A 57,671-nucleotide genomic window follows, 5' to 3' on the forward strand; every position below is an offset into this window, starting at 1 on the left:
CTCGGATTGATGGATGTGGGGAATTTAAAATTTTATGGCGCGTGATTCTGCCGATTTCCTTACCTGTCATCGTAACATTCACCCTTTTCTATACCGTAGCCAATTGGAATACGTACTTCCAAGCGGTCTTGTATCTAAACGATATCAAAGCCTATCCGCTTCAGGTTTTCCTACGTCAGGTACTGATTGTGAATGCTGCCGAATTAGGGTTGGTGGTGACCGAGAGTGGCTATGAATATTCGCCTGCTGTCCGGCATGCCGCGATTCTACTAACTGCAACACCGCTGTTACTCGTGTATCCTTTTATGCAGAAGTATTTTAGCAAAGGTATGATGATGGGGTCTGTCAAAGGGTAATCGTGGCCAATGGCCAAGTATTTACTGTTCAAATACGTTCTTCCTATTGTATGGTTGAAGTAATCACATCCATGAGGGTATAGGGGGAAGATGAGTATGTACCATGTTCTCGTTGTAGAAGATGAGCTGTTAATTAGAGATGCTATTGTAGAAATGGTTGGTCAATTGGATGGCTTTAAAGTGACAGGTGAGGCTTCCAGCTGTGAGGAGGGTTGGCGACTTCTTCAAGAACTCTGGCCAACAGTTGTCATTACCGATATTCAAATGCCTGACAAGGATGGACTTGAACTGATTCAGCGTATTCGACAAATGCGGCTGCCTGTTGTTTCTATTATTATCAGTGGACATGATAGCTTTTCCTATGCGCAGAACGCGATCCGTTTGCATGTTTCTGAATATTTATTGAAGCCTATATCTGAGATGGAGCTGCATTTAGCTTTATCACGCTCGGTGAGTCGATTGGAAACATTCGCCGAATCGAATCAACTGCTGCAAGACATTCAGATCTTTGTTGATCGCTTACACGAAGGGAATCCTGTGACGTTGTTTGAGCAAGCGAACCGAGTGTTGGGGGCGATCCTGGGGAATCGGAGGTTGGATCACGGTGCTAAGACAAGTTATCTCCGCATTTTTCTAGGAAAACTCGTCGAATATGTGAAAGTTATTTATCCAACCTTCGAAGAAGTATCCATGCCAGAAGACCTCAACGAAATGCAAGTGCGTCAGGTGTTTCATACGATTCTGCATGAGTGGATACGCCGGTATCCGCAGTTTGCCAATAACAATATGCGCTTAGTTATCAAAAAAGCGATTACCTATATTCAGACACATCTACAGGAAGACTTAACCTTGAAGCAGATGTCTGATTATACCAATTTAAGCACGTCCTATTTTGGTGTACTGATTAAACAGTATACGGGGAAAAGTTTTGTGAACTACGTCAATCAAATCCGAATTGATAAATCGATGGAATATTTACGAAACACAGATATGAAAATTTATGAAATTGCCGATGAGGTTGGATTTGCCTCGCTGCCTTACTTCAACCGGGTTTTCAAACAAGTGGCTGCGCTGACGCCGAATGAATATCGAAAGAGTCTCGGCTTATGAGATGGGGGATGTGGTTCAGCCGCTATTCGATCAAAGCCAAGTTGATCGTCATCCTCCTGACGGCAACGTTGACAACCATTCTATTAATGGGGACGTTTTCCCAATATTTTTATGCTAAAGCGGCGAGAAATGATTTCTATCAGTTCGCAGATGATGCTTCCTACCGCTTAAATCGTCAAATTGATCTCTATATACAACAAATGAAAATATCGGTTTCATCACTGTTGGCTGGACCTTTGCCTAAGCGCAATGAGTTTAACAGTGAGTTGGGGAATATGGGGATTGTTCAGAATTGGCTTGTAAACGAGACTCCGAGTACGCCTGCTCAACTAGCAGACTTGGAGGATGTGCTGAATAATTATGTCGCCCTCAATTATAGCGAGGTTGACAGTATGTTCCTTATGTCCCAAAGCGGACGGATTGTCTCCAATGTACAGCGTTTCGATGAGGCTTCTAAAGCTTATCTGAATGAGCCATGGTTTGCCATGCCGATGAGCAGTACGCTTAAGGTGCTTCCAACCCATCGTTCCCAAGTCACAGGTAAGAATGTGATTTCCTTACTCGTTCCTATTTTCGCAACAGATACGATGAAACTTGGAGGAAGGCTCGTCATCAATTTGCGCATTAGTGAACTTGAGAAAACGATTGTGCGATCTTCTTTAGCTAAGAAGGGGTACTTTTTCATTTTGGCTAACGATGGCACGATTGTCTATCACCCGAATTCGGAGTGGATTGGGAAGCCGATCGAGCGAACTGAATTAGCTCCCTTGGACTTGCTCAGATCTTCTTCGGTCCAGGAGCTTCGGGGAACTGAAATGCTTGTAGCCGCCAATTATTCGGAGTTAACGGAATGGAAGCTTGTGGCGATGGTACCATTTGAGGAGATGGCGAGCGGTATTACGGTGGCTAGAAAAGCCATGCTTGCTGCGATGCTCATTCTTGCTGCCTTCGTGCTAGTGCTCGTACCGCTAGTGGCGCAATGGTTTATTCGTCCAGTTCGGCAACTTAAGCAGCTGATGGAGCACGTGGAGAAAGGGAATTTAGATGTACGCGCACAGGTGTTACCTGGTAAAGATGAAATCCAATTGTTGAGCCGCAGCTATAACCGGATGACAGATCAGCTTCTTGGGCTTATTGAAACCGTCAGTTCCATGAAAGTCAATGAAATGCACATTCAGCTGAGGCAGAAAGAAGCGATGATTCAAGCGCTGCAAAATCAAATTAATCCGCATCTTCTATACAATACGCTGGAGATTATTAACAGCTTAGCTTATATCGAGAAAAATGAGCGGATACAAGTTATTGCCAAAAATTTAGGAGACTATTATCGCTACACCGCCTCCATTATTGAGCCGATTGTAACGCTAAGAGAAGAAATAAATCAATTAGAAAAATACCTGGAAATTATCAAAATTAGATTTCCCAAAAACTTTCAAAGTCGCTTTTATATACACGAGAAATATCTCGATGTACGGATCGTAAAATGCTCGCTGCAGCCGATTATTGAAAATGCGATTAAGTACGCAGTTGAACCGAAGAGCGGAAACGGAACGGTTATTATTAACGCTTATCAGGAGGCCAATGATCTCATCGTTGAAATCGCTGACAATGGCAATGGCATTGAAGAAAATAAACTGAAAGAATTACAGGAGCGGTTGAATGGGATTGTAACTCAAGCAAACGAGACGCTAATCAAAAGTGAATCACTAGGCATCGTGAATGTTCAGGCGCGATTAGTCTTGCAATACGGTCCGGCCTATGGATTGACGATAACGTCATTTGAAAACAGAGGAACTGTCGTTTCAATCCGCATACCTGTTCTTTAAGAGCACAGCACCCCATAAAGGAGTGAAGGGTATGAAAGAAGCGCTAATTAACGTTGAAAGAAAGCTCTCAAGTCACACGGTAAGTCCCTATTTATTTGGTCATTTTATTGAGGATATTGATGATCATATGACAGCAATGTTGGCATACCCCGTTCGCAATATGGATTTTGAAGAAGAAGACACGAACCAGGATGGCGTATCAGGTTCGTGGTTTCCTATCCATGACGGGAAGCATACGCAATATGCCATAGAGCCAGCAGCAAGAGGGCATAGCGGCCATAGTCAAAAGATACGCATATGGAATAAAGATCGGGGGATGTCAGGCATTGGCCAACATATTCAAATAGAAGGCGGTCTGCATACGCTCCGACTATATGCACGAGCGACAAATGAAATTCATCATGTGTTAGTGCGAATTGTTGATCAATTGAATGGTATGGTGCTAAGTGAAACACAGCTTGAGATTACCGAACATAGATGGAAAGAATTGGAGTGTGAAATAAGCGTTTCATACGCCACTTCTACGGCTGAGCTGCAAATATGGGCTGTTCCACGACCATCTCAGGAATGGGAGGATTCCGTTTCGACGGGGATGATTTGGTTCGATCATATTTCACTTCTTCCCTATCAAGCTTCACAAACGACAGGCTTGTTGAAGAGAGATGTTTACCATATGGCGAAAGATTTAAATAGCGGGATTATGCGTTTGGGTGGTAATTATATTAGCTTGTATCATTGGGAGGATTTTGTAGGACCAACCTATTTACGGCCTAATTATATCAATGAAGCATGGGAACAAGCGGGACACGTCCATAAATATTTTGGTACGAATGAATTCATCGCACTATGCAAGCAATTGGGGGTGGAGCCTCAGATCTGTGTCAACATGGGAACGGGAACGCCGGAGGAAGCTGCGGACTGGGTGGAGTATTGCAATGGGGATCTGGCGACGACAATGGGGGCATTGCGGGGAAGCCATGGATTCCCTGAACCTTATGGTGTGAAGTATTGGGAAGTCGGCAACGAAATGTACGGCCCTTGGCAAGCTGGGGTATGTACAGCAGAGCATTATGCCGACATGTATGTCCTTTATGCTAGAGCCATGAAAGCCAAAGACGCTTCCATTCAATTATTGGGATGTGGGACAGCGAGAGATTCATTGGTGCCTGGCTGGAATCAGAAGGTACTGACACGGGCAGGCAAGGAAATGGATTTCTTTACGCTGCATATCTATCAAGGTCAGAATTTCTTTCCTATTGATGCTCGAACACCATCTGAAACAAGATTTAAAGCGATTACTGCTTTTCCCGAATTGGCAAGATCCTTGTTTGGGGAAGTTGAAAGCTTGATTCGAAGCAGCGATGAGTTGGCGCATTTGAAAATTGCAGTTACAGAATGGAATACGATGTACTTCCCGAACCCTGATTTACCCAACAATAACACGCTAGAAGCAGCAGTTGCCAATGCGTGCATGATGAACGAAATGATGCGGCAAAGCCATCTTGTACACATTGCGAATTTCTCAGATCTTGTGAATGGATGGGTTGGTGGCTGCATTCGCGTTGGTGATGCCTACGAACGAATGAAGAAGCCAGGTTGGAGCGGGAAGAATCACCTTATATTCGGGACAGCAACTTATCATCTATTGCGTTTATATGCGAATTGCCAAATAGACCGTCTAGTGGAGGTAGAGGTCGATTGCTCTACCTATAATGCGGGACCATCGAAGTTAGACCTTTACTTGAAACAGCTGCCAGAGTTAGATGTCGTTGCAGGAGTTTCTGCGAAATTGGATAAGTTGACGCTGTTTATTGTGAATCGAAGCTTGAAGGAAATGCCTGTTTCTTGTCATCTAACAGCTTGGGAACCGAAGGCGGAGGTGCGGGTGTCGGTTATTTCAGGCTCGGATTACGAGGCGTTTAATACGGTATTTGAACCGAATACCCTGCAAGCGCGGGTTGAACATACTCTGCTTATGGGTGCAACGTGGCAATCTACACTTCAACCGCATGCCATTTATGTGATGGAAGTAGAGCTTCAAACATTCGAATGAAATCGGATAAGTTTTAGAGATTCTGTGTAACGATAAATAATTGTTTTCCATGCATACTGAATATGTGAGATCGAAACCTGCTTTAGAAGAAAAAGTACGATAAGAGGAGGGGCAGCTGTGGGAATACACATAGACATTCAATCAGCTCCAGAGAAAGTAAGTCAATGGTACATCGATAAACGGATTTTCGGCAAGTTTTTTGAAACGAATGGCAGAGATACGTATCCAGGTATTATTGATGATTGCGTAGCTAACGGCTCGTTTGAGCATTGGTTCTCAAAGCGGAAGAAGGATGGCACGAATTTGCCATGGACCATGCGTACCGAGATTATGTACAGAGACGTCGAGCCTACAACGGGTTTAGCTTACCCGTGGGAGCCTGTCGGAGACGTTACCGATGCTTATGAGCAATTGCAAGGCGGTGTACATGGCAAGCAAGGATGGAAGACGTTCCAGAGAATTAAGCTCGAAGGGGGTACGACAAGCAAAGGGATTGCGCAACGCATTACGCTTGCCGATGAGCGAACACTGACATACCGTTTGCAGTTGTACGGTCGGGCAATAGGTTCGAGAACGCACCTGCAAGTTGGGATTGAAGATAAAACGGGTGATATCCGGATCGATACAAGGATTCTGTTGACACAAGACTGGGACCGATATGAGGTTGAGTTGACGCTGGATCGTATGACTTCATCCCGTTATGATGCTTCACCGTTCGGTGAATACAGGCTATTCATCATCGCTGATACAGCAGAAGCCAGCTTCGTAGATCTGGATTGGGTTATGCTGATGTCGGGAGATGCAGTTGAAGGTTTATATAATCCAACGACGATCGATTTGTTAAAGCGCTATCATGTCACTTCCATTCGATGGGGAGGGAACTACGCGAATGAATACAACTGGAAAGATGGCATAGGACCTTGGTTGCATCGACCTGTTCGAGATAATCAGAATTGGGGCGGGCTGGAGCCTAATTATTTCGGGACGAACGAATTCTTGCGCTTTTGCCAACTAATCGGGGCTGAGCCTCTCATGAACATTGGCTTCAGTTATGATCTGCCTCCTGAATTAGCAGCGGAATGGGTGGAATACGTGAATGGCGATGCTTCGACGCCAATGGGACGCTTGCGAGCAGAACATGGTTATCCGCAGCCGTGGGGAGTGAAGCTTTGGCAGGTTGGCAATGAGAGTTATGGTGACTATCAATTCGGTTATACCAACTCGATTGATTTCGCAAAGCGAATCCAAACCTACTATACGCAAATGAAAAAATTGGATCCAAGCATTACTATTATTATCGCAGGCGAGGATCCTATGTATGTAGATTTCTCAGAAATTCCAGGTCAACCGCCGATCTGGAACAAACGATTGTTTGCGCTCGCAGGCAAAGATTATGTGGATGGGCTTGATATTCATCAATACACGAGAGGGATAAGGGACGAAGGGCTGCGTAAGGATTGGTTAGTTAGCAATGAAGCAGATCCTAGCTTTTATAATCAAGTCTTAGTGTCGTATCCTTCTCAATATGAAGTACTTATCCAAGAGTTGAAAGAGCTAGCAAGCGGATATGGCATTGAACCCTTAGCTCTTGAAATTGGTGAATGGAATTTGGAACCGGAAACGGATGCTAATTGGCCCAAAGCCGAGTACGAAACGATGGCTCATGCGTGCTATGTAGCTGGCATGTTCAATACGTTCATTCGTCAAGGGGACAGCGTCAAATATGCGTACCAAAGAGATAACACCCTGTATTATCGTGCGTATCCCGTCGATATGAGACCTGTTAATCCAGGGAACGATACGTCCAGATTTTACGCAGAGCCGTTTCTGAGAACGGATACCAAGTGGCGTAAGCTAGAGCTTCAAACGGAAGGAACAACCTTTGACATACCACAAACATGGGTACGAATCCGACCTATGGCGGGGGTCGCCCATGTGGATGCAGCGGCAATCCTATCGGAAGGCAACGATGAAATGATACTTTTTGTTGTCAACCGAGATATGAAGGAAGCCCATAAGGTGGAGCTGCAGGGGGCATGGGCTCGTGATAAGTCCGAAACTTCTGTTCTGCTGCAATACGGCGATTCACCGTTTATGCGCCATACCGATTGGTATGAGCAGAGAGGGTATCATCTAGTTGAGACTCAGCTAACGTACGATGATGGCGATTCGGCATCTTTGCTTTTGCCAGCAGGCTCTGTGGCAAGAATTTCATTTCGACTAGTACACAAATAAGAGGGGGATTTGAAGTGAAGAAAACAGTTGTACTAAGCCTTACGCTCATGCTCTCTGTAAGCAGCCTTGCCGCATGTTCGACAGATAAGGGAGCTACGAATTCCGCTTCTACCTCTACACCAGCGCCTACAGCCGCCGCTAATTCGGATGATGGCAAAGAGCTTATGAACATATCGTTGATGGTTCCCCAATATGCCGAGATTGGGCCTTCGAGTGACTCGCCACTCGTTAAGAAATTGAATGAGAAGCTGAACATTAAACTGGATATCCAGTGGATTCCTGGTGCGAGCTATAATGATAAAATTAGTGTATTGGCGGCTTCAAACAGTTTGCCAGATGTATATCGCATAGCCACCGAGGATTACATGAAATGGCGTGACAAAGGTGTATTTCTGGATGTGAAGCCTTTTCTTAGTATATATTCGAATCTAACTAAACAACTCCCCGAGAGCGCATGGGCAGAACTAAACAATAAGAACTCGTATTTCGGAATTCCCTATTATAGCATTCCCCACCTGTTCTCCATGTCGATCCGTAAGGATTGGCTAGACAAACTTAATCTGAAGATGCCTGATACGATTGATCAATTCTATGAAGTTGCGAAAGCATTTGCTACCAAAGATCCCGATGGGAACGGTAAAGCCGATACGACTGGTTTCTCTGTACTTGTGAATTCCAATGGTACATTTGGGAATGCTGCTCCTCTCATGGGGGCCTTCGGGCTTGGCAATGAATGGGCTTTAAAAGATGGAAAGCTCATGGCCATGCAAGCGCAAACCGAAGAACTCAAGAGCTTCATCGGCTTTCTGCGGAAAGCTTATGCGGAAGGGGTGCTCGATAAGAACTTCTTGGTCATGAAAACAGCTGATGCGAGAAATAAACTATGGAACGGCCAATCCGGTATTCACCTTGTGAACCCGAACGAAGTGATTCGTCTGGATATTCCTAATATCAAGAAAAATGCACCGCAAGCTGAGCTTGTTCAACTGATGCCGCCAGCAGGCCCAACGGGAATTCGCGCAACACAAACGGATGGCATGGGACAAACGAAAGTTGTTATTAATAAAAATACAGATCCTAAGAAGCAGCAGCGGATTCTCAAATTACTTGATTACATGCTTTCCGATGAAGGCTATGATCTATTGAAAGAAGGCGTAGAAGGTGTTGATTATAAGAAAAATGCCGATGGAACATTTACCAAGCTAGAAACGAAGGAGACAGGAAGTTTGTTCTCGATCAATTTCTTCCGTCGCGCTGATAAAGCGATCCAGCTTCATAAATATAACGACCAAGTTTATGTGAAACAAGTGGAACAATGGCTGAACAATAACGATAAATACGATTGGCCGAATGTGGGCTTAGGCTTGGCAGCAGAAACCCAAGCCTATAAGAAAATTAACCTGACTACCATGAATACGAAGTGGATGTCTTCGATGTCCCGCGTCATTGCAGGCGATGCACCTCTTGAAGAGATTGACAAAGCCGTGAGTGAATGGTTAAAGAGTGGAGGTGAACAATTAACAACAGAGATTAACGAAATCTATAAGCAACGCAAGTAAGATGATGTCACCGTGACTGGCGTATCTCAGGGAAGTGCGCCTAGTCTGGTGCTCGTTCACCTCATCCTCATTCAAAAAGGAGATGTTATGATGAAGAGTCGTTTAGGCTTCATGAGTTTGGTATTGAGTGGTTTGATCGCGTTTTCACAGTCTTTCATTGCACCTGCACCTGCGCAAGCAGCTAATTCTACGGCGACTATCAATATCGATACGAACAGTGTTACAACGTATAACCCCGATTTCAGAGGCTTGAACAATGAACCTGAACGTACAGGGATTAATATGAATGATCCAGACTTTGTAAGTGCTGCAATTGATTATGGGCGAATTGGCTTTGTAAGATGGCCTGGTGGAACGCCTACGAATAGCTTTTCATGGAAACTCGGGCTGACGGATACGGAATTTACAGGGCAAGCTCAGAAAGAAGATCGCCGCTATTATAATCAACTTTATGCGAAGAGATACCAAATCGCTAAGGGGAATGAACGCATTTCAGATTACATAGACTTCCTTCAGCAGACAGGGGCCAAAGCCGTTATTATGGTGAATGTGCTGCAGTACAATCCGGAACAAGCACGCGATCTTGCCAAATACTTATATGACAATCATGTGCCTGTCGTCTACTTCGAATTAGGAAACGAAATTTCTTTCTATGTCCAAGAAAGTGGTAATCAGCAGCCAGTTTACAAGACAGGAACTGACTACTTAGACCGCGTGAAGACATTCAATGACGTCATCAAGAGCGCTTATCCGGGCGCAAAGACGGTCATTTCCATGAGTAATTTGCAAGTGCAAAGCTTTGATGAAGATGTGTACAATTACCCGAATAAATATTGGGATGCCATAACGACACACAGCTTCAGGAGCAGCGGTACGACGGCATCGGCAGCTATGACGGATGCTAATGGATATTTGAGTAATTGGAACACACTTATTGCTAACAATTATACCGCTAATTTAACGAATCCGAAGATATTTATCGGAGAGCATGGCGTGTCACTCGGAGGGCTTCTGGATAATACCCAATATGGAGGTATTTATGTAAGTGAATCCGTTCTCCGCCTCGTCACGAATCCGAATATCTCCTACCTGGCCGGTTATCGACTAACGAATGGTGTATATACACCTGGTAGCGATTACGGCAGCTTGCTGGAGGATGCTTTTCAGGATGGCGTTAAGGTCGATACGGCAAGTTTGGCCTTCAATCCCTATTACAGCACGCCTGCCGCTTCTCTACGAGTCGTGGATGGGGCCATTAATCAAGGAACTGTTGCTTGGGGAACCACAGTGACAGGAGGTGATACGGTAACCAAGACAGGTGGGACGATGCCGGCACTCTTTGCGCAAGCTATAAAAGGGGATAACGGGAAAAACTATATGGTCATTACGAATAAATCGGCTAATGCCCATGATGTGAACATTCAAGTAAATGGCAGTAATGTCACGGCAGCCATGACCAAGACGTATACAGCAGCAGCTGATCCACTGACCAAGAATAGTTTGGAGAGCCCGAGCTTGGTTACCGTCCAAACCAGTTCTACCGTAAATCCAGTTGTTGTTCCTGCCTATAGTGTCATGAGGGTGGAGTGGACGCGGGTCAGTACAGCTGACATTCCTAGACCACCAGTACTCATGAATACCGAGGCAAATAACCAGGCTGTAATGTTAAAATGGCAGCCAAGCTTGAATGCGACTGGCTATAAAGTAAAAGTTGGGACGACGTCTGGTAATTACACAACGACTATTGATGTTGGGAATGTGCTCTCCAAAAACGTAACAGGCCTTACGAATAATGTAACGTATTATTTCAGTGTAACCGCCTATAACGCTACGGGGGAAAGTGCGTTATCGGGTGAAACGAGCACTTTACTGGCGAGTCCCTCAGCTCCATTTGCTCGACGCGCCTATGCGGAAACGGCAGGTAATATTGCGGTAGAATGGCAAAGTGTACCCGGTGCAACAGGGTACAAAGTGAAATATGGAACCGTATTAGGCACATACACAACAACAATTGATGTAGGAAACAACGTAGGTCAGCTAGTGACGGGGTTACTACCTGGAACAACTTATTATTTCGTTGCTACCGCGTATAACGGAAGAGGCGAAAGCAGCACATCATCAGTCATGACGGCAACAGCGCTAGGGACACTTCCACTTGCCCCTCATGATGCTCAAATCACAAGCGAGACGGCGACCGCAATTGGATTAAGTTGGGTACCAACTAGAACGGAAACCTATCATGAATATTTTGAAGACGGTGTAGCTGATAATTGGACACAAAATAAAGGAAGCTGGTTGGTGTATACCGATACAAGCAGAGGGGCTAATTTCTATCAATCACCACTAGCAGCGACGGGATTAACGATTTTCAGCAATAGTGCAACGGGCAACTATGAAGGAGAAACGAGTGTGGAGCAGGTTGCTATGGCTTCGGGGAAATCGGCATATGCCTATGGTGTCGTTGCACGTTATGTGGATGATAACAACTATTATAAATTTGTTTATAACATCAATGAGGATAAATTTAAGTTGGTGAAGGTACAGAACGGTGTAGAAACTGTGCTTATTAGTAAAACGACCCAGCAAGTAATAACCGATAGTAAAGTCACATCGTTGGATTTATCCAAATTGTTGATGTCGATCCGAGTAGATGGCAGTACAATTGTGTGTTCTTTAAATCAAATTGGCCCAATGTTTACTGTAACGGATAGTACGTTTACAAGCGGTAAGTTTGGCCTCTATTCCCTAAATGTGCAGGCCAATTACAATTGGACACGGATTTATCGGAAAAATGCAGATAGCTACACCGTGTATCGCAGCACCCAGCCGCATGCGAATTTCACTGCCATCCAAAGCGGCTTGACAGGCACGACGTTTACGGACACTGGGATAACTTCCGGTACTACGTATTACTACCGGATTACGGCAGAGAACAATAATGGATCGAGTTATCACTATTCAAATACACTCCGCAAAAATTAATCGATAAAATGCCTTGAACAGGAAATTTTTCAGGAAGGGGAACTCCCGAAGTGCTTACAACGAGTAAATGCAATCATAATGCCTATCTTATGGGCTATTTTCGATCAGGTCCGGGGCAAACCCATAAAGTTGAGGAACTACACTACGCTTATAGCAGAGATGGCTTGCGTTGGTATGAACTTCATGACAATAAACCGGTGTGGACGTCCAGCGTAGGTGAAGGGATTTTGCGAGATCCTTTTATTGGAAGAGGGCCAGATGGGAAGTGGCATCTCGTCTATACGATTCGTCCGAGAGGTCCTTACATTGGTTATGCAACGTCAGAGGATCTCATTCAGTGGACTGATGAGAGGACACTTCCTGTGATGATGGATATTCCAGATACGGTGAATAGCTGGGCACCTGAGTTTTCCTATGATTCTATTCATGATGAGTTTTTGATCTATTGGGCATCAAGCACAGGACATGATTTGAGTAACAGCAAGCATTACTGTACACGCACTAAGGATTGGCAGACGTTCACTCCAACTTCCATGTTCTATGATCCAGGGTTCCAGACGATCGATGCAAGCCTGGCCGAACATGAAGGTAAGTATTATATGGCCATTAAGGATGAAAGTTACGTATATGAACCACTCAAATATCCGCATCCACCGATGAACTTTTTGGCTGTGTCTAACCAACTAGAGGGGCCATATGAAGTTATTCCCGGTATTCAGACGCCAGATTATACAGAAGGTCCAGAATTTTTATGGGTCGACGGTGTGAAGAAATGGCGACTGTACTATGACTACTGGGCATATGGTAAATTCGGCGTCATGGAATCCTCTGATATGAAGACGTGGTCCTCCGAATTAGCAGAGAGTCAGATCCGGTTCCCTTACCGTGCTCGACATGCAACGATGGTTCCCATTTCCGAGAAAGAGCTGCAACGGCTTATAGAGAAATACGCGTTATCCGTACATTACCCAACGCCTACCTATTCGCCAGTTCGTATTGCTGCAGAAGAAAGCAAAGGTTTCTTACATGAAGCGTTCACTATGAAATCTGTGAGAATGGAGTTCCTTGCAACTACAATTACGGGGACACAGGTCTTATTCGATGAAGGTGATCATGACAATGGTCTTTCAATGCGCATTCAAGATGGTTTGTTGGAGGCTATTGTCTGTGCGAAAGGGATGAAACTTAAGATTGCTGGTGAGCATGCCTTGCTTTCTTTGGATGAGTGGAGTCAAGCGGCAGTTACTTATGGAGAAGGAACATTATGTTTATATCTGAATGGGACTTGTGTGGCGGAAGGTCATGCGAACATCAACTTAGTTAGCAATCATGATGCTGCCGGTGGGTATGGTGGACGATTTGGCAAAGATGCCTTTGGTGATGGGGATGGCAAAGCTGCACTGCAAGGGTGTATTCGAAATGTGCGTATTTACTCGGTTCCACTGCAAGCAGAGGATCTGAAGCAGATGGTTTAGAGCTGTGTAAGTAGGAGATTGTGCCGGATTATCGGTTGCTATGGAAGTGTTTGGAAAAAAAGGACGTTAGCAGAAAGAGGCTGTCTCAAAAGTCTATGTAGACTTTGTGAGACGGCCTCTTTTTGGTTCATGACCAATGAGTGAACAACTTCAAATCCACTGTGAAATCCGATAGTTGAACACTTGGTGCACAACATTGTTCCCAAAGGGAACGTAGATACGCTATTTTGCCGATATCGGTTGAAATTAACTCCAAGCGGAACGTAGATGCGCTATTTGCCTTATTTTCGCGCTATTTGGCGTATTTGAGCTAAATAACGCACCGTCGTTCCCCTTAGCTACCAATTTCGTTCATTTACCGGTAAATAGTGCATCCTAGTTCCCTTTCCATCAGAGATGTCAGTTGGGATAGCCTCTTTTTTATTACTATATGAATTCTCGAAGATCAATTTTACGGCCTGATTTTGCGCTTTCAAGGGCGCCTAATACCATAGCGATACTCTGGATGTTGTCGTGTCCGTCAGTTTCGGCAGGACGAGATTCTCTAAGCGCAGAGAACATCTCATCTAAGCAACCGCTATGTCCTTCATTGCCGCTCCAGCTGCATTCAGCCTGAATTGCCGTGTAATCACGTATAAACTTACCAGTTTGATCACCTGGAGAAACAACTTCTGCATAGGGAGCGGTGGTTCCGTCCCATATGATCGTTCCTTGCTCCCCAATTACGCGCCATGCGGCTTCCCACGAAGTGGAAGCCCCTTCGGCAGACCAGGATCCCCGGTAATTAAATACCGAGCCGTCGGAGAATTCAAAGATGCAAATAGCCGATGAGTTACCTGCATACCACGAACCTGCTGGATTAAATTCGTGGCAGTAGACGGAGATAGGATTGGCGCCGCTGAGATAGCGGGCTTGGTCAAATGTATGGATCGCCATATCCAGAATAAGTGGACTATCCATAGCGTCGCGGAATCCGCCGAAATGCGCGCCGATAAAAAAGTCAGCACTGATAAAGCCTGTTTTGCCGATGCTACCCTTTGTAATCATATTCCTGAATGCCCGTATATTCGTATTGTAACGTCGATTCTGCATAACGGAGAAGGATTTACCCGTCTGTTCGGCCACACGGATGATATCCCGAGCCTCTTGCATAGTGGCAGCCATCGGTTTCTCGCCGAACACATTGCAACCAAGCTGCAAAGCCGTAGTGCTGACTTGGTGATGGCTTGCGGGTATCGTCACGTCAAAGACGAGGTTGGCTCCGCTTTCCGTTATGGCTTGGGTCATATCGGTGTACACCCCGCATTTCAGTTCGTGCTTATCTGCCATCGCTTGGGCATAATCCAAATTAATATCTACCAATGCTACAATTGTGCAATTCTGTTGCTTTTGTGCATAGTCGATCCATGCGTTAGCCATGCCGCCGCATCCAATAACAGCGATTTTATATGATGTCATACACGATAACCTCCCATATCTTTCATTTTATTATTCAACCGGATTTGGTACATAGTTACCGCCACGGCAGCGCTTCAGATAGTGCAAGCCATGAACTTGACCTGTCATTTCCAGCTCATCACGGTAAACAGGATCATGCCAACCTTCGATATCGATGGATCCTTTGTAGCCCCCTTGGCGAAGTATTGTAATGATATCCGACCAATTGCTGTCGCCGAATCCAGGTGTACGGTGCCATACGAACGGTTTCTTCCCGTGTATGCCATACTCCTTGACGATGTCCCAAGCGATGGTAGCGTCTTTGCCATGCACGTTAAAGATCTTGTCCACCCACTTCCGTAACTGCGGAATAGGATCGATCAGGCTGACCATCTGATGGCAAGGTTCCCATTGCAGGCCTATATTATCCATTGGCACGGCATTGAACATCATTTCCCAAGCTGTGGGGTTGTGGGCGATGTTCCAATCTCCATTCACCCAGGTTCCGCCCATGTCACAGTTCTCGAAAGCGATTCGCACTCCTTTGTCTGCGGCTCGTTTGGATAATTCCCCGAACACATGCTTAAACTTGGGAATCGATTCGTCGATCGGCTTGTCGGTTATCCTTCCCGTGAAGCCGGAGACGATATCGGCGCCGAACAGATGTGCATGATCGATCAATCGTTCCCAGCTTGCCAGTGTATCCGCATTATCCCCGGCACCTGTTAGTGGATTCCCAAATATGCCAAGCGTAGAGATAACCGCATCTTGCTCAGCTAGTATTTCACGAACTTGTTTAGCAAGTTCAACTAAATCCGTTGTGCCCGTCGTTTGCCAGAACGTAAGCCCGAACGATTCGAAACCATGGGTCACAATTTGCGGTAACACCTTAACGGCTGTGGATCCTCCGACAAGCGTACCGATTCTGATATCCTTGTTGATCATAAGTTCTCCTCCTATATTGTCCTTGTTGTGTATGATATATTGAATTATAAGGGGAGATAATGGAGATTTCCCTATCTAATCTTGTGTATTTATAGCTCAAAATTGTGATAGGAGTTGATTGACATCACCTACCCGCAGGAACTTAAAGAGAATACGAACTTACTGAATGGACATTTTCCACTTAATATATTTCGCAATCAGGTTTCAGCAGGTTCCCTGAATAGATGCATTTTGGGCCTGCATTGGCATGAACACTTCGAAATCATCTATATGATGACGGGCAGTGCCATTTTTCATATCGACAGCCAGCCTTACGAAGTTTCTCCTCATGACATCCTGATCGTTCCGGCCGGAGGACTTCATGTTGGTTACAGCTTGACGGAAGAACGGGTTGAGTATTTGGCGATCGTTTTTAATGCAACCTTATTGAACGCGCAATTTCCCAATCCAGTTCACAATCAATTTATCGCGCCGATACTCGATGGCCAGGTGTCCTTCCCAATTAAACACGAAGGTAATGAACCAGGGATTGAACCTTTGCGTCAAGTCATTCTACGAGCAATAGATGAATTCGAGCGTAAAGAGCTCGCCTACGAGATCGCGGTACAGTCCCAATTGTATTATTTCTTTACCTTGCTCTCACGCAAATACCTCCCGGATAGGCGCTTGAAGAAGACCTCTGCGGCCTATTCGCATAATATCGCCCGTTTCAAGAAGCTGATTCTACATGTCGAGAATCATTACGCGTCAAAAATCACAATCGATGAAGCGGCGCAAATTGTCTGCATGAATGCCTATCACTTCTGCAAAACGTTTAAGAAGATGACAGGTCGAACCTTTATCGAGTTCGTTAACTTGCATCGGATGGATGAAGCGCAGAGGCTGCTTGAAGAAACGGACCTGACGGTAACCGAAATTTCCGAGATTCTGGGATGCGGCAATCCGAATTATTTTACGAAGTTGTTCAAAAAGTACAAGGGCATTGCCCCTTCACATATTCGCAAAGTCCTTGGCAAGTCGGATTCGTAAGCCAGAGGTGATAAGAAGGAATTGCTCTTGTAAATGCAGCTTGGACGATAAGAGAAGAGTAATGAAATGAAAAAGGGCTGTCTCAAAAGTCAATTTCGACTTTTTGAAACAGCCTCTTCTACATCATATTCTTAATAAAAGCGAAGGGAGACGCTTCCGTTATTTTTTCAGATCGTAACGATCAGCATTCATTACCTTGACCCACGAAGCTATGAAGTCGCGGACAAACTTTTCTTTATTATCATCTTGCGCATAAACCTCTGCAATGGCACGCAGAACGGAGTTTGAACCGAATACGAGGTCAACTGTCGTTGCGGAGCGAATGACTTTACCCGTCGTGCGATCGCGTCCTTCAAATACTTCATGGCCTACAGGGGTCCACTGCACGCTCATATCGAGCAAGTTAACAAAGAAGTCGTTCGTGAGCGTACCTACTCGATCGGTGAATACGCCATGTTTGGTGCCGCCGAAGTTCGTACCTAGAACGCGCATGCCGCCAACAAGGGCTGTCATTTCAGGTGCAGTCAGGTTGAGCAGGTGTGCTTTATCGATGAGAAGCTCTGCTGAGCTTACACGATATTGCTTCTTTTGATAATTGCGGAAACCATCTGCGATCGGCTCTAGCACTGCGAAGCTTTCTGCATCGGTTTGTTCTTCTGTCGCATCACCGCGTCCAGGAGTGAATGGAACCGTTACTTGATAGCCTGCATCACGTGCGGCTTTTTCCACCGCGGCGCTGCCGCCGAGTACAATCAAATCAGCGAGGCTGACTTCAATATCTAGGTCTTCTTGTATGCCTTCAAGAATGGTAAGCACTCTGGTCAGTTGATCGGGTTGATTCACTTCCCAGTCATTCTGTGGGGCAAGCCGAATACGTGCACCGTTGGCACCGCCTCGCATGTCCGTACCCCTGAAGGTGCTGGCTGAAGCCCAAGCCGTAGTTACGAGTTCACTGACTGTAAGGCCCGAAGCCAGAATCTTTGTTTTAATATCTTCAACATCTGCGTCTGTTAAAGCGTATGCAACAGCTGGCACAGCGTCTTGCCAGATCAGAACTTCTTCGGGCACTTCTGGTCCCAAATATCTGGCAAGAGGTCCCATATCCCGGTGCGTGAGTTTAAACCAAGCACGAGCAAACGCATCTGCAAATTCTTCAGGATTCTCATAATAACGACGAGAAATTGTCTCGTACGCCGGATCCACGCGCAAGGCCATATCCGCAGTAGTCATGATGGTCTTAACACGAATAGATGCATCTTCAGCGTCTGGTGCGAGATGCTCTGCAGCAGGATTGACTGGTGTCCACTGATGTGCGCCTGCAGGGCTCTTCGTAAGTGTCCATTCATATCCGAACAGAAGTTCGAAGAAACCATTATCCCACTGTGTTGGATTCGCTGTCCAAGCTCCTTCAATTCCGCTTGTGATGGTATCGCGGCCTTTACCGGAGCCGTGTGTGCTGATCCAACCTAAGCCAAGTGCTTCGATAGCAGCTGCTTCCGGCTCTGCACCTACATGCGCCGCATCCCCAGCACCGTGTGCTTTGCCGAATGTATGTCCGCCAGCTACGAGGGCAACCGTCTCTTCATCGTTCATACCCATCCGTTTAAAGGTATCCCGGATGTCGCGAGCACTGGCAAGTGGATCTGGCTTGCCGTTCGGACCTTCTGGGTTCACATAGATAAGTCCCATCTGAACGGCAGCAAGCGGATTCTCAAGCTCGCGATCACCTGTATAACGCTTATCTCCCAGCCACTCGGTTTCTACACCCCAGTAGATGTCTTCTTCGGGGTGCCACACATCCGCACGTCCGCCGCCGAAGCCAAATGTTCGGCCGCCCATCGATTCAATCGCCACATTACCGGTTAGAATGAATAAGTCCGCCCAAGAGATTTTGTTGCCATACTTCTGCTTAATTGGCCACAGGAGACGACGAGCTTTATCTAGGTTGCCGTTATCAGGCCAGCTGTTCAGTGGAGCAAAACGCTGATTTCCAGTTCCAGCACCTCCGCGCCCATCACCTGTCCGATATGTCCCTGCGGAGTGCCAAGCCATTCGAATAAAGAAGGGACCATAATGCCCAAAATCAGCTGGCCACCAATCTTGGCTGTTCGTCATGAGATCACGAAGATCTTGTTTTAGCGCTGGGTAGTCTAATTTTCCGAATTCCTCGGCATAATCAAAATCGTCGCCAAGCGGGTTTGATTTTCGGTCATGTTGATGGAGAATGTTCAAATTCAATTGGTTGGGCCACCAGGTTTTATTCGTCGTACCACTAGAATTGTGACTTGTAGCGCTTCCATTTCCATGAGAGAACGGGCATTTTCCTGAGTTAGCAGTATCCATTGGGTTCATTTCTACCTCTCCATTCAAATTAAATTAATTTCTAGATAATAATAATTATAATTAATATACAATGAACTTTGGAAAAAAATCAATGATTTTTTGAACAAACCAAAGTCATTCATGTATTAATAATGGTTGTCTTACTTAATTATATTGCTTTATATGAAAATGAATTCCTGATTATTACCTTGGTGGCAATTATTAAAAACTTAGAATTGTAGCAATAATCAAAAACAGCTAGAATGAAAAATATGGTAACATTCCAAGGAGGGAATAGCAAAATGAACCCAAGTAAGCGACTTGATGAAAGGTTGACTCCACTTCTTAAACGTATTATGGAAAAGGGACCGGCGGGCTGCGCCTGTACCGTTGTACAGCGAGGTGAAGTAATCTATAAGGAAACCCTTGGATATGCGGATTTGGAGACGAAGAAGGCGATTACGCCCGATACGATCTACCGGATTTATTCAATGACGAAGGTCATTACTTGCTTAGCGGCACTGATGCTGTATGAGAAAGGGCTTTATCTGCTTAACGATCCATTGGAGGAATACCTGCCGGAGTTCAAAAATCAACAAACATTCCGAGATAACAATGGTACGAAGTCTATATCTCCTGCGACGGGTCCGATCCTGATCAAGGATCTGTTCACAATGACATCTGGGCTTACCTATCCTGGAGATGGTACGGAAACCGAAAGACATACCCGTACAATGCTGGAGAATGCTAAAAGAGAGACGATGGACATGCGGGCGTTATCCAACGAATTGGCATCCGTCCCGCTGGAATTCGATCCTGGTACACGCTGGAAGTATGGTTTCAGTCACGATGTTCTGGCCGCATTGATTGCAGTGCTGACGGGACAAACATTTGGAGCGTTTCTCCAAAAGGAAATTTTCGATCCGTTAGGGATGACGGACACTTCCTTCCGAATATCGGAAGACAAGCGGGATCGTCTCTGCACCATCTACGATCGTCCAGAAGGCGGCGCGCTTACACCGAATACGAAGACAGACGCTAACTATCAACCTGGAAGCCGCTATGAAAGCGGCGGAGCTGGTCTGCTCTCGACGATCGGGGATTATAGCCGGTTTGCGCAGCTGCTCGCAAAAGGCGGGGAGCATGAAGGGGTTCGGCTTCTTAGTCCGAAGACTGTTCAATTGATGGCGACTAACCATTTAAGCCCGCAGCAGCTCAAGGATTTCAATTGGCAGCAAATGCGTGGTTACGGCTATGGTTTAGGCGTTCGCGTCATGATCGATCCGGCTGCTGGTGGCAACAACGGCTCTATCGGTGAATTTGGCTGGGCTGGTCTAGCCGGGTCGTACCTCTTGATCGATCCGAAGGAGGAGCTGTCAGTCGTGTATATGCAGCAATTGCTGCCGAGCCAGGAGCCCTTCATACACCCGCGACTGCGGGCTGTGATTTACGGGGCATTGGGCTAATTGGGGGAACTGAGCGAGATATGGAAGAAGACCTAGCAACTAGGTCTTCTTTTTTTTACTATTTAACGAGCCTCTATGCTACCGGCAAATAGATGGATTTTGTACAGTTAAATCTCTCGATTTTCTGAGAAAACGCAGGATAGATGGAAAATCTACAGTTAAATTGTAACCATATCAACCAATCTGAACAAAAGAGGCAGAATTAACTACATGTTTTCCATCTAAATCGACTTTTCGAGGAAAACTTTAGTAAATAGCTGTACTATTTCCATTTAATGCAATGTCTGCCACAATCGACAATCGGCTGTTAGCTGGTTACTCTCATAGAAAGCGCCTCGAGGCGCTCCTCATTCTTAAAGCTTCTTCATGACCTCGAAAATACGCAAATCGTTAATCGTTTGGATGACCATCGCCGATTCGGGCATTTGAAATTTCTTGAGAATGGAATTGATTTGCTTCTTGATCGTTTCGTACTCGACGCAGCGTTCTTCAGCAATTTGCTTACGTTTCTTGCCTTCGCATAGCAGCCTTAAGACCTGTAATTCGCTAGGCGTAAGCTCCGATATGATCTGGATAATATTCAGAAGGGAGCTTTCCGCTCGCTTCACACGTGCAAATTCTTCGCGTATCTTCTCGGCGATCATGGGGCGGATAGGCGAAGCATTCATGAAGGCGGAGCGCACAGCTTCCATGATCTCGATGTCGGCAGCGTTTTTAAGCAAATAGTCGGTGATCCCGGTCTGAAAGGCCGCGAAAATGAAGTTCTCATCCTTGTGAACGGTGAGTACGATGATTTTCATTCCAGGGTATTTTTCGTTAATTACTTTCGCCGCTTGAATGCCTGCAAACTGGGATTCCATCTCGATATCCATGAGAATCACATCCGGTTGATGCAGGGCTGCTTGAATAACGGCATCGTGACCCGATGAAGCACGCGCTACACAGGCAAAATCATCATGTTTGGCGAATGTCCTTTCCAGCCTTCTGAGGTGGGCTTCCATGTCGTCGGCGATAAGAATACGGATAGGTTGTTGTGTCATTGTGCAGTTCTCCCCTTTCGTCAGCTGTCCAACTCTTTAGATAATCGGCAGAAACACCGTAAAGGTCGTTCCAACGTCTTTCTTGCTTTCTACGACAATCTTGCCATCGTGGCCTAGAATGATCTTATGACAGTAGGATAAGCCGATCCCCCAATTGTTTACCGAAGCTTTCGTAGTAAAAAAAGGATCAAAAATCGCCTCCAAATGCTCTTCAGGAACGCCAGAACCATTGTCGGAAATCCGGATGAGCGCCCAGCCGTTCTGCTGACTCCGCTCGACTACAATTCGGCCGTCATCCCGGAACTGCAGGGATTCGCTGGCATTGAGGAGCAGGTTATAGATGGCTTCGGTCAAATGACCGGAATCAATATAGCTAGTAGCGGGCAGTAGGCCGGGCGAATAGTCAACTTGGCAGCCAATGGCTTGTTCGCGTAACCGAGCAATAGCCTGCCCAACCGGAAGATCGATGGACATCGGCTGGAGATTCAGGTTCATATTTTTTAATTTATCGGCAGCATCGTTAATACTAGTGAGCGCCGACTGCGACGATTGTAAGATGAGGTCAAGACTATATAAAGACTCGCTGTCCGCCTCATGGCGCTCTTTGAGATAGGTCGCTTCGGACTGAATGCCGATCAAATGATTCTTGAGGGCATGTGTAAAAGCGCGCGTGCCGAGCGTAGCCGTGTCGATGCTTTTATTAATTTGAATATCGCGGTTTTTGCGGTAATTCTCAATGGAGTTGAATTTGTATACCAAGTAAATCATCAAGATGAGTGTCAAATAAATAGCAAATGGAAACACAGGAAGTAAGATCGACTGATAGCCAAGGGGGGGCTGCAGATAGTTGAAATATCCTTTCAAATACGTTTCCTTGACCAATACTTTCGGGGCCCATGAGAAAATAAATAAATGGATCACGACGAGCGGAATAAAGAGCATAACATGATAGAGTGTTAAGTTTTTGATAAATCTAATTTTCGGATAATTCAAATAATAGTTGATGAGCACGCCAAAAGCAACAATAAGTATGAGGTATCGAAGGCTCATTAAGGCGATTTCGATTGTGTTCAAGAACAGCAGGCTGTCGATCCAATTGCTTAGTGCAATATGGAAAGCGGGATCATAGTAAGCCGTCTCGATGATAAAAAAGAGGGAGATTCCGCCATAAACGATCCGCTGCTTGGAAAGGCTAAGACTGCGGGTGAAAGCAATGGCAAAGCCAAGCAGTGAGCAATAGAACAATCCAACACCGACGTTCAGCATGCGAATGAGCCAATTGGGGTTAAATTTGGTCAGAACCAAATAATTCCATGTACCAGGGCTAAAATCAAAGAAGCTGTTAATGACATTGTAGTAGTAATTGAATTTACTTAGGTATAACGTGAAGGAGACGAGTGAAAGTATCCAACCGACAATAATGCCGTACATGAAGCGGGTTGACGCATGATTTAGCTTTTTGTATGTGAATAAAATGGTGAAAATAAGCAGGATAAGCGTAACGAACAGCATGGGATCACTTCCTTCTCTTCTGCCAAAAGGGGGAATAAAACATTCATCTGTCTGACTCCTTGGCATCTACGTATAATTCAAATTAAGAAAACGCAAACAAATCATATCAAAAAAAGGGTGAGTGTCCAATGAAAAAAAGTTTGAAGCTTGGTGTGACCGGCACATTGCTGTTGGGATTGCTTGCAGGATGTGGCTCAGCTGGGACAACGACGGGAGATAAAAGTACAACTTCCCCGGATGCCAAAGCGGCACAAGTCAATTTGAAAGCAACAGTACTTCCAGACGATTTGGAAACGTTTAAAACGGCTTATGCTGAATTTAGCAAAGAAAACCCGAATATCCAAGTACAATTCGAAACGATTCCACAAGCGCAATATTACGAGAAGCTTCGTATGCAGCTGTCCTCAGGAGAGAATATGGATTTGTTTGGCGGTACGATGGACGTGTTCTTGGATACTGGTATCTTAGAGCCCTTAGATGATTATGTCAAAAAAGCAAACGTAGATGTATCCGGATTCGGTCCGTTATACGATGCGTTAAAAGTAAATGATAAAGTGTTCGGACTTCCGTATCGGAAATCCAACTGGATGCTGTTCTATAACAAAACGTTGTTCGATCAAGCCGGCGTTGCTTATCCGAAAGCGGATATGACATGGAACGATTTCCGCGACCTAGCGAAGAAGATGACGAAAGGCGATGGCACGAATAAGATTTATGGCGCCTTTGTACATCCATGGGCACAAACGTGGTATATGCAAGGCGTTCAAACGGGCGCTTCAATCATCGATAAAGACTTATCCGCTTTCAAGAAAGGTCTTCAATTCCGTATGGACATGGAAAAGGACGGCTCGATCATGGGATGGGCTGAACAGATTACAACGTCCGCTCATTACAACGCTGCTTTCCAAAAAGGAAATATCGCGATGAATTTGATCGGGGATTGGCATGTGGCGCAGCTCAGACAAGCTGAAACGGAAAAGAAAATAAGCTTTGATTGGGACGTAGTACCAGTTCCGCATCCAGATGGCGTAGCTGCTAACACAAGCTTGGCGACTCCAGTATCTTTGATGGTCAGTAAAAACTCCAAACACAAAGAAGAAGCGTTCAAAGTGGTTGAATTCATGACTGGTGTGAAAGGTGCGAAACAATTCGCAGCCAAAGGCTTCCTTACAGGCTATATCAACGATGATATTCGCAAAACTTATATTGGCGATGGCAGCTTGAAGCCTAAAAACATTCATTATTTCGTGGAACAAAAGGAATATCCGGAATATCCGTTGCTGCCTGGTGTAAAAAACATTCTGGTGAACAGCGTCTACAAGCAAGAAGGTGAAATGGCTTTAACAGGTGCTCAAACCGTCGATCAAGCGATTCAAAAGATCGGTCAGCGCGTTGCTTCCGAATGGGCAGATAAATATGCCAAGGATTTCAAAGCAGGCAAGAAATAAGGAATAGAGCAGAGACAATCGGGCTTCGCCGCATGAAGGTGGGGCTCGATTGCTTCAATAGGAGTGGAGTATATGAAGATTACAAGCAAAGCATTACGACGTAATCGGTTGACAGGGTATACATTTTTGCTTCCCAATATACTTGGATTTTTAATTTTCATTTGTTTGCCGGTTTGTGCTTCCTTCCTCATGAGCTTTACTGAATGGAATGGATTTGGTGAAATTAAGTGGGCTGGCATATCGAACTATACACAATTATGGCATGATGAAACGTTCCGTATCTCCCTGCTTAACAGTTTAATTATGACAGCAGTTTCCGTCCCGGTGACATTGTTCCTTGCAATTTTGGCAGCAGTCGCCCTCAATAAAGGTTTGAGAGGCGTTAAAATATTCCGAACGGCGATTTTCCTGCCGCACATTACAGCAACGATTGCCGTAGCTGTCGTGTGGCAGCTGCTTTATAACCCAACTATGGGTCCCATTAACGGAATACTCAGAAGTATCGGAATTGATAATCCTCCTATGTGGCTGGCTTCCACACAATGGGCACTGGTCTCGGTGATTATCGTCAGTATTTGGCATTCCATCGGTTACTACATGGTTCTTTACTTAGCAGGTTTGCAGGGGATTCCTAAGGATCTGTATGAAGCAGCTGAAATTGACGGTGCAGGTAAAGTCGCGCAATTTCGCAAAATTACAGTGCCGATGCTGTCGCCAGTCATTTTCTTCACGGTGATTATGGGCATCATCAATTCATTCAAAGTATTCGATCTGGTGTTTGTCTTGACCAAAGGAGGTCCAGGCCGTTCAACACACATGTTGGTTTACGACATTTATTACACGGCTTTCCAACGCTTTGAATATGGCTATGCCTCTGCGATGGCTTACGTGTTATTCACGATTATTCTAATTATTACGTTGATTCAATTTAGAGGACAAAAACGTTGGGTGAACTATTCCTAACGAGCTGATTGGGTTTGAGATTGGAGGGACCAGCATGAGTATGCAATTAGAATCAAGCCAGATCACCATGAGGCTGTCGAGGCGTCCACAGCTCGGCGCAGTAGTTAGAAAAACGGTGTTATATCTAGTCGTTACCGCTGTTGCCTTGTCCATGGTTGTTCCTTTTCTTTGGATGCTTTCCGCATCCGTGAAGTCCGAGGCAGAAATATTCAGCTTCCCTATTCAGTGGATACCGAGCCACTTTTACTGGTCGAATTATAGCAAGGTATGGACGGAGCTTCCATTCTTAACTTATTACTTGAATACGATCAAAATCGCTGTGTTTACCACACTGCTGCAAATTATTACATGTTCCACGGCGGCATATGCATTTGCCAAAGTGAAATTTCCCGAACGGGATAAATTGTTCTTCTTATATGTAGCGACGATGATGGTACCTTATCAGGTCATGATGATTCCGCAGTTCATGTTAATGAAGAAAATTGGGCTCATGGATTCACATTGGGCGTTGATTCTTCTAGGAGCATTTAGTCCATTCGGTGTGTTCTTGTTCAGACAGTTCTTTATGGCCATTCCGGAGGAACTCTCAGAAGCGGCCAGGATTGACGGACTGAGCGAGTTCGGCATTTATTCGCGGGTCATTCTACCATTGATACGGCCAGCGATTGCCAGCTTAACTATTTTTACTTTCATGCATGCGTGGAACGATTTCCTCGGTCCGTTGATCTACTTGAATTCGGATAGCTTGTTTACGCTCCAGCTCGGTATGCAGCATTTCCAATCGGAGCATGCAACGGAGTATGGCCCGTTAATGGCAGCAGCGGTTTGTGCCATTATTCCAACCATTCTGATTTACTTTATGGCCCAGGACCATTTCGTCGAAGGGATTTCCGCAGGAGCGGTTAAAGGGTGAGCTCCATATGAAGCCTAATATCATTTACATTTTTGCAGATCAATGGCGAAAGCAGGCTGCCGGGTTTACTGGTGAAGATCCGGTTATCACGCCGAATATTGATCAGTTCGCACGGGAGAGTCTGGTATTTAACCATGCGCTCTCTTGTACGCCACTATGTTCGCCGCACCGGGCAGCACTCATGACAGGTAAGTATCCGCAATCGACGGGGGTCTATACGAACTGTAAAATCGGTGCAAACATTATGCTGAGTCCCGAAGAGGTAGGTATCGGAGATGTCCTAAAGTCTGCGGGGTATCAAACGGGGTATATCGGCAAATGGCATCTTGATTCCCCTGAGCAGAATACGTGTCCTGAACCTGAATCAGGTGCGCGCGAATGGGATGCGTATACACCGCCAGGTCCTAAGCGGCATGGTTTTGATTTCTGGTATTCCTATGGTGCGTACGATTATCATCTCAAGCCCCATTATTGGAAAGATACGCCGGAGATGATTCAGGTCGACCAATGGTCATTGGAGCATGAGACCGATGTGGCGCTGGACTTTATTCGGGCCCGAGGGAAAGAACAAACCGATCCGTTTGCGTTATTCGTCTCTTGGAATCCGCCGCATAGCCCCTTTGAGCTTGTACCTGAACGCTACAAGGAGCTCTATAGCGGACAGGAGCTGAGCTTGCGTCCGAATGTAAGCTCGGCGCAGCTTGCAGCGCATACAGGCGAGCCCTTTGAGAGCGGGGATGAGGCTTTACGCCGGTATACACGTGACTACTTCGCAGCGGTATCGGGCATGGATGAGCAGTTTGGCCGGATCTGGCGAGAAGTTCAGGGTCTCGGACTTGCGGAGAACACGCTAATCGTGCTCTCGTCGGATCATGGTGAGCTTATGGGCTCGCACGGCCTCATGGCAAAGCATTCTTGGCATGAGGAATCCATTGCGATCCCTTGTTTGATGAGCTGGAGAGGCACAATTGGGCAGGGCAGCACGGATTTGCTTTTTAATAGTGTGGATATTATGCCTACACTGCTCGGACTTGCGGGTGTCCCCGTGCCTGGGTCAGTTGAAGGACTCGATCTGTCCGGTGATCTTCTCGGAACGAGTCATACGGATGTTTCTTCTGCCTTCATTTGTGCCTTCCCCGGAAGAAAGGATGCGATGGAGCTCTTCGCCTCCGCTGGACTAGACAATCGAAGATTTGGCTGGCGGGGAATCCGCACAAGCCAGTACACGTATGTCGTGCATAGAGGTTATGCGCCTGGCGCAGAAGTGCAGCGATTATTTTATGAACATGAGAAGGACCCTTATCAGCTCAACCCAGTTGTGTTGAAAGAGCGGCCACAGTCGGAGCTTCTGATGTCATTAGAGGAAGAACTGCAACGCTGGTTAGATCGCACTGATGATAAATTTGAATTGGCTTGAAGGTTGAAATAACGAATAGGAATTGAACGAAAAGAGAGGATGACAGCGATGTGGCGTGGAGCAATTGAAGATGCCATCGGCAAAATTCGCCGGAACTTGGAACAGCATCCAGGTACTTTTCCACATATCACCAATGAGAAGCGATATGCTTGGTCTGCGAACGAAGATTGGATTGAAGGGTTTCATACAGGGCTTACTTGGCTGAGCTATGAGTACAGTCAAGATACATTCTTCCAAGATCAAGCGAAGGAGCAAATTGCAGATTTTAAAAAGCGGTTGGAAGCTAGAGTATGCTTAGAGCACCATGATATCGGCTTCTTGTATGGACTATCCGCATTAGCAGGATGGATTGTAGAGAAGGACGAGAGTGCTCGTGATCTTGCGCTGCAAGCAGCGGATCATTTGTTAGGCAGATGGCGTGAGCAAAGCGGATTGCTGCAAGCTTGGGGCCCGGAAAACGATGAGAAGAATGGCGGTCGGATCATTATTGACTGCTTGCTGAATTTGCCCCTGCTCTATTGGGCATCCGAAATAACAGGGCAACCAAAATATGCCGAAGTCGCCTACAAGCAAGCCGAATTGTCTAGAAGGTATCTGGTGCGTGGCGACGATTCTTCTTATCATACGTTTTATTTTCAAACGGAGACAGGTGACCCGCTTGGGGGAGGCACTCACCAAGGCTACACAGATGGCTCGACTTGGACACGCGGTCAAGCATGGGGTATCTACGGCTTCGCACTTTCTTACCGATATACTAAGGATCCTGTCTTCTTGCAAACGGCTAAACGGTTGTTATCCTATTTCCTTGATCATCTCCCAGAAGATCATGTTGCTTATTGGGATTTCAACGTACCGATTGAAGCGAATACAAGTCGCGACAGCTCGGCATCGGCCATTACAGCGTGCGGAATGCTAGAGCTGCTGGATCTCCTGCCAGAAGAGGATGGGGATCGCGACTGGATCCAGCAGGGATTGGATCAAACGATGCACTCCCTCGTGAACAAGTATGCAACGATTGGCGAAGAAGCGGAAGGCTTGCTGAAGCATGGTTCCTATCATGTGAGAGGCAATAGCGGCTTGGACGACTATATGATTTGGGGCGATTATTACTACTTGGAAGCATTAATGCGGTTGGAACGAGGCATTCCAGGTTATTGGTATGAACGGAAGGCTTAGTGAAGTTAGTTAGAATGCCGCATCAGCCCATATGGAAAATAGATTGGCAAAAAACAGTTAGCATCCGCAAAATCGGATACTAACTGTTTTTTTATCACTACAGCGCGGCCGTCCATGGCTATATAAGGGATAAATGTTCATTATGTACAGGGGTATAAAACATTCACCTATTGGATTATCGTGAAACTCGGCATAATGAGAAGCATAAGTTCATGTCACAGCCCAAAGGATGAACGTAAATAATGTTAATGAAGTTAACGAGATATAGACGCAGGGTGATGACGGTGTTTAACCGTTATTTGTTTTCTTTTATATTGCTTCTATTGCTGCCTATGCTTTTTCTAGGAATTACAGGGTACTTTCAATTATCAACAATTGTGGGGGACGAAGTGGAGAGAAACAATCAATCGCTTCTGAATAGCCTCCAGCGGGAAGTGGATAACAAACTCATTATGATGAATAAAATTGCTAATCAGATTACGGAAGCACCGGAGCTATCGCCGTATCTACTTGAACAAGAGGATATGTTTAGTGCTTTTCAAGGAAAAAAGATATTGGAGAGTAAAGTTCTTGATGACAGTATTCGTGAAATTGTCCTTCATATCCGCGGATCGGAGAAGTTATATTCGTCGTTAAGCACCTATCAGGTCAATGATTTTGCCAGCACATTTTATCACTTTGCCGAATGGAACGCAGAACAATTTAAGGATGATTTAAACCATGTGAACACCACCACGCTTCGACCAGCAGAGGACGTTAAGATGGAGGGGTTACCCTCACAACGTTTGATTACCTATATCGTGCCAATTCCGCTTAGGAACCAACAACCCTACGGTACAGTTTTGTTTGAGTTAAAAGAAGATACCTTACTAAAAAGACTCAACCCAGATCAAGTGCTGCCGAATGGGAACGCGATTGTTTTCGATCAGTCAGGCAGGGTAATATCCGCCTATAAACAAGAGGATTTCTTTAAATCCGCCAACTTTTACAACCAAATCGTGAATGAGGTGGACAAACGACATATTCAAGAGTTTCAACATCAGAAGTATGTGATTTCGACCCAGAAATCAACGCAAAGTGGTCTGACATATGTCATCATGCTGCCTTATGCTTCCGTCGTTGCTCCTGTCAATCAAGCCATCTTGAAATGGATTAGTTACTTGTTATTTATTTTGGTTATTGGAAGCGTATTCGTTTACATGGTTATGGTATTCAATTATAACCCGGTTAAAAAGTTAGCTGCTCTGGTAGAAACAATTCGAGGTCAATCGATTCACAAATCGAATGTATTCGAAGCAATTGGCTCTATGATCAACGATATTGCCGATTCGAATCAAACCTTAGGCCGTAAGTTGGAAGAAAATCGTTCAGCGGTAAGAGACCATTTTCTGGGCAGTTTATTAAAAGGGGAATTTCAATCCCTGGACGATGTGAATGAAAGGGGGGAAGAGGTTGGCGTTACGTTTCCCTTTCCAGACATCACGGTGATGATCCTAGAGCTACCCGCTTCCCAATTGTTGTACAGGGAGCAATTGATTGCAGAAGTGGAACGGCAGTTCGGGGGAGATGCCATCGGACATGTAAAGATCAGCTTAGAAGAACGAAGAGCGATTTTTATTGTGTCTTGGGGAGGCAGTCCCGCGGATCGAAAGCTGTGGTTAAACCGATTACATGATCATTTGAGTATGATATTTGATATACCGATTACATTGGGGATCGGAAACGGCTATCGAGAACTTTCACAAGTGGGGCGTTCGTACTTGGAAGTATCAACGGCGATTGATTATAAGATGATCAAAGGCAATCAGCGAGTAATCTTCTTTGATGACCTCATGGCACATGATCATGCTGCTTTGTTAAACCCCAGACGTATTCTAGAAGAATTGGAAATCGTACTGCAGTACGGTGATGCATCGTTAATTACCAAGAGTGTGCAGCAGATCGCCATGAAAATGAAACAAAGCGGGATGACTCTGTTTATCGCCAAAGAGCTTTGTTATGACATGATTCATACCTGTATTGCATTCATGGAAAAGAGAAGACCAGGAAGCGCAATGGATAGCTTGCCGGACATTTTAGTGTTGACCGATTTTACGACATTAGATGAAATTGCTGACTTACTCATAAGCGCGTGCACAACATTATGTCATTCCCTTGACCTGCCCAAGTCGGCACCTCCTGCCGTAATGATCGACCAAATAAACCAATATATGTTGCAAAACTATAATGAATTTGATTTCTCTGTGCAGAAGATTGCCGAACACTTCTCTCTCTCCCTGTCTTATTTAAGCCGTTATTACAAAGAACAAACTGGTCGAACTGTTATGGAGTATTTGAAAGAGGTAAGGATCGAGCAAGCCAAACGTTTGCTTCGAGACCATAGCATCTCCGTTAAGGAGATTGTACAGCAGATCGGCTACTACGATGTGTCTAGCTTTATCCGTACGTTCAAAGGTCAAGTGGGTCTAACCCCTGGTGAATACCGCAAACAAGTGAAGTAGGTAGACAACGATGAAAACAGCATATATGCGTTCAAATTTGGCATATCGGGTTGAAATTCGTGCGGATCATAAATTTCGCATACGTGGATTGGCGATCTCACTTATTTACAGGCTGTTGTGTAGATGGTTAGATTACAACTATGAAGTTCCAGCGGAGGTGATAACAAAATGTCATTCACGATCAAAAGAATCATTCGTAACTATGATTTATACTTGCTTCTGCTGCCGACGCTTGCTTATTTTATTATTTTTCATTATGTCCCGATGTATGGTGTGCAGATCGCATTTAAAAATTTCAATCCGATTAAAGGGATTATGGGCAGTCCTTGGGTTGGCTTCGATAATTTTGAACGGTTCTTTCAATCTTATCAGTTGGGAACGATTATTAGAAATACGCTGGGTATCAGCATTTTTGAGCTACTTGTGGCATTCCCTGCTCCAATCCTCTTGGCGCTAATGATTAATCAACTAACCAACGAGCGTTTTAAACGACTTGTGCAAACGGTTACATATGCGCCGCATTTTATTTCCACCGTTGTTGTCGTCGGGATTGTGTATTTGCTTCTGTCTCCCAAAACAGGTGCAGTAAACAGCCTGCTGGGTGTATTCAACATCGAGCCTATCTTTTTTATGGGCAGTGCAGACTGGTTCAAGACGGTGTTCGTCTTCTCTGGTATTTGGCAAAATATAGGATGGGGAACGATCATTTATCTGGCAGCACTGACATCGGTGAATCCAGAGTATCATGAGGCAGCGGTTGTTGACGGAGCAACGAAACTGCAGCGTGTCTTCCACATCGATATTCCGGCAATTTTGCCGACTGTCATCATTATGCTGATCATGAACATGGGTCATATGATGAGTGTTGGGTTCGAGAAGGTGTATTTGATGCAAAATCAACTTAACATCGATTCATCAGAGACGATTCAAACTTATGTGTATAAAGCAGGGCTTGTACAAGCGCAGTATAGCTATTCTTCGGCAATTGGTTTGTTTAATACCGTCATTAATTTCATCTTATTAATCAGTGTGAACCAAATAGCGAAATCGCTAAAACAAACAAGCTTATGGTAAAAGGGGAGAGGTAAATCTATGAAGCTGGCAAGAAATAGGACGGATATTACCTTCGATGTCATCAACTATTCGTTGATTGTGATTCTACTCCTACTTGTTCTCTATCCGCTATATTTTGTTGTTACAGCTTCTGTGACGAATCCGGATTTGGTTTACTCTGGAAAGCTGTTATTTTTTCCTCAGGAATTGACATGGGATGGCTATACAAGGCTGTTTTCCGATGCGACCATTTGGGTTGGTTTCAAAAATTCATTATGGTATACAGTTACCGGAACAACGTTGAATGTCGTGCTGACGGTTATGGCCGGTTACGCCCTTTCCAGAACGGATCTCGTCGGAAGAAATGCCTTCATGTTCCTGCTTGTATTTACGATGTTCTTCGGCGGTGGGTTGATACCAACTTACCTGCTAGTGAAAGATCTCGGTATTCTGAATACAACCTGGGCGATGATCCTTCCGAATGCGGTCTCGGTCTTTAATGTCATCATTGTTCGTACATTTTTTCAATCGAACGTGCCAACGGAGGTGCTTGAATCGGCCATGATTGATGGCTGCTCGAACATTAAGTTTTTTGTTAAAATCGCCATTCCTCTGGCGATGCCGATCGTGGCGGTGATGGTGCTCTTCTATGCCGTTGGGCATTGGAATTCCTATTTCCAAGCGTTGATTTATTTGAAAAGCAACGGCTTGCAGCCGCTGCAAATTATTTTGCGGAACATCCTCATTATGAACGAAGGTTCTGATTTGCAAAATTTAATGGACGGCTCCCAAGAGCAGCAAAAAAAGCTCGAGTTAATGAAATACGCCATTATTATCGTTTCCAGTCTACCTATGATGATCTTGTACCCGTTTCTTCAGAGATATTTTGTGAAAGGCGCATTAGTTGGTTCATTAAAAGGATAGTCACAGAACTCAGGTTTGATCAAGTAAACTATTATCTAATTGGAAGGTATGGTGCTGGGATATGAATCGTAAATGGGGATTAAGTACAGTTGCACTCACATTAAGTATGGCTGTTGGACTTGCAGGATGTGGAGATAAGGAGGCAGCAACGGTTGACGGTCAGAAAGCGACGACAGCGCAAGTACCGAGTAATCTTAACGTAACCGACTTTCCAATTGCCAAAGAAAAGCTAACATTAAACATTGCTGCTTTCAAACCACCATCAGGCAAAGACTTGAATGATTATAAGTTCTTCCAGGATATCGAGACCAAAACGAACATCCACATCAATTGGAATCTGACACCAGGAAGCAGCTGGCAGGAAAAGAAGAATCTGCTATTTGCCGGCGGCGAGCTGCCAGACGCCTTCTATGCGCATGGCATTTTGAGCGAAGATACGGATGTAGTTAAATATGGTTCCCAGGGTATTCTCATTCCATTGGAAGGCTATATCGATACCTATGCGCCGAACGTAAAGAAGCTGCTGCAGGATAATCCCGTGTACAAGAAGCAATTAACGGCACCGGATGGACATATCTATTCACTGCCGACCATTGATGAAACATATTCAAGAACGAAATCAACGATGTTCATTAACAAGAAATGGTTAGATGAGTTAAAGCTGCCTATGCCGACGACAACCGATGAATTGTATCAAACTTTGAAAGCTTTCAAAGAGAACGATGTTGGAGGTAACAACAAGAAGGATCAGATTCCGATGTCCTTTTTGCAAAATTGGAATAATGATGTGAACTCCTTGTTCGGCGCTTTCGGTCGCATCGACCGTGACGTTCACAAAGCGGGTAACAATCACCTGTCCGTTGAGAATAACAAAGTAATTTATACGGCTGTTCAGCCGGAATATAAGGCAGCCATCCAATATGTTAATAAGTTGATTTCCGAAGGATTAGTTGATCAGGAAAGCTTTACGCAGGATACCAAAGTGTTCAATGCCAAAACCGCTAAAGGGATTGTAGGCGTCGCATTTGACTGGAATCCGGCTAACCAAGATTACGTTTCGCTTCCGCCACTGAAAGGGCCAGCGGGACAGAAACCCGTGTGGGCGGAATACCCTGCAGGAATTCTGCTAAGAGGTTCATTCGCAATTACGAATGTGAATAAGAATCCCGAAGCAACCATTCGTTGGATCGATAACATGTATGATCCGAAAAATTCCATGCAGCTTAGCAAAGGTGTGATTGGCGGGCAAAGCTTGAAAGAGCGCTCAGATGGCAAGTATGAAGTTGTGAATCTTCCGCAAGGGGCTAATGAGGATGATTTCAAACAAGTGCCTCCAACGGCTTATTCCGTTTGGGCTACCACGAAGGCAGCGAGTGACATGGCTGTAGCTGCTTCTTCAGGTAAACGGACTAAAATCGATATTGATGCCGTTTATGCGCCATTTCTTGTCAATGATTCATTCCCGAAAGCCTATTTCACTGCCGAAGAAAATGATCAAATTTCACGTTATTTGACGGATGTGGATGCCTATGTTAGTAAGATGTATGCCAAATGGATGATGTCTGGCGGTATTGACAAAGAATGGGACGACTACGTGAAGAAGCTGAACGAAATGGGTCTGGATAAAATGATGAAGATTTATCAAACGGTGTATGACCGCTATCAGGCCACCAAATAACGACGGCCGCTTCTTCTGAACAACAGGGGATGGCTGTCCCATAGTCTAAGGACGAAGGGATAGTCATTCTTTTTTTTACTTAAAAAGGGATGATGGAAAGGGGAGTACACATGAAGATATGTTCTTTTGACAATGGAATCCCACCGCAATTTATTTGTGATAAAGGCTCACAATTGTCTATAAGCGACCAGTATTACAAATACGGTAGGCACAGTCTGCAATGGGACTATAGCGCGGATTCCTATTTGAAAATGAATGAATCGATTCTTTACCGTCCTTATCAAGAGGGCTCGATCAGTCAGGAACGCGATTCGTTCGTTGTATGGATCTATAACGGAGAGCCAATTTCAGATGTAGTTACCTTTCAATTTGGACGGAAGGATCAAGTGGATTGTCAGTTTGCGTTTCACCTTAATTTCCGTGGGTGGCGTACGGCTTGGGTTGCGTATGAGCGAGATATGCAAGGAGATCCTCATCCAGAAATGGATACACTGACGATTCGCGCACCGCAGACAATCGGCACGGGGACGTTACACATCAATCAGCTCATGCTGAACACGCGCATCGATCCTCGTTTTCATACGCGAGATAAGCAAGTACCGTTCGTTAATCTGGAGGCAGATCTGAAAGCGAATGCACATTGGCTTAGTTTGCTTGCATTTGATGAGCTGGAGCGGAGGCATTCAATGCCTGATGTAGTATCTTCTGAGCAGCAAAGGGCTCATGGGATTATCCATAAGCGGTTCGAGGAATTGGTCTTTCAAGAGCGGACTGTCGAGCAAGACGACATGATGCGAATAAAGGAGACTTTCTCTACCTTCGGAATTTCTCGCAATGGAAATGTGATCTCAGGAAGGCCAATTGATCTTCCTTTCTTCGACCATTTTCCAAAAGTTGAGAGGGAACGATGGAAGGAACTTGCGAACAGTGTACAGCTATCCACTTACACGGATTTCATGATGGACATTGCCGTCTGCTTTCGGTCTACCGAACATGTGGGTTGGAAACAAGATCTGCACGTGATGTTTATCGATTTACTGGACCATCTGGATGAGCAAGGATGGACGTATGGCAGCTCCCAAGGGACTGTCCATCATTTCGGATACAATTATCGCAATTATTATCCAGCTGCATACTTGATGCGAGATGAATTGGCACAAGCAGGTCGGCTTGAACGAACACAGAAAACGATGTATTGGTTTAGCGGCGCAGGGCGCATTCACTCACCGATTGAAGACATTGAAGGGAATATTGATATATTCAACACGACACTTCATGGCATACTGGCAAGTCTGCTGATCATGCCCGATTCCCCAACGAAAGTCCAAGAGCTGACATCGTTCAGTGAATGGCTCAGTCAATCCCTACTACCCGCGCCTGGCCTAAGGTCGGCTTACAAATCAGACGGTTCTGCCTACCATCATGTTAACCATTACCCCGCATACGCAATAGGCGGCTTCCTCGGCGTTACGCCTGTCATCTATCTGCTTAGTGGTACCGCGTATCGAGTGGATGAACGAGCTCACGTCTCTGTTCGCAAAGCGTTGCTAGCCATGCGATTGTACACCAACAAATACGAATGGCTGGTAAGTCTATCGGCACGACATCCTACGGGGAAGGGGCAATTGGAGGTTGAGCCTTTTAAATATTTGGCGTTAGCCGGAACTCCTGAGGGGTTACAGTCGGTTGACAAAGAGGTGGCTGCTGCTTATTTACGGCTGAATCATGACGCGGAGAAATCAGAAGTTGTTGAACGGTTTCTAGGGATGGGTATTGCACCAGAAGAGGATCCAAATGGACATTGGACGATGAATTTTGCAGCGCTGGCGATACATCGCAGAGGCTCGTGGCTAGTAGGCGCAAGAGGTCATAGTCGTTATTTGTGGGCGAACGAATCGTATGTCAGCGCCAACCTCTATGGTCGGTACATTTCGCATGGTCATGTGCAGATCATGAGTCAAGGCCATCCCATCAATAATGAGTCTAGCGGCTATCATCATGATGGCTGGGATTGGAACCGCTGGCCAGGGACAACGACTGTGCATAAACCGATACCAGAACTGCGTTCGGATGTGCGAAACGTGGATACGTTTAGTGGTTTCGAGGAAATGTTGCTTTCAGATGAAACGTATGCTGGCGGATTGAACTTAGAGGGTCGCAACGGCATGTTCGCGATGAAGCTGCACGAGCATCCCAAATATGAAGGCAGTCACCGTGCTCGCAAATCCGTCTTCTTCTTCGATAATCGGATTATATGTCTGGGCTCCGATATCGAGAATACGAATACGACCTATCCAACCGAAACGACACTATTTCAGAATCACCTCGCTGATCAGGGAAGTCCAATTTGGGTGAATAACCATAACCCAATTATTGAATTTCCATACGCGTGTGAGCATGTTCTGGACGAATCCATATGGGTTCTGGATCAATTGGAGAATGGTTATTATGTTCCAGCAGGACAAACGCTGTCGTTGTCCAGATGCGTTCAGCATTCCAAACATCAATCTACGGATGCGGATACGCAGGGTAGTTTTGCTGCTGCTTGGTTGGGTCATGGCTGCGCACCGCAACAAGGGAGCTACGAATATACGATACTTGTGAAAACGGATCGGGATGATCTCGAAGCCTTTTGCAAGAACATGCAAAGTGTGGCATTAGCGCCGTATAGCGTGCTTCGCAAAGATCGCAGTGCCCACATCGTGAAGGATCTTGCGAACCAAACGACGGCTTATGCGATATTTGAGGCGAATACGAGTGTCGATACAGGATGGCTTTATGATGTCGACACGCCATCAATGATCATGATCCGAGAGGCAGGCGATGAACTTATCATTAGCGCGGTCGATCCGGATTTACGCTTATATGAAGGCAAGGAATCCGATCAATATGATGAGGGAGGTAACCAAGTAGAAGTTAGCGTGTATTCTCGTAAATGGGTCCATGCTGAGAGCATACCGTCCACAATGCGGCTCATCCTGAGAGGGAATTGGATCTTGAAAGATGATTATTTGGGTTGTCGACTCGCCGCAGGAAATGGAGATGATTATTCAACGGTAATAGAAATTGCGTGTAAGGACGCAATGCCACGGGAGTTTGTTGTGCAGAAAAAATGATAAATGGGGGCGTAAAATGAGACTTTCAATGAAGAAATGGATGGCTAGTCTACTTGTATTTGTGATCTTCTTCTCATTATGGATAAGTCCGGGTCTGGGTGGGTTACCACCCGCCCTAGGGGCAGCAACCGTTCACGTCAGTGTAAATTATGATGAAAGTGCGACGGCCAAAAACACGAAGATTTACAATGGGACAACCTACACGGGGACAATTGGAGGTGCCTGGGGGACTTATAATTCTGCAGCAAATACAGATTATGTCATGATGGCACAAGCCCCCTTGCGTGATGATTACAGTCTCAAGATGACTTCCAATACAACCAACCTGAATACCGGTAGAAACAATTTGGGTGGTGCTGTAGCAGGAAATAGCGGAATTTCGGGTAATCTTGTGTTCGAAGCTTCGGTCTACATGAATAGTACACAGCATCGCAGGGACATACAATTCAGGAGCTTAAATGCACCCGTTCCTGCCTCGGCAACTACGAATGTCTCTGTCCTTTCCTTTGATAACACGGGGAAGATAAAGGATGCGAATAATACAGCGCTAGCCAATTATGAGGCGAATACGTGGTACCGTTTGAAACTATTCGTTGATAACACGGCGAGGAAGGTAAGCTATTTTGCCAATGATCAATTTCTAGGAGAAGCGTCCCTTCCAGCGGCATGGTTGAATATCAGACACATCTATTTATATCAATATTATAAAAGTGGAGTACAAGGTGAGTTCTATGTAGATGATCTTAAACTCGCGGATTATGTACCCGTGTCAGGTCTAACTACCTCACTTAATGCACTTGAATTATCAGAGACGACCCATTCTACCATCACGGCAACTACCCTGCCTGCAGATGCATCGGATCAACGCTTCGTATGGGAGGTGGATGATCCAACGGTTGCTACTGTCACTTATGGCTTGATTAGCGCCTTGAAGGAAGGCAACACGACCGTTACGGTGAGCACTTATGGAGGCGCATTCACCAAAACGATTCCGATAGCCGTAGTAAAACCAGTCCCATTGACCAACATTACCTTACCCAACCAATCTTCCTTGGTTGCAGGGAAAACACTGCCCTTACAGGTTGTATTCCAACCTGATAACGCGACGAACAAAAAGCTGAACTGGCAGTCATCAGATTCGAGTGTTGCAACGGTTGATACGAATGGGGTAGTCACTGGAATTGCTGCAGGAAATGCAACGATAACGGCTACATCGCAATTAAACGCTGGGCTTACAAGCCATACTTCGGTAACCGTGACACCATTTATTCCCCTTGTAAGTGTAAGTTTTACGAATGCGCCGTTACAAATGACCAACTATGATACCTTTCAATTGGAAACTGACGTTGTGCCAGCTAACGCGACCGATAAGCTGCTGACATGGCAATCGAATAATTCCTCAATTATTCGTGTTGATGAGAATGGACTTGTAAGCGCGTTGAAAGTAGGCACGGCAATTATCACGGTAACTTCGTCCAATGGTAAGCAAGCCTCTGCGACGATTGATGTAAAGGCTCCCGTACTGAAAGATCCCCAAGAGTACGATAAGCTAAGAATTCGCTGGAAGGAAACGATAACGGGGAAGGACACTTTAGACGTTACGAACAATGAAATTAAGAGAAGAATTGATGACAATGCAGCGAAAGCCCAATTGTATTGGGATAGCCTGCAAATGGATAGTGGCAGCACTACGCTTTGGACGGATTTAGTGCCTTCCGCATCGGATTCAACTTTCGTACTTGATCACTATACACGTTTGAAAACGATGGCACAGGCATACGCAACGAAGGGAACGCTTCTCTCTAACAATCCAGAGTTAAAGGTGGACATTCTTCAAGCTATGGATTGGATGTTAGACCATTTATATACGAACTCAGGGGTGGAATTTGGCAATTGGTGGAACTGGGATATTGGTATACCAACGCGGTTAGCGGATATTCTTATCCTCCTGTATGACGATTTGACGCCAGAGCAAATTGCAAGGAATACAGCAAGTATCGATCATTACATTGGTGATGTTAGTTTACCTACGTTTACACAGGTCGGGGCCAATCGTTCGGATATTATGTTGATTGAAACGAGAATGGGTCTTGTAGAGAAAAATTATGATCGTCTTATTCAGGCACGTGATGGATTAACGCCGCTATTTGATTATGTGACAACAGGTGATGGTTTCTATGAGGATGGTTCATTTATCCAGCATAGTAAGGTCGCTTATACAGGTAGTTATGGTGAAGTGCTTATTAGTGGCATGGGGAATTTGCTGCTGTTATTGAATGGGAGCACTTGGCAGCCCGTAGTTCCTGAGGTAGAGCATGTGTATCGATGGATCCGAGAAGGTTATGCGCCGGTCATGTACAAAGGACAGATCTTGGATATGACGCGGGGGCGTGCGATCGTTAGGGAAGGCTTAGATGCCTATGGATCAGCCAAAAATATACTACTTGGTATGTCTCGTATCGCGCAAACGGCTTCAGCGGAGAGGGCTGCCTATTTAAAAAGCTTCATTAAATATCACTTCCAGTTTCTATTGGCTAGAGGGCTGACATACAGTCAACTCCCTCTGGATTTGGCAGATACGATAAAAGAATGGATCGAGAACCCGGCTATTCAGCCCATAGCCGAACTTCCAGAGCACTTTGAAATGAATGCAATGGCTCGCAGCATACATGTAGGCAATGGCTATCTATTTGGCGTGAGCAAGAGTTCTAAGCGAATTGTAACCTATGAGTTGACGAATGGTGAAAATGCGAAAGGCTGGTATACCGGTGATGGCATGACCTATCTGTACAATAATGATGTAGCGCAATACACGGATAACTATTGGGCAACCCTTAATTGGTATCGCTTACCAGGTACAACTGTCGTTGTGAGACCCAGGACTTCCGATCAGTACCAATATGGCGATGGGGAATCATCTCCTGCAAATGCTTGGGCCGGCGGCGCGGTTCTAGGGAAATATGGGGTTACGGGCATGAATTTAATCCAGAATGGCACACAGATGAAAGCGAATAAGTCGTGGTTTACGTTTGACAATGAAATTATTGCCTTAGGCTCAGATATTACAAGTACAGATAATAAAACCGTAGAGACGATTGTAGAACAGCGCAAGCTTACAGGAAATAATACGAATGATCTTTATGTAAATGGGGAGCAAAAGAACGGATATTTTGGAGAAGAAACGGTGGAGCATCCCGAATGGTTTCATTTGCAAGGTAATGTGGCAGGTGCCGATATGGGCTACGTCTTTCCTGGGACACAATCACTTAAACTGATGCGTGCGGAACAAGAAGGCCGATATTCAGATACAAGCTTGAGTAACCCGCCTGAAGCAACGGTACCTACTGAGCCCTTACAAAATAATTATTTAACCATGTGGTTTGATCACGGTTCGAATCCAACCAATGCTAGTTATCAATATGCTATTCTACCTAATGCTAGCAAGACCGAAACCTCAGCGTATGCTTCCTCTCCCGATTATACGGTTCTGGCTAATTCACAGGACGTTCAAGCAGTTCGTGAGAACAAACTGGGTATGACGGTTTTCAATTTCTGGAAGGATAAAGTAACTTCTGTTGACGGTTTGACCTCCAATAGCCAAGCATCCGTCATGTTGAAAGGGAATAGACATACAGGCGTATATGAGATTGCCGTTGCTGATCCGACTTTGGAGAATAATGGGTTCATCGACATTGAGCTAGATAAGCCAGTTCAACACGTGATTAGCAAGGATGATCGAATTGAGATTCAACAACTTAGTCCTAAGTTGAAATTCAAAGTAAATGTACAGGATACGATGGGGAAATCGCAGCATGTCTCCTTGCAACTGGTACCTGAACCTGAAGAAGAAACGGGATCAGGTACAACAGATCCTGAGCCAACAATGCCTGGAGCAACCAATCCGGAACCAACAGAAAAGCCTGATAGCGTCAACGTGAAAGAGGATAAAGCTACTGTAGAAATGGGACATGACAAGGACACCGTCTCCGTGCCAATTGAGCAGATTCCGAATGTTCCTCTGGAAGTTCAAGGAGTGACGGCTCAGATTACAGTTCAACCTGAAGTAGTGCAAGCACTGAGGGACAAAGTAGTTGGCAATGGCAGTCAAACAACACTTGAAATAATGGCGCGGCCCGTCTTGGAGCCTTCCATTTTGCAAGCAGGTGCATCAGATCCAACCGTTCGTGTAAATCTAGCAAGTCAAGTAATTGAATTTGCACTAAGTATGCGTTCTGAGGATGGCGACACGTGGTCAGCAGATATGTTTCAATCAGGCGTTGAAATTGTTCTGCCGTTTGATCCTGCAAGCAAGGATCCGGAGCTGCTAGGGGTCTATCGTTACAATAAAGCTAGCGGGAATTGGGAATATGTTGGCGGTACCATTAATGTATTAGCTAATCAAGCAATATTCTCACCAGAGCAACCAGGCATCTACGCTGTACTCGCATATGATAAGAAGTTTGATGATATGCCTGAATCACATTGGGCATCACGAGCCGTGCAGGTATTATCTGCGAAACATATCATTGAAGGGATGACTTCGAGTGATTTTAAGCCCAACGGGAAAACGACGAGAGCGCAATTTACTGCGTTGTTGGTTCGTGCCTTGCATGTAGAGAAGCAGGCAACATGGACTTCGGAATTCGATGATATTCAGGAAGATGACTGGTATGCCCAAGATGTTGCTGCAGCAAGACGCGCAGGCTTAGTCGCGGGTGTAACGGATCAGACATTCGATCCGAATGCGGCAATGACGCGTGAACAGATGGCGATCCTAGTAGTCAGAGCTTATGAGTATTTGAATGGCAGCTATACGCTAATCCATCGTAAACTGGATGATTATACAGATCAAAGTGACATTTCCACATGGGCATTAGAAGGTGTAAACAAGGCCATCGAACTAGGTATTCTTTCAGGCATCTCGAACGAGCGCTTCTCTCCTTCTTCTACGGCTTTACGAATGGAAACGGCTGAAGCGTTATACAAGTTTCTTAAGAAGAAAATAGGTGGAGGTTGATTAGCAGAGGAAGGCAACCTGGGAGGGGCACAGAATATGTATGGCCTGGGTTGACAATAGTGCACAACGATGATAAATTAAAACTTATAAAACACATTGAATTAATCGGAATTAAAAGCTGACTGGTCATCCGGAAGCATGGATCAATGAATCCATGCTTTTTCTTATTTTACAAAGAGGAGTGGAAGTGTAATGGGCGTATTATTGGACTCTTTAAACCTTACAAACTTAAATAAAGTGGATCGATGGGGCGATTATAATAAAACCAATATTCTATTCAATCAAGAAACAGTGAATGTGAATTTAATCGGTACGGATCATAAACAGATTCCTTCTTTGCTCCATGCTTTAAAGACGAATAAACTGACGCTAGGGAATATTCAAACATCTCTAAAGCAAGTTGATTTGTACAACTCGGAGGCTATTCTCTACTCGGAACAGGGAGATAAATACAGGGTGCCGTTGTTTTGATCCTGCTGATGGAACCATGGCGAGGAATTAGGTTTTTTCTCCGAACGCCCCGACCAGATGACTGGAGATGCTTCATCCTTATTAGGATGTTTGTGTCTCTTTTTTTTGAATAAATAGCTTAGAGGAGGAGTACTTATGAAAATAGATTGGACATTTACGTTGGATCAACCCTGGACGCTGGATCGTGTGTTGAATTTTGTAGCCATGGCGAATCAATATACGAGTCAGATTTATTTAGGTTCACACGGAGAAAAGGTGAATGCGAAAGGCCTCCTAGGGATCGTATCCTGGAGTATGTCACTTCGAGAACAATCAACCATCGCTCTTCAACTTGACGGTATCGATGCACAGCAAGCGTTCGAGGGTGTATCTACTTATTTACAAAATCAAGATGATGATTTACATACAATGTACTCTCGAAGTTCTTGATGATGGGTAAGCCGGAGAGGAAGTCATGGTCATTATTTCAAATGAGATTGGCCTTACGATTTTTCGTAAGGCTTTTTAGCAACGTTGCAGCCTCTCTTTTTCCTGTATTGTTGCTTAAAGAAAGTGTATGTTACTATGGGAGAGACAACCCATAACTTACCGAAGGGGAATACCTATGGCCCTAACGAAATGGATCAAATGGCTGATTAACGTTGTGCCGAACATGAAGTTGAATCAGAGGTTTTTGGCCAGCTATCTCTTTGTCTGCATTATTCCGCTATTAATTGTAAGTATAATCATTTATTACCAATCAGCTAATAGTTTGGAAGAAGCTTCGCAAGAGTTTGCTGCGCTATATACGTCGCAGATCGAATCATCGATGAACGACTTTCTTCAGGAGTATGACAGGGTGACCAAGACGGTCCTGATTGACAACGATATCCTGTCTCGTCTAGGCGAAGAGAAGCTTCCTATGTCAGAAATGATTGTCAATAATAATATGATCAATCGAATTCTCATGAGGATCGCGTTGCTTAAGCCGGAAATCAGCTACATGACGCTGATCACGAAAGGGAATAAAGTCTATCATTACTCGAACAGCTCCAACGTAGTAAATGAAAGTATCCTGTTGCAACAGGATTGGTATAAGAAGAGTGTGGGTCCAGAGGAAACATTGTTCATCACGCCACTCCACGATCGCTCCTACTATGAGGATAAAGGTGAGGGTGCGGTTATAACCGTCGGCAGAGTGCTGCTGAACTCTGATGGTTCTTACGCAGGTGTCCTGTTGATTGATATGGACCCTTCCCATTTGCTGAAGCTGAATGAGAATTTTATCGTGGCTCGGGATCGTTACGATATGCGGGTTATCGTCAGTAACAAAAAGGGAGAAATGGTTTACCACTCCGATCTGACCAGCGGCAAGACGAACTGGAAACAGCTTTCAGCCAGTCAGAACAGTCCTGGAATGGATAAGAATGATGAGACAATGATTGTACTAACTGGGAGCATGGCATCGAACCAGCTAATGGTAAGAACGGAGATTCCTCGGGATAAATTGCTGCTGAAAATTGGTAATATGAAAGTTTCGACCATTTTGGTCATCGCGATTAGTTTTTTGTTTATTATTGTGATCTCGATTGCCATGAGTTCTTACATTACCCGGCCTATTATGAATCTTCGAAGAAGCATGAAGCAAGCAGAAGCGGGACTATACCATCCGATTGAACTGAAAATTCCCAATGATGAAATCGGAAGTCTGATACGTAGCTATAACAAGATGATCATCACGATCAAGACGCTTATTGAAGAGGTCTATCTGGCAGAAATCAAGCAAAGACATGCGGAGTTTCTTGCACTTCAGCACCAGATTAATCCCCATATGCTCTACAATACGCTCGAATCCATTCGAATGAAAGCGCTTGTAAAGGAACAGGACGAAATCGCCGGCATGATTAAGATTCTCGCCCGTATGTTTCGATTATCTTTGGGGAAAGAAGCAGGTCATCACTTGGTTAAGAATGAAGTGGATTATACCGTGAACTATTTGAAGCTTCAAAATATTAGGTTCGACGACCGATTCAAACTGCATGTCCAAATGAGCGAAGAAGTGTTGCAATGCCGCATCCTGCCGCTTTTATTCCAGCCGATTGTTGAAAATAGCATCAACCATGGTTTTCATGACTATAGCAAGGTCATGAATATTTATCTGGAAGGAACGATTACGGATGATAACGATCTCTGGATCCGAATTTCGGATGACGGGGAGGGCATGGATACATCACAAGTCGAAGAACTGAACAAGAACCTGGCTGAGGCAGAAGCGAACAAGTTAAAGTTGGATGACTTAATAGAAGCTTCGGGGATGAGCATAGGCTTGAGAAATATTGCTGAGCGGATCAAGCTGCAATATGGAGATCGCTATGACATGACAGTGAATTCCTTGCGGGGCGAAGGAACGGTTGTTGAATTTCGTATACCCAGACGACAGTAACAAGGAGAGACTGTGAGCTCCACGCAAAGTTCCCTTAGTATGAAGGGCTTCAAAAAAAACGCGAAGGGGGAGTTTAACTATGAGGCTGGTCATTATAGATGACGAGAAAGGGATCGTAGATGGCTTAAAAACCATTGTGAGACGATATCTGCCCACATGTGAAGTTGTTGGAACGGCGCACAATGGCATCGAGGGTTGTAAGCTTGTTCAGGAAATGCAGCCAGACATCGTAATAACGGATATCCAAATGCCGCAATTGGACGGCTTACAGATGATTCGCAATTTGATATCTTCCGGCAGTAAGGCCAAATTCATTATTTTGAGTGGTTATGCCGATTTTGAGTATGCAAGACAAGGGATCGAACTGGGAGTTAAGTCTTATCTGACCAAGCCTGTTGAAGAAGAAGAACTTGAAGAATGCGTAACCAAAGTCATAGCCGAGATCAACTTGGAACATGTGCAAGTACGGCAAGAGAATGAATTGGTGCTAAAAGGTATGCTAATGACGGGGTACAACCCTGAATCCCATAACACTCAAATATTGAATGTGTTGCATGTACCTGTTTCAGGTCATGACTGCGTATGTGCGCTATTGGAGTTCGGGTGTGAGATCGGCAAGTTGCAGGAAGAACGTATCCTGGGCAGATTGAGGAACGACTTAAGACACTACGACCAGATGCAAGCATTCCGATATGAAGGCTCTCAATTTGTAGTCATTATCGTGAATGAGAAGAGGTTTGATGAATCCAATCTGATTCGTGATGTGAAAATATTGCAAGAATGGTTCAACCAAACAGGGGGGATGTCGGTATCGGTGGGGATTGGTCAGCCTTATCCAGTACCAGCGGGATTGAGCACTTCATTTGAAGAGGCACAGCAGGCGCTGCGCTATAAGTTGATTAAGGGCAGCAATGCCGTTATCCCATTCAAGGAGACGGAGCGGATTTCCGACAGCAGCAGCATCGTATCGGAGGAGGATATGGCACTGTTGGAGAAATCCATCGAAGATATGGATGCCGAAGGAAGCAGGGCTGTCATTGAACGGATCTTTAAGATCATTGAAGTGGAGAATAGGTTGAATCTTGCCGACCTACAGCATCAAATATTGATTATTTTATTATCCAGTATGAGACGAATGACGTTTATGCAACTACAGATGAATGACTTCCTTGGTAAATACATGCTTTCACAGGATGAATTATCCCGATTCAAAACACTGGACGAATTGAAATTATGGTTAATTCAAGCGACTGAACGCATCATTGAGCAGAAGTTGACACGCAGTACGCCGAAGAAAAAAGATGTAATCTCCGATATCAAGGAGTACGTAGCCGTCCATTATAATAGTAACATCACCTTGGCGGACTTATCTGCCCGATTCTTTATTAACCCGTATTATTTAAGCCAGTTGTTTAAGGAAAAGACCGGTGACACGTACTTAAGCTATTTGATGGGAATCCGCATAAAGAAAGCAAAAGAGTTGTTAGAAGAAACGGACTTGAAAATATATGAAATTTGCCAAATGGTGGGGTATGCGGATACGAATCATTTTAGCAAACTGTTCGAAAGAATGAACGGCTGTACACCAACCGAATATAGAAAAAAGTGTAAAATATAGCTAAATGTGAAGCACCCTTTCTCCCAAAACAAGGAGGGAAGGGGTGTTTTTTGTCGGAAAACTTAAAAGTACCCTAGTGTAAACTTAAAAACCACCCTTTGAGCTTTTAGTGGAATCACGGTATATTTTTATCATGAAAACGGATTCAAAAGACAGATAAACACGAAGGATGTGGAGAGAATCAAATGAACAGCACAATGTCTGTTGCCGGCAAGGGGGAATTGGCAAAGCGGACGCGAGTACGTCCTTTCTCATTGCTTTGGCGCAATATAAGAACCTATTGGCCGCTTTATGTGATGGCTGTCCCTGGTATTGCTTTTATTATTATCTTTAAGTACATTCCGTTAACCGGATCGTTGATCGCTTTTCAGGATTATTCGGTGTTTAAAGGCTTTATGGACAGTCCTTGGGTTGGCTTCAAGCACTTTAAGATGTTGCTTGATTACCCAGATTTCAATCGCGTTTTTACGAATACGCTCATTTTAGGCATATTGAAGACGCTGTTCGTATTCCCAGTACCGATCCTGTTGTCACTAATGATTAATGAGGTCAGGAAAGCAGCGCTCAAGAAAGGGATTCAAACGGCTTTATATATTCCGCATTTCCTGTCGTGGGTCATCGTAGCGGGGATCGCCTTTGATTTGTTCGCGACGAGTGGATTGTTCAATTTGGTAATCGGTTGGTTCGGCCATGAACCTGTATTGGCTATGCAAGAAAGCTCTTATTTCCGACCGATCTATGTACTTACAGGGTTATGGAGGGACGCTGGCTGGGGCACGGTCGTCTACATGGCAGCGATCAGTTCCATTGATCCGCAGCTTTATGAATCGGCCATGATGGATGGCGCGTCGAGATTCAAACAGATGAAATATGTGACATTCCCGTTGTTGCTTCCGACGATTCTAGTCCTGTTCCTACTGGAAATCGGCAATTTTATGGAACTTGGCTTCGATCATGTCTATAACCTGTTGACGCCAATGACGTATAGTGCCGGAGATATACTGGATACTTATGTGTTCCGGACGGGTATTCAGCAAGCACAATACAGCTTTGCGACAGCCGTTGGTTTGTTTCAGTCAATCATCGGATTTATCCTGGTCTACACGTTCAATCGATTGTCCAGGAAAGTTTCGGATGGGGGGCTTTGGTAACTATGCATTTGTCCAAAAGTGAAAAGGCGTTTGGGTATGGCATCTTGGTATTGCTATGTATCTTCTCGGTCATTGCCCTGATTCCACTCCTGTCGGTTATCTCGATCTCGTTCAGTTCGAGCCGGGCCGTGGATTTAAACCTAGTGACGATCTGGCCCAAGGAATTCACGTTAGACTCATGGTCATATTTGCTAGCGCGATGGGATTTGTGGAGATCCTTCATCTTGACCGTGTTTACAACCGTTATCAGCACATTTCTCGCCTTGCTGGTCACTGCACTCTTAGCGTATCCTTTATCTAAAAAAGAATTCCTTCCCGCAGGTATTCTCATGGTCGCAGTGGTCATTACGATGGTGTTCAAGGCTCCAATCGTCCCTTATTTTCTTACGGTACGAAGCATCGGCTTGTATAACAATCCGTTGGTTCTGGTCATCCCCCATATATTAAGTCCTTTTAATCTAATCATTATGAGGACATTCTTTAAACAGTTTCCGAAGGAACTGGAGGAAGCGGCTTTTATGGAAGGTTGCGGCTATTTCCGAATGTTGTTCTACTTCGTGCTTCCGCTATCCAAAGCTGTGTTGGCGACACTGGCGTTATTCTATGGGGTTGTAGTGTGGAACCAATTCCAACATCCGCTCTTTTTCATCCAAAATCCGGATTGGTTTCCCCTCCAGTTGAAGATCAGACAGTTTATTACCGATCCGAATGAAATGCCTTTTGTCGAGTCGATTATGGATATTAATTATAGTGAGCGAACGCTGAAATCTGCTACTGTTGTATTTGCCATTATCCCAGTTGTTCTCATCTATCCTTTCGTGCAGAAATACTTTGTCAAAGGAGCCATGATCGGCTCTGTGAAAGGGTAATCCATCTCGGTTTAGAAGCCCTAAGGGCTATTAAATATGAATACCAATTTAGGGGGAATTCACAAATGTCATGGAAGAAGCTAAGTGTTATTACGTTAACTGCGGCAATGGCGGTATCCGTATTCAGCGGCTGTGCCAAGAAAGAAGAGACGGGCAGCCAAAGTCAATCCAATAGCCCATCTGCAACTGAGGAATTGGTAGATCTTGAAGTCTGGTACTCGAATCTCGGGTATAAGCCAATTGAGAAAGGCAGCAAACTATATGAGTTTTATAAAAAGGAACTCGGTGTCGGTGTCATCCACCCTTATGTGGAATGGAACGGCGGGACATCATATCTGAATCAATTGAATTTGAAAATTGCAGCGAATGAAATGCCAGATATGTTCTTCCCGCAGCAAGGTATGGAAGCAAGCCTAGCCAAGAACGGTGCTATTGCGGATTTGACGGACCTCCTTCCCAAATATGCACCCAATCTATGGAATGCTATTCCCAAAGATGTGTGGGAGATTGTGAAGGCTAATGATCCTACAGGTCAAGGTCGCATTTATTATGTGCCTGGTGTGTTGGATTATGGAAGAATGGGCGGATTGATCCGCAAAGATTGGCTGGATAAAGTCGGCCTGCCGATGCCGAAGACGCAAGAAGAGTTTGTCAAAGTGCTGGAAGCATTCCGGGATAAGGATCCGAACGGTAACGGTAAGAAAGATGAACTTCCGACAGGCGGTCGTGAGCAGGCAGCATGGATGGATGAATTGTTCGCCATGTATGGCGTAGCTATGAATGAAGGTAAACCCGACTGGGACATCTACGATGGGAAGTTGACTTACGCAGCTGTGACTCCAAATATGAAAGCTTCGTTGGAGTTTATTGCCAAGCTGTATAAGGACGGATTACTGGATAAAGAGAGCCTTTTGAATAACAAGGCGCAATGGGACGGCAAAATCGATTCCGATAAGGTAGGTATTTATTATCACTGGTCTGAGGATGCTGGTGGACATGTGGAGAAAATCTTCAAAAACACCAACGTGAAGGGTGACTACTCCGTTCTACCTATCCCAGAAGTTCCAGGATTCAAAGGATTCTATACGCAGAAGAAGATGGGAAGCCCGATCTGGGTTGTCAAAAACAATAAGGATCAGAAAAAGCTGATGGCTACCATGAAGCTTTTGAATAATCTGTATGACAAGAGCAAATGGGAGAATTTGTTCTACGGTGCTGAAGGTATGCACCATGAAGTGAAGGATGGCAAAAAAGTGTCCATCGCCCCAGATAAGAGCACGCAAGAGAATAAGCTGTTCCAACCATTTAACGATCTAGATACGCTGGAATACAAAACAAATTTATTGAAAAATGCGACTTCACCTGAGCGTGTATGGGCGTTAGGGCAAAATACTAGAAACATGGCGGAGAATCAGAAATACGTGAAAACGATTGCGGGAGACGGTTTGCCTGCTAGTATCTATGATGGTTTTGCGGATATTAATAACCGTACACTGTATGTCGAGTACGCGACTAAGATTATCCTTGGGCAATATCCGATCAGCAAGTTTGATGAATTCGTCGAGAAGTGGAATAAGTCCGGCGGGGAAGAAGTAACGAAGCGTGCAAGAGAGTGGTATGCCAAAGTGAAAAAATAATGTACGGATGATGAGTTCTCAAAGAGGCAGTCCTAGTATCATGGACTGCCTCTCCATTTTAGAAAGGGAGGGTTCATGATGGAAAGATTTGCAAGAAGAAGCTTATCGGCTGTGCTAGCCTTGACGATGGTGATCAGCTTGTTCACTGGGCTTGGCGTTCCTATCGCGAAAGCTTCTGCCCAGCAATACAATGTAATCGCTTCCCAAGATAACTTTGTGAGGAAAACGGTTTCTAGTCCCGATTATAGCAATATGATTAATGGTGGGGATGGCGCCAATAAACCTCAATACCTGAACGTCAAAGAAGCAACAAGGGAGGCTTATCTTCAATTTGATCTAAGCAATTATCCCGAGCATATCACGTCGGCTACTTTGTACTTGTACGGTAGAAACTCTGAAACTGCACCTAATACGGTAACAGCAAAAGTATATGGCGTGAATACGCCGAATGCCGACAATTGGAATGAGGGCACGATTACTTGGAATACGAAGCCTAATCTCGGAACTAATGTAATCGGTTCCATGACATTTCCTCCTAACCTATCAGGTTCTGCTTGGGCAAGCCTAGACGTGACCGCTTTTATCCAAAGTGAGCTTACTGCGAATAAAATTGCCACGTTTGCTGTAGCAGGCTCGAATGCGTTGATCCGACTTGAATCGCATACCACGAGCGTTAATGATACAACAGGCCAAAAAGCCAAGCCATATCTTGTGATCAACGGTACGCCAACTTTGAAATCGGTTACATTACAATCCGACGCTACATCTATCGGCCTGAACCAGACGGCCAACCTCACAGAGACGGGGATGTTGGATACGAATACGCCAGCGAATTTGTCCGGCGCGACCGTCCAATATGCGAGTGATAGTCCACATATCGTAATTGATAACCCCTCTGTTGGTGTAGCTAGGGCCGTCTCTAACGGTACCGCCAATATCATAGCATCCGTCACCCTGGATGGTGTCACAAAGACGGCTACCATTTCGCTTACCGCTGACGGTGCTGCACCTGCCGAAGTCACCAATCTGTCGGGAAGCTTGGTTAACGGTGAGTACCTACTAACTTGGACGGATCCGACGGATGCCGATTATGCTGGTGTGAACATTTATAATGGGAACATACTTCTCAGCACTGTGGCCAAAGGCAGTGGAGCCTTCCAAGCAGCCAATCTGAATGCTGGTCAGTCCTATACGCTCACCTTCAAGACATCGGATGTGGCGGGCAACCTCTCGACGGGATCAAGCTACACGTTCGTCTACGAGGAACTGAATATCCTGAAGGAGGTTACATTGTCGCCAAGCGCGGATACGGTGAAGCCAGGACAAACCGTTTCGTTTACTGTAGCCGGAAAGATGAAAGACGGATCGACGGCGGATCTGTCACAGGCAACCGTAACCTATGTGAGCAACAACGGCAGCCTTGCGTTCGCGAGTGCAGGAAATAGTGTGGCGAATGCGGTCTATGCAGGACCGGCCAGTATCAAAGCGGTTGTTACGCTGAACGGCATTACGCAAGAGTCGTCACCCGTGTTGGTTCGGGTGTACCCTGTTGCTCTGGATCAGTATGATGAGCTGAGACTCAAGTATGTTCAGAAGCTGACCGGCTATAACCCCGACGATTCGTATGACATGAACGATCCGGATATCAATCAGATTATCCGTTCCTTGGACGGTGATGCCAAAAACTACTGGGACTCGCTGAATAAAACGACCTATACTTGGGCGGATTTGACATCAACGACCAAGTCGGTAGAGTTGGCAACGGCATCGGCACGGCTGAGAGCGATGTCTAAGGCATGGGCGACTTACGGTTCGGTTTATTATCAAAATGAGGCGTTGCTTCACGATATCCTCGATAGCTGGGATCGTTTCAATGCGACGCGCTATAACGAGAACATCGCTATGTATGACAATTGGTTCGATTGGCGGGTCAATGTGCCGAACAATATCAATGACTCTATGATCCTTTTATACGAGACGATTCCATACAGTGCCCATCCCGATCTAATCGATAAGTTGAACAGGGGCATTGATAAGTTCGACCCTTCGGCGTCGTACACCGGGGCAAACCGTGTGTACATCAGCAAGGCACTGATTCTGAGAGGAATTACTGGAAAGAACAGCAGCAGAATTCAAATGGGTTCTAACGGATTGACGGACGTGTTTCCGAATGTGAAGTCTGGCGACGGGTTTTATGATGACGGTTCTTTCATCCAGCACGATTATTTTCCTTATGCGGGTGGATACGGCAAAGCACTTCTACAGGACATCACGGATACATTATGGCTAGTAAGCGGCAGCGAATGGGATAATGAAGACCCACAGAAGTCGAATATTTTCGACTGGTACTTTGAAGCGTTCGACCCTAACATGTACAAGGGACAAATCATCAATGCGATCGACGGCAGGGAAATATCCAGAGAGTATACCTTCTTGGGATATGGCATCGTCAATGCGCTGCTGACACAGGTTGAACTAGCCGGAAACCCATTTGTGGATAAGCAGAAAAGTGCGATCAAATACCATATTGAAAACGCAAGCGTCCGATCTTTTCTGAGCACATCAACCATCTGGAGTATGCAAAAAGCCAAGGAAATTCTAAACGACCCGATGGTTCAGGCATACACGCCGCCGAGAGGCAACTTTAATTTCTACAATCAAGACAATGTGGTCCACAGAGGCAACGACTGGCTGTACAGCATCTCGATGCATTCTGACCGCATAGCGAACTATGAGACTGTAAGCAATGAGAACCTGAAGGGCTGGTATGAAGCCGACGGAATGACGCAGCTATACCTAGATCCCTTGGATTATCTGTCTCTATTCTGGACCACAGCAGATCCAAGCCGATTACCAGGTATTACTGTCGACCGAGATATGAATCGGCCTGCAGCTACATCCGCCAACCGTCCATATGTGGATATAAGCAAGTTCGCAGGTGACGGGGAGCTGATGACAAACAGCTGGGCCGGCGGCGTATCGATGGATCGTGAATACGGTACGGCAGGCATGGACTTCAAACAACATCATTATTCGGATATGGATGTTTCGGCCAAGAAGTCTTGGTTTATGTTTGACGATGAAATTGTGGCGTTGGGCGCAGGCATCACTAGTTCCTCCGATAGACCCATCGAGACGATTGTGGACAATCGCCCCTTGAATGCGACTGGTGACAATGCACTAATCGTCAATGGCACAGTTGATCATACACCCATGGGACAGCAAGCGCAGCTGGACGACACCCAATGGATTTATCTTAACGGTACGGGGGGATACGTATTCCCTGGAGGTACGGATGTTCAGATGCTAAGAGAAGAGCGGGAAGGCAAATCGAAAGATATTAACGAGAAGTTCTTCTTCCCCGGTTATGATGAATTCAACAGTGCCAACCGTGCAACCAACTGGTCATGGCTTCGCGAGGACCGGACGCATTATGCCCTGACAGGCACCGAGCTGCAAATTACTTCACAGCAGGGAACCTTGCGGGAGAGCGCCAATTCCACGCCGAACCTGTTCCAGACCGCAGCACCTAAGGAAGATTTCTATCTCACAACGTCGCTAGATTTCTCGCCGACGCAGCAGGGGCAGGAAGCAGGCATTCTCATCCGCAAGGATGACGACAATTACGTATCTGTGGTCAAAGGGATGACCGCCCAGGGCTCCCGAATTATCGCTGTCAACGAGATCGATGGGATTGCTCAGGCCGTTGACTTCCCTATCCCTGCAGTAGTGACGGGGGACGTATTCCTGAAGATTGACAAAAGCGGCGATCAGTATACGGTTTATGCCGGCGGCAGTGAATCGTCTTGGGGCGAACCCCTATACACGTTCACGAATCCTTTAGCCGGTACGGATCGGCTCAACCTGGGTGTGAAAATGGGACTCTATGCGCAAAGCGGTACAGGGACGATCGTGGAAGCGTTGGCCGGCTTCGATTTCTTCCATATCTGGCATACCCGTAATTACATGACGCTATGGTTGAATCACGATGTTAAGCCTCATGATGCGGCATACAGCTATATTCAGCTGCCTAAGATGGATGCCGCAGATGTTGCTGTCTATAGTGGGACGCCAGATGTAACGATTCTTTCGAATACTTCTGACGTACAGGCTGTAACGGATACGACATTGGGCATCACAGGCATGAATTTCTGGAAGCGAGGGGTATTGGGCAGTGTCAAAGCGAACGATCCCTCCTCCCTCATGGTAAAGGAAGCTGGCAATGAACTGCAACTTGCGGTTTCTGATCCGACCCACAAGCAGGACAAGATCAGCTTCGAGATCAAGAAGCAGGGATTAGGTGTAATCAGCAAGGATAGTACAGTGACTGTACTTCAGCTGTCTCCGACGATCAAGTTCGAGGTGGATACGACGGTTGACCCAGGGAAAACACATAACGTGAGTTTCATGTTCGATCCGTCTACGGAAGTCGCTGACTTTACGGTCCCCGTTCTGGAGTCGGCAGAATTCGATGCTGAATTCAGAGTTGTCGAAACTGGAAGTTCCACAGCTGCGGTGTTGACCGCAACGTTGGACGATCAAGGTGCGGTGGATTTTAGTCAGGCAGGCGTATCGTATTCCAGCAATAATGAGACAGTTGCTGTTGTAGATTCGGCAGGAACTATCACGGCAATCGGTCCCGGAACAGCTGAGATCGAAGTTGTAGTTGATCTGAATGGAGTCACGAAGACGGCAAAAGTACGAGTGCTGGTACCTTCGGCCAATCCGACGGTAACAACACGGTTTCCGGACAAGGATACGTTTATCCGCTCCGGTATTTATCAAGAGGATTCGTATGGCAACGAAACGAAGCTGTATGTGAAGAACGCAGGGGGAGACGATTTCCGGGAAGCTTATTTCACATTTGACCTGAGCGGCATTGCCGGAGAAATCGAATCGGTTAAGTTCCATGCGACGGGAAAATTGGAAGATACCGGCGGCACCTTCGTCGACACCGTTGTGAAACCTGTTCTGAACAGCTGGGACGAAGCTTCGGCCAAGTATACAAACAAGCCGTCGCTGGGTAAGGCGATTTCAGTAGAAAACCGATTTACGAATATTGAAGCCGATAAAAGCTACGATATTACAGATTTTGCAAGGAAACAGCTTAAGAACGGATCTATGCTCGATCTGGCACTTGTTCAGGAAGTGCTCGTAGGGCGGAAGATGTTCGTTTATTCTAGCGAAAACACAAGCAAACATCCTTATCTCGAAGTGGTTACTCACGCATATGACGGAGCCGTTCATGATGCAGCTATCGATCCAATATCAGTAAATTTCGATGAAAATGTGAGCAGCCCAGATTTCAAGGATATCGCCATAGCGGTATCCCTGAACGGCAACCGTCTGGAAAGCATTAGTGATGGCAGCGCAACATTGGTGGAGGGAAGGGACTACTCGGTTGTCGGCAACCAGGTTACCTTGAAAAAAGCATATCTAGTTGCGCAGTTGTTAGGTTCACTGGCACTGAAGTATGAATTCAGCGCAGGGGCTAATGTATCGCTTGTGGTTACTATCACAGATACAACACCTCTGCCTAGCGCTGATGCTTCTCTTGAGGCTTTGGCGTTGAGCGAAATGACACTCAATCCCGGTTTTAATACAGAAATTGCGAGTTATTCCGCATCAGTGGAACATGATGTGACATCTACCGTGATCACGGCCACGGCTAAGGACAGCGCAGCTGTTATCGAAGCGACAGATTTGGGAGAAAAGGTGCTGGCTGTAGGGGAGAACATCTTCACTGTTCACGTAACCGCCGCTAGCGGAGCAACTTCCGCATATATCGTCAAAGTGTACCGTGCTGAAGCGGCAGGAGGAGGCGATTCGGATGAGGAATCAGGTTCGGCGCCAAGCGCTCCAACCACGCCAGTCACACCTTCCGATTCCAATCCGGTGCTTGTGAATGACGCCGACGGCGTGAAGGTGACAGGCGCAGGGGAAATAGAGA

Annotated in this window: 34 protein-coding genes (2 of these 34 cut by a window edge); 29 read left to right on the forward strand and 5 right to left on the reverse strand. The window is 45.4% G+C overall.

The genetic code is table 11. From position 1 onward, the window contains the following. The 8 genes from ASG89_RS13635 to ASG89_RS13670 all read left to right on the forward strand — a co-directional run. A protein-coding gene (locus tag ASG89_RS13635) for a carbohydrate ABC transporter permease (RefSeq protein ID WP_057311259.1) crosses the window boundary here: on the forward strand, nucleotides 1-356 show its final stretch. It extends 517 nt beyond the left edge of the window; 356 of the gene's 873 nt are visible here — the last part of the coding sequence; its start codon lies off the left edge, out of view; its stop codon occupies nucleotides 354-356. Nucleotides 357-452: 96 nt separating this feature from the next. Further along, nucleotides 453-1,466: a response regulator transcription factor gene (locus ASG89_RS13640; RefSeq protein ID WP_057311260.1), complete on the forward strand. Its 1,014-nt coding sequence runs from the start codon at nucleotides 453-455 to the stop codon at nucleotides 1,464-1,466. Continuing rightward, on the forward strand, nucleotides 1,463-3,292 hold the full coding sequence (locus tag ASG89_RS13645) for a sensor histidine kinase (protein WP_057311261.1): 1,830 nt from the start codon (nucleotides 1,463-1,465) through the stop codon (nucleotides 3,290-3,292). The genes ASG89_RS13640 and ASG89_RS13645 overlap by 4 nt, the downstream gene beginning before the upstream one ends. A gap of 31 nt (nucleotides 3,293-3,323) precedes the next feature. Further along, nucleotides 3,324-5,345 (forward strand): alpha-L-arabinofuranosidase C-terminal domain-containing protein, encoded by a 2,022-nt coding sequence (locus ASG89_RS13650; protein ID WP_057311262.1) that lies wholly within the window; start codon nucleotides 3,324-3,326, stop codon nucleotides 5,343-5,345. Nucleotides 5,346-5,462: 117 nt separating this feature from the next. Next, nucleotides 5,463-7,580, forward strand: coding sequence for a hypothetical protein (locus ASG89_RS13655; protein ID WP_057311263.1), 2,118 nt, complete (start codon nucleotides 5,463-5,465; stop codon nucleotides 7,578-7,580). A 14-nt stretch (nucleotides 7,581-7,594) separates the two neighbouring features. Further along, the gene (locus ASG89_RS13660; RefSeq protein ID WP_057311264.1) at nucleotides 7,595-9,139 is read left to right on the forward strand and encodes an extracellular solute-binding protein; all 1,545 of its coding nucleotides are present in this window, start codon (nucleotides 7,595-7,597) and stop codon (nucleotides 9,137-9,139) included. Between the two features lie 87 nt (nucleotides 9,140-9,226). After that, nucleotides 9,227-12,121, forward strand: coding sequence for a fibronectin type III domain-containing protein (locus ASG89_RS13665; RefSeq protein ID WP_082593157.1), 2,895 nt, complete (start codon nucleotides 9,227-9,229; stop codon nucleotides 12,119-12,121). Nucleotides 12,122-12,171: 50 nt separating this feature from the next. Next, nucleotides 12,172-13,596 (forward strand): LamG-like jellyroll fold domain-containing protein, encoded by a 1,425-nt coding sequence (locus tag ASG89_RS13670; RefSeq protein ID WP_057311266.1) that lies wholly within the window; start codon nucleotides 12,172-12,174, stop codon nucleotides 13,594-13,596. 426 nt (nucleotides 13,597-14,022) lie between these two features. On the opposite strand, the gene ASG89_RS13675 is transcribed toward ASG89_RS13670, so the two are convergent. Together ASG89_RS13675 and ASG89_RS13680 are read right to left on the reverse strand one after the other, a co-directional pair. Beyond that, nucleotides 14,023-15,054 (reverse strand): Gfo/Idh/MocA family protein, encoded by a 1,032-nt coding sequence (locus ASG89_RS13675; protein WP_057311267.1) that lies wholly within the window; start codon nucleotides 15,052-15,054, stop codon nucleotides 14,023-14,025. A gap of 30 nt (nucleotides 15,055-15,084) precedes the next feature. Beyond that, nucleotides 15,085-15,978 (reverse strand): sugar phosphate isomerase/epimerase family protein, encoded by an 894-nt coding sequence (locus ASG89_RS13680; protein WP_057311268.1) that lies wholly within the window; start codon nucleotides 15,976-15,978, stop codon nucleotides 15,085-15,087. A 114-nt stretch (nucleotides 15,979-16,092) separates the two neighbouring features. On the opposite strand from ASG89_RS13680, the gene ASG89_RS13685 reads away from it, so the two are divergent. After that, nucleotides 16,093-17,007, forward strand: coding sequence for a helix-turn-helix transcriptional regulator (locus tag ASG89_RS13685; RefSeq protein WP_235549753.1), 915 nt, complete (start codon nucleotides 16,093-16,095; stop codon nucleotides 17,005-17,007). A 159-nt stretch (nucleotides 17,008-17,166) separates the two neighbouring features. On the opposite strand, the gene katG is transcribed toward ASG89_RS13685, so the two are convergent. After that, nucleotides 17,167-19,359: a catalase/peroxidase HPI gene (katG, locus tag ASG89_RS13690; protein ID WP_057311269.1), complete on the reverse strand. Its 2,193-nt coding sequence runs from the start codon at nucleotides 19,357-19,359 to the stop codon at nucleotides 17,167-17,169. Between the two features lie 272 nt (nucleotides 19,360-19,631). Between katG and ASG89_RS13695 the strand changes: the two genes are divergently transcribed. Beyond that, nucleotides 19,632-20,795: a serine hydrolase domain-containing protein gene (locus ASG89_RS13695; RefSeq protein ID WP_057311270.1), complete on the forward strand. Its 1,164-nt coding sequence runs from the start codon at nucleotides 19,632-19,634 to the stop codon at nucleotides 20,793-20,795. Between the two features lie 353 nt (nucleotides 20,796-21,148). Here the strand turns inward: ASG89_RS13695 and ASG89_RS13700 are convergent, their stop codons facing one another. After that, nucleotides 21,149-21,835, reverse strand: a complete 687-nt coding sequence (locus tag ASG89_RS13700; RefSeq protein ID WP_057311271.1) for a response regulator transcription factor — start codon at nucleotides 21,833-21,835, stop codon at nucleotides 21,149-21,151. Nucleotides 21,836-21,871: 36 nt separating this feature from the next. Then, the gene (locus ASG89_RS13705; RefSeq protein WP_057311272.1) at nucleotides 21,872-23,347 is read right to left on the reverse strand and encodes a sensor histidine kinase; all 1,476 of its coding nucleotides are present in this window, start codon (nucleotides 23,345-23,347) and stop codon (nucleotides 21,872-21,874) included. A gap of 128 nt (nucleotides 23,348-23,475) precedes the next feature. On the opposite strand from ASG89_RS13705, the gene ASG89_RS13710 reads away from it, so the two are divergent. From ASG89_RS13710 to ASG89_RS13800, 19 genes are all read left to right on the forward strand, one after another. After that, nucleotides 23,476-24,795 (forward strand): ABC transporter substrate-binding protein, encoded by a 1,320-nt coding sequence (locus ASG89_RS13710; protein WP_235549754.1) that lies wholly within the window; start codon nucleotides 23,476-23,478, stop codon nucleotides 24,793-24,795. A gap of 72 nt (nucleotides 24,796-24,867) precedes the next feature. Beyond that, a complete protein-coding gene (locus ASG89_RS13715) occupies nucleotides 24,868-25,758 on the forward strand; it encodes a carbohydrate ABC transporter permease (RefSeq protein ID WP_063867867.1) in 891 nt (296 codons plus the stop codon). Nucleotides 25,759-25,792: 34 nt separating this feature from the next. After that, nucleotides 25,793-26,671, forward strand: a complete 879-nt coding sequence (locus ASG89_RS13720; protein ID WP_082593163.1) for a carbohydrate ABC transporter permease — start codon at nucleotides 25,793-25,795, stop codon at nucleotides 26,669-26,671. Between the two features lie 7 nt (nucleotides 26,672-26,678). Further along, a complete protein-coding gene (locus ASG89_RS13725) occupies nucleotides 26,679-28,088 on the forward strand; it encodes a sulfatase (RefSeq protein WP_057311274.1) in 1,410 nt (469 codons plus the stop codon). A 48-nt stretch (nucleotides 28,089-28,136) separates the two neighbouring features. Further along, the gene (locus tag ASG89_RS13730; protein ID WP_057311275.1) at nucleotides 28,137-29,264 is read left to right on the forward strand and encodes a glycoside hydrolase family 88 protein; all 1,128 of its coding nucleotides are present in this window, start codon (nucleotides 28,137-28,139) and stop codon (nucleotides 29,262-29,264) included. A 242-nt stretch (nucleotides 29,265-29,506) separates the two neighbouring features. Then, a complete protein-coding gene (locus tag ASG89_RS13735; RefSeq protein WP_057311276.1) occupies nucleotides 29,507-31,765 on the forward strand; it encodes a helix-turn-helix domain-containing protein in 2,259 nt (752 codons plus the stop codon). Between the two features lie 168 nt (nucleotides 31,766-31,933). Next, nucleotides 31,934-32,839, forward strand: a complete 906-nt coding sequence (locus tag ASG89_RS13740) for an ABC transporter permease (protein WP_057311277.1) — start codon at nucleotides 31,934-31,936, stop codon at nucleotides 32,837-32,839. Nucleotides 32,840-32,857: 18 nt separating this feature from the next. Next, a complete protein-coding gene (locus tag ASG89_RS13745; RefSeq protein ID WP_057311278.1) occupies nucleotides 32,858-33,742 on the forward strand; it encodes a carbohydrate ABC transporter permease in 885 nt (294 codons plus the stop codon). Nucleotides 33,743-33,803: 61 nt separating this feature from the next. Then, entirely contained in the window at nucleotides 33,804-35,420 is a 1,617-nt protein-coding gene (locus ASG89_RS13750; protein ID WP_057311279.1) for an extracellular solute-binding protein, read from the forward strand. A gap of 110 nt (nucleotides 35,421-35,530) precedes the next feature. Next, on the forward strand, nucleotides 35,531-38,536 hold the full coding sequence (locus ASG89_RS13755) for a chondroitinase family polysaccharide lyase (RefSeq protein WP_057311280.1): 3,006 nt from the start codon (nucleotides 35,531-35,533) through the stop codon (nucleotides 38,534-38,536). Between the two features lie 28 nt (nucleotides 38,537-38,564). Further along, on the forward strand, nucleotides 38,565-43,553 hold the full coding sequence (locus tag ASG89_RS13760) for a polysaccharide lyase family 8 super-sandwich domain-containing protein (protein ID WP_235549755.1): 4,989 nt from the start codon (nucleotides 38,565-38,567) through the stop codon (nucleotides 43,551-43,553). Between the two features lie 192 nt (nucleotides 43,554-43,745). Further along, nucleotides 43,746-44,024 carry a hypothetical protein gene (locus ASG89_RS13765; protein WP_235549756.1) on the forward strand — a complete coding sequence of 93 codons (279 nt, stop codon included), beginning with the start codon at nucleotides 43,746-43,748 and terminating at the stop codon, nucleotides 44,022-44,024. Nucleotides 44,025-44,159: 135 nt separating this feature from the next. After that, nucleotides 44,160-44,453, forward strand: a complete 294-nt coding sequence (locus ASG89_RS13770; protein ID WP_057311282.1) for an HPr family phosphocarrier protein — start codon at nucleotides 44,160-44,162, stop codon at nucleotides 44,451-44,453. A gap of 175 nt (nucleotides 44,454-44,628) precedes the next feature. After that, complete coding sequence (locus tag ASG89_RS13775; RefSeq protein ID WP_057311283.1) at nucleotides 44,629-46,446, forward strand: sensor histidine kinase; 1,818 nt, start codon at nucleotides 44,629-44,631, stop codon at nucleotides 46,444-46,446. A gap of 79 nt (nucleotides 46,447-46,525) precedes the next feature. After that, on the forward strand, nucleotides 46,526-48,064 hold the full coding sequence (locus tag ASG89_RS13780) for a response regulator (RefSeq protein ID WP_057311284.1): 1,539 nt from the start codon (nucleotides 46,526-46,528) through the stop codon (nucleotides 48,062-48,064). A gap of 296 nt (nucleotides 48,065-48,360) precedes the next feature. Continuing rightward, on the forward strand, nucleotides 48,361-49,215 hold the full coding sequence (locus ASG89_RS13785) for an ABC transporter permease (RefSeq protein WP_235549758.1): 855 nt from the start codon (nucleotides 48,361-48,363) through the stop codon (nucleotides 49,213-49,215). A gap of 2 nt (nucleotides 49,216-49,217) precedes the next feature. Further along, on the forward strand, nucleotides 49,218-50,084 hold the full coding sequence (locus tag ASG89_RS13790) for a carbohydrate ABC transporter permease (RefSeq protein WP_057311285.1): 867 nt from the start codon (nucleotides 49,218-49,220) through the stop codon (nucleotides 50,082-50,084). Between the two features lie 65 nt (nucleotides 50,085-50,149). Next, nucleotides 50,150-51,721 carry an extracellular solute-binding protein gene (locus ASG89_RS13795; protein WP_057311286.1) on the forward strand — a complete coding sequence of 524 codons (1,572 nt, stop codon included), beginning with the start codon at nucleotides 50,150-50,152 and terminating at the stop codon, nucleotides 51,719-51,721. A gap of 75 nt (nucleotides 51,722-51,796) precedes the next feature. Further along, on the forward strand, nucleotides 51,797-57,671 hold the 5' portion of the coding sequence (locus ASG89_RS13800) for a polysaccharide lyase family 8 super-sandwich domain-containing protein (protein WP_082593165.1). The gene runs 1,202 nt beyond the window's last position; only the first 5,875 of its 7,077 coding nucleotides appear in the window; its start codon is at nucleotides 51,797-51,799; the stop codon falls past the right edge of the window.

Origin of the sequence: Paenibacillus sp. Soil766 (genome assembly GCF_001428105.1) — a bacterium.
Classification (GTDB): domain Bacteria; phylum Bacillota; class Bacilli; order Paenibacillales; family NBRC-103111; genus Paenibacillus_E.

Excerpts from the sequence above, each read along its gene's own strand:
- ASG89_RS13640 (WP_057311260.1), top strand. The coding sequence starts at position 453 with ATGTACCATGTTCTCGTTGTAGAAGATGAGCTGTTAATTAGAGATGCT.
- ASG89_RS13645 (WP_057311261.1), top strand. The coding sequence starts at position 1,463 with ATGAGATGGGGGATGTGGTTCAGCCGCTATTCGATCAAAGCCAAGTTG.
- ASG89_RS13650 (WP_057311262.1), top strand. The coding sequence starts at position 3,324 with ATGAAAGAAGCGCTAATTAACGTTGAAAGAAAGCTCTCAAGTCACACG.
- ASG89_RS13665 (WP_082593157.1), top strand. The coding sequence starts at position 9,227 with ATGATGAAGAGTCGTTTAGGCTTCATGAGTTTGGTATTGAGTGGTTTG.
- ASG89_RS13675 (WP_057311267.1), bottom strand. The coding sequence starts at position 15,054 with ATGACATCATATAAAATCGCTGTTATTGGATGCGGCGGCATGGCTAAC.
- ASG89_RS13680 (WP_057311268.1), bottom strand. The coding sequence starts at position 15,978 with ATGATCAACAAGGATATCAGAATCGGTACGCTTGTCGGAGGATCCACA.
- katG (WP_057311269.1), bottom strand. The coding sequence starts at position 19,359 with ATGAACCCAATGGATACTGCTAACTCAGGAAAATGCCCGTTCTCTCAT.
- ASG89_RS13695 (WP_057311270.1), top strand. The coding sequence starts at position 19,632 with ATGAACCCAAGTAAGCGACTTGATGAAAGGTTGACTCCACTTCTTAAA.
- ASG89_RS13700 (WP_057311271.1), bottom strand. The coding sequence starts at position 21,835 with ATGACACAACAACCTATCCGTATTCTTATCGCCGACGACATGGAAGCC.
- ASG89_RS13705 (WP_057311272.1), bottom strand. The coding sequence starts at position 23,347 with ATGCTGTTCGTTACGCTTATCCTGCTTATTTTCACCATTTTATTCACA.
- ASG89_RS13710 (WP_235549754.1), top strand. The coding sequence starts at position 23,476 with ATGAAAAAAAGTTTGAAGCTTGGTGTGACCGGCACATTGCTGTTGGGA.
- ASG89_RS13715 (WP_063867867.1), top strand. The coding sequence starts at position 24,868 with ATGAAGATTACAAGCAAAGCATTACGACGTAATCGGTTGACAGGGTAT.
- ASG89_RS13720 (WP_082593163.1), top strand. The coding sequence starts at position 25,793 with ATGAGTATGCAATTAGAATCAAGCCAGATCACCATGAGGCTGTCGAGG.
- ASG89_RS13725 (WP_057311274.1), top strand. The coding sequence starts at position 26,679 with ATGAAGCCTAATATCATTTACATTTTTGCAGATCAATGGCGAAAGCAG.
- ASG89_RS13730 (WP_057311275.1), top strand. The coding sequence starts at position 28,137 with ATGTGGCGTGGAGCAATTGAAGATGCCATCGGCAAAATTCGCCGGAAC.
- ASG89_RS13735 (WP_057311276.1), top strand. The coding sequence starts at position 29,507 with ATGTTAATGAAGTTAACGAGATATAGACGCAGGGTGATGACGGTGTTT.
- ASG89_RS13740 (WP_057311277.1), top strand. The coding sequence starts at position 31,934 with ATGTCATTCACGATCAAAAGAATCATTCGTAACTATGATTTATACTTG.
- ASG89_RS13745 (WP_057311278.1), top strand. The coding sequence starts at position 32,858 with ATGAAGCTGGCAAGAAATAGGACGGATATTACCTTCGATGTCATCAAC.
- ASG89_RS13750 (WP_057311279.1), top strand. The coding sequence starts at position 33,804 with ATGAATCGTAAATGGGGATTAAGTACAGTTGCACTCACATTAAGTATG.
- ASG89_RS13755 (WP_057311280.1), top strand. The coding sequence starts at position 35,531 with ATGAAGATATGTTCTTTTGACAATGGAATCCCACCGCAATTTATTTGT.
- ASG89_RS13760 (WP_235549755.1), top strand. The coding sequence starts at position 38,565 with ATGAAGAAATGGATGGCTAGTCTACTTGTATTTGTGATCTTCTTCTCA.
- ASG89_RS13765 (WP_235549756.1), top strand. The coding sequence starts at position 43,746 with ATGGGCGTATTATTGGACTCTTTAAACCTTACAAACTTAAATAAAGTG.
- ASG89_RS13770 (WP_057311282.1), top strand. The coding sequence starts at position 44,160 with ATGAAAATAGATTGGACATTTACGTTGGATCAACCCTGGACGCTGGAT.
- ASG89_RS13775 (WP_057311283.1), top strand. The coding sequence starts at position 44,629 with ATGGCCCTAACGAAATGGATCAAATGGCTGATTAACGTTGTGCCGAAC.
- ASG89_RS13780 (WP_057311284.1), top strand. The coding sequence starts at position 46,526 with ATGAGGCTGGTCATTATAGATGACGAGAAAGGGATCGTAGATGGCTTA.
- ASG89_RS13785 (WP_235549758.1), top strand. The coding sequence starts at position 48,361 with ATGGCTGTCCCTGGTATTGCTTTTATTATTATCTTTAAGTACATTCCG.
- ASG89_RS13790 (WP_057311285.1), top strand. The coding sequence starts at position 49,218 with ATGCATTTGTCCAAAAGTGAAAAGGCGTTTGGGTATGGCATCTTGGTA.
- ASG89_RS13795 (WP_057311286.1), top strand. The coding sequence starts at position 50,150 with ATGTCATGGAAGAAGCTAAGTGTTATTACGTTAACTGCGGCAATGGCG.